This is a genomic window from Salinicola lusitanus (genome assembly GCF_003206045.1).
Classification (GTDB): domain Bacteria; phylum Pseudomonadota; class Gammaproteobacteria; order Pseudomonadales; family Halomonadaceae; genus Salinicola; species Salinicola lusitanus.
The window spans coordinates 515,934-570,579 of the sequence record NZ_PZJM01000009.1 but is presented as its reverse complement, the minus strand read 5'-3'; the positions used below and the strand labels follow the sequence as shown (position 1 = coordinate 570,579).

The 54,646-nt window shown below is 65.4% G+C and carries 59 protein-coding genes (2 of these 59 only partly in view); 23 read left to right on the top strand and 36 right to left on the bottom strand.

Going from position 1 to position 54,646, the window contains the following annotated elements; genetic code table 11:
- The 5 genes from DOM45_RS15945 to hemE form a co-directional block, all read right to left on the bottom strand.
- Positions 1–14, bottom strand: partial view of an amino acid ABC transporter permease gene (locus DOM45_RS15945; protein WP_110602067.1) — the 5' portion only. It extends 1,177 nt beyond the left edge of the window; only the first 14 of its 1,191 coding nucleotides appear in the window; the start codon lies at positions 12–14; its stop codon lies off the left edge, out of view.
- An 85-nt stretch (positions 15–99) separates the two neighbouring features.
- Entirely contained in the window at positions 100–1,128 is a 1,029-nt protein-coding gene (locus tag DOM45_RS15940) for an amino acid ABC transporter substrate-binding protein (RefSeq protein WP_110602065.1), read from the bottom strand.
- 290 nt (positions 1,129–1,418) lie between these two features.
- Positions 1,419–1,820, bottom strand: a complete 402-nt coding sequence (locus DOM45_RS15935; RefSeq protein ID WP_110602063.1) for a VanZ family protein — start codon at positions 1,818–1,820, stop codon at positions 1,419–1,421.
- A complete protein-coding gene (locus DOM45_RS15930; protein WP_157958454.1) occupies positions 1,817–2,311 on the bottom strand; it encodes a thiol-disulfide oxidoreductase DCC family protein in 495 nt (164 codons plus the stop codon). The genes DOM45_RS15935 and DOM45_RS15930 overlap by 4 nt, the downstream gene beginning before the upstream one ends.
- A complete protein-coding gene (gene hemE / locus DOM45_RS15925) occupies positions 2,283–3,398 on the bottom strand; it encodes a uroporphyrinogen decarboxylase (protein WP_110602062.1) in 1,116 nt (371 codons plus the stop codon). Before hemE ends, DOM45_RS15930 begins: the two co-directional genes overlap by 29 nt.
- A 136-nt stretch (positions 3,399–3,534) precedes the next feature.
- Here hemE and ribA point away from each other — a divergent pair, with 136 nt between their 5' ends.
- Together ribA and trhA are read left to right on the top strand one after the other, a co-directional pair.
- The gene (gene ribA, locus DOM45_RS15920; protein WP_110602060.1) at positions 3,535–4,170 is read left to right on the top strand and encodes a GTP cyclohydrolase II; all 636 of its coding nucleotides are present in this window, start codon (positions 3,535–3,537) and stop codon (positions 4,168–4,170) included.
- 161 nt (positions 4,171–4,331) lie between these two features.
- Positions 4,332–5,018, top strand: a complete 687-nt coding sequence (gene trhA, locus DOM45_RS15915; protein WP_110602059.1) for a PAQR family membrane homeostasis protein TrhA — start codon at positions 4,332–4,334, stop codon at positions 5,016–5,018.
- A gap of 32 nt (positions 5,019–5,050) precedes the next feature.
- On the opposite strand, the gene soxR is transcribed toward trhA, so the two are convergent.
- Positions 5,051–5,506 (bottom strand): redox-sensitive transcriptional activator SoxR, encoded by a 456-nt coding sequence (gene soxR, locus DOM45_RS15910; RefSeq protein ID WP_110602057.1) that lies wholly within the window; start codon positions 5,504–5,506, stop codon positions 5,051–5,053.
- A 306-nt stretch (positions 5,507–5,812) separates the two neighbouring features.
- Here soxR and DOM45_RS15905 point away from each other — a divergent pair, with 306 nt between their 5' ends.
- Complete coding sequence (locus DOM45_RS15905) at positions 5,813–7,672, top strand: ABC transporter ATP-binding protein (protein WP_110602055.1); 1,860 nt, start codon at positions 5,813–5,815, stop codon at positions 7,670–7,672.
- Between the two features lie 29 nt (positions 7,673–7,701).
- Here the strand turns inward: DOM45_RS15905 and DOM45_RS15900 are convergent, their stop codons facing one another.
- From DOM45_RS15900 to DOM45_RS15890, 3 genes are all read right to left on the bottom strand, one after another.
- On the bottom strand, positions 7,702–8,208 hold the full coding sequence (locus DOM45_RS15900) for a DUF421 domain-containing protein (protein WP_110602053.1): 507 nt from the start codon (positions 8,206–8,208) through the stop codon (positions 7,702–7,704).
- A 110-nt stretch (positions 8,209–8,318) separates the two neighbouring features.
- Positions 8,319–8,648 (bottom strand): DMT family transporter, encoded by a 330-nt coding sequence (locus DOM45_RS15895; protein WP_205909481.1) that lies wholly within the window; start codon positions 8,646–8,648, stop codon positions 8,319–8,321.
- Positions 8,648–8,965: a DMT family transporter gene (locus DOM45_RS15890; protein WP_110602051.1), complete on the bottom strand. Its 318-nt coding sequence runs from the start codon at positions 8,963–8,965 to the stop codon at positions 8,648–8,650. The genes DOM45_RS15895 and DOM45_RS15890 overlap by 1 nt, the downstream gene beginning before the upstream one ends.
- 103 nt (positions 8,966–9,068) lie before the next feature.
- Here DOM45_RS15890 and DOM45_RS15885 point away from each other — a divergent pair, with 103 nt between their 5' ends.
- Positions 9,069–9,653 (top strand): TetR/AcrR family transcriptional regulator, encoded by a 585-nt coding sequence (locus DOM45_RS15885; RefSeq protein WP_157958453.1) that lies wholly within the window; start codon positions 9,069–9,071, stop codon positions 9,651–9,653.
- Here the strand turns inward: DOM45_RS15885 and DOM45_RS15880 are convergent, their stop codons facing one another.
- The 5 genes from DOM45_RS15880 to xseB all read right to left on the bottom strand — a co-directional run bounded on the left by DOM45_RS15880 (position 9,654) and on the right by xseB (position 14,284).
- Positions 9,654–10,250 (bottom strand): methyltransferase domain-containing protein, encoded by a 597-nt coding sequence (locus DOM45_RS15880; protein WP_110602048.1) that lies wholly within the window; start codon positions 10,248–10,250, stop codon positions 9,654–9,656.
- Between the two features lie 100 nt (positions 10,251–10,350).
- Positions 10,351–11,127 carry a co-chaperone DjlA gene (gene djlA, locus DOM45_RS15875; protein ID WP_110602046.1) on the bottom strand — a complete coding sequence of 259 codons (777 nt, stop codon included), beginning with the start codon at positions 11,125–11,127 and terminating at the stop codon, positions 10,351–10,353.
- Positions 11,128–11,134: 7 nt separating this feature from the next.
- Entirely contained in the window at positions 11,135–13,108 is a 1,974-nt protein-coding gene (gene dxs, locus DOM45_RS15870) for a 1-deoxy-D-xylulose-5-phosphate synthase (RefSeq protein WP_110602044.1), read from the bottom strand.
- A gap of 17 nt (positions 13,109–13,125) precedes the next feature.
- A complete protein-coding gene (locus DOM45_RS15865; protein WP_110602041.1) occupies positions 13,126–14,016 on the bottom strand; it encodes a farnesyl diphosphate synthase in 891 nt (296 codons plus the stop codon).
- A complete protein-coding gene (xseB, locus tag DOM45_RS15860) occupies positions 14,006–14,284 on the bottom strand; it encodes an exodeoxyribonuclease VII small subunit (RefSeq protein WP_240612428.1) in 279 nt (92 codons plus the stop codon). The genes DOM45_RS15865 and xseB overlap by 11 nt, the downstream gene beginning before the upstream one ends.
- Positions 14,285–14,674: 390 nt before the next feature.
- On the opposite strand from xseB, the gene serA reads away from it, so the two are divergent.
- Positions 14,675–15,925: a phosphoglycerate dehydrogenase gene (gene serA / locus DOM45_RS15855; protein WP_110602039.1), complete on the top strand. Its 1,251-nt coding sequence runs from the start codon at positions 14,675–14,677 to the stop codon at positions 15,923–15,925.
- Positions 15,926–16,003: 78 nt separating this feature from the next.
- Here serA and DOM45_RS15850 read toward each other — a convergent pair whose 3' ends face one another.
- A complete protein-coding gene (locus DOM45_RS15850; RefSeq protein ID WP_110602038.1) occupies positions 16,004–16,183 on the bottom strand; it encodes a hypothetical protein in 180 nt (59 codons plus the stop codon).
- A gap of 86 nt (positions 16,184–16,269) precedes the next feature.
- Positions 16,270–18,327 carry a TonB-dependent receptor family protein gene (locus DOM45_RS15845; RefSeq protein WP_110602036.1) on the bottom strand — a complete coding sequence of 686 codons (2,058 nt, stop codon included), beginning with the start codon at positions 18,325–18,327 and terminating at the stop codon, positions 16,270–16,272.
- A 209-nt stretch (positions 18,328–18,536) separates the two neighbouring features.
- On the opposite strand from DOM45_RS15845, the gene DOM45_RS15840 reads away from it, so the two are divergent.
- Positions 18,537–19,334, top strand: coding sequence for an SDR family NAD(P)-dependent oxidoreductase (locus tag DOM45_RS15840; RefSeq protein WP_110602034.1), 798 nt, complete (start codon positions 18,537–18,539; stop codon positions 19,332–19,334).
- Positions 19,335–19,416: 82 nt separating this feature from the next.
- On the opposite strand, the gene DOM45_RS15835 is transcribed toward DOM45_RS15840, so the two are convergent.
- The 3 genes from DOM45_RS15835 to DOM45_RS15825 all read right to left on the bottom strand — a co-directional run bounded on the left by DOM45_RS15835 (position 19,417) and on the right by DOM45_RS15825 (position 22,689).
- Complete coding sequence (locus tag DOM45_RS15835) at positions 19,417–20,157, bottom strand: DUF481 domain-containing protein (protein ID WP_110602032.1); 741 nt, start codon at positions 20,155–20,157, stop codon at positions 19,417–19,419.
- A 517-nt stretch (positions 20,158–20,674) separates the two neighbouring features.
- Positions 20,675–21,895 carry an amino acid deaminase gene (locus tag DOM45_RS15830; protein ID WP_110602030.1) on the bottom strand — a complete coding sequence of 407 codons (1,221 nt, stop codon included), beginning with the start codon at positions 21,893–21,895 and terminating at the stop codon, positions 20,675–20,677.
- A gap of 23 nt (positions 21,896–21,918) precedes the next feature.
- Entirely contained in the window at positions 21,919–22,689 is a 771-nt protein-coding gene (locus DOM45_RS15825; protein WP_110602028.1) for an IclR family transcriptional regulator, read from the bottom strand.
- Between the two features lie 166 nt (positions 22,690–22,855).
- On the opposite strand from DOM45_RS15825, the gene DOM45_RS15820 reads away from it, so the two are divergent.
- The 8 genes from DOM45_RS15820 (at position 22,856) to DOM45_RS15785 (ending at position 30,643) form a co-directional block, all read left to right on the top strand.
- Positions 22,856–23,695, top strand: coding sequence for a transporter substrate-binding domain-containing protein (locus DOM45_RS15820; protein WP_110602027.1), 840 nt, complete (start codon positions 22,856–22,858; stop codon positions 23,693–23,695).
- A gap of 81 nt (positions 23,696–23,776) precedes the next feature.
- Entirely contained in the window at positions 23,777–24,442 is a 666-nt protein-coding gene (locus tag DOM45_RS15815; RefSeq protein ID WP_110602025.1) for an amino acid ABC transporter permease, read from the top strand.
- 1 nt (position 24,443) lies between these two features.
- Positions 24,444–25,118 (top strand): amino acid ABC transporter permease, encoded by a 675-nt coding sequence (locus DOM45_RS15810; RefSeq protein ID WP_110602023.1) that lies wholly within the window; start codon positions 24,444–24,446, stop codon positions 25,116–25,118.
- A complete protein-coding gene (locus tag DOM45_RS15805; protein ID WP_110602022.1) occupies positions 25,115–25,879 on the top strand; it encodes an amino acid ABC transporter ATP-binding protein in 765 nt (254 codons plus the stop codon). The genes DOM45_RS15810 and DOM45_RS15805 overlap by 4 nt, the downstream gene beginning before the upstream one ends.
- Before the next feature lie 164 nt (positions 25,880–26,043).
- A complete protein-coding gene (locus DOM45_RS15800; RefSeq protein ID WP_110602020.1) occupies positions 26,044–26,907 on the top strand; it encodes a MurR/RpiR family transcriptional regulator in 864 nt (287 codons plus the stop codon).
- Positions 26,908–26,923: 16 nt separating this feature from the next.
- The gene (locus tag DOM45_RS15795) at positions 26,924–28,393 is read left to right on the top strand and encodes an N-acyl-D-amino-acid deacylase family protein (RefSeq protein ID WP_110602018.1); all 1,470 of its coding nucleotides are present in this window, start codon (positions 26,924–26,926) and stop codon (positions 28,391–28,393) included.
- A gap of 52 nt (positions 28,394–28,445) precedes the next feature.
- Positions 28,446–28,838, top strand: a complete 393-nt coding sequence (locus DOM45_RS15790; RefSeq protein ID WP_110602014.1) for a RidA family protein — start codon at positions 28,446–28,448, stop codon at positions 28,836–28,838.
- 314 nt (positions 28,839–29,152) lie between these two features.
- Complete coding sequence (locus DOM45_RS15785) at positions 29,153–30,643, top strand: sodium:solute symporter family protein (RefSeq protein WP_110602016.1); 1,491 nt, start codon at positions 29,153–29,155, stop codon at positions 30,641–30,643.
- Positions 30,644–30,708: 65 nt separating this feature from the next.
- Here the strand turns inward: DOM45_RS15785 and DOM45_RS15780 are convergent, their stop codons facing one another.
- The 5 genes from DOM45_RS15780 to DOM45_RS15760 all read right to left on the bottom strand — a co-directional run bounded on the left by DOM45_RS15780 (position 30,709) and on the right by DOM45_RS15760 (position 35,139).
- Positions 30,709–31,101 carry a RidA family protein gene (locus tag DOM45_RS15780; RefSeq protein ID WP_110602014.1) on the bottom strand — a complete coding sequence of 131 codons (393 nt, stop codon included), beginning with the start codon at positions 31,099–31,101 and terminating at the stop codon, positions 30,709–30,711.
- Between the two features lie 70 nt (positions 31,102–31,171).
- Positions 31,172–32,284 carry an alanine racemase gene (locus DOM45_RS15775; RefSeq protein WP_110602013.1) on the bottom strand — a complete coding sequence of 371 codons (1,113 nt, stop codon included), beginning with the start codon at positions 32,282–32,284 and terminating at the stop codon, positions 31,172–31,174.
- On the bottom strand, positions 32,277–33,467 hold the full coding sequence (locus tag DOM45_RS15770; RefSeq protein WP_110602011.1) for a M20 family metallopeptidase: 1,191 nt from the start codon (positions 33,465–33,467) through the stop codon (positions 32,277–32,279). Before DOM45_RS15770 ends, DOM45_RS15775 begins: the two co-directional genes overlap by 8 nt.
- Positions 33,464–34,924 (bottom strand): sodium:solute symporter family protein, encoded by a 1,461-nt coding sequence (locus tag DOM45_RS15765; protein ID WP_110602010.1) that lies wholly within the window; start codon positions 34,922–34,924, stop codon positions 33,464–33,466. Before DOM45_RS15765 ends, DOM45_RS15770 begins: the two co-directional genes overlap by 4 nt.
- Positions 34,921–35,139: a hypothetical protein gene (locus DOM45_RS15760; protein WP_157958452.1), complete on the bottom strand. Its 219-nt coding sequence runs from the start codon at positions 35,137–35,139 to the stop codon at positions 34,921–34,923. Before DOM45_RS15760 ends, DOM45_RS15765 begins: the two co-directional genes overlap by 4 nt.
- Positions 35,140–35,347: 208 nt before the next feature.
- Here DOM45_RS15760 and DOM45_RS15755 point away from each other — a divergent pair, with 208 nt between their 5' ends.
- Positions 35,348–36,094, top strand: a complete 747-nt coding sequence (locus tag DOM45_RS15755; protein WP_162302634.1) for an FCD domain-containing protein — start codon at positions 35,348–35,350, stop codon at positions 36,092–36,094.
- Here DOM45_RS15755 and DOM45_RS15750 read toward each other — a convergent pair.
- Positions 36,091–36,576: an ureidoglycolate lyase gene (locus DOM45_RS15750; protein WP_110602005.1), complete on the bottom strand. Its 486-nt coding sequence runs from the start codon at positions 36,574–36,576 to the stop codon at positions 36,091–36,093. The genes DOM45_RS15755 and DOM45_RS15750 overlap by 4 nt on opposite strands.
- 372 nt (positions 36,577–36,948) lie before the next feature.
- Here DOM45_RS15750 and DOM45_RS15745 point away from each other — a divergent pair, with 372 nt between their 5' ends.
- From DOM45_RS15745 to DOM45_RS15725, 5 genes are all read left to right on the top strand, one after another.
- Positions 36,949–38,388 (top strand): NCS1 family nucleobase:cation symporter-1, encoded by a 1,440-nt coding sequence (locus DOM45_RS15745; protein ID WP_110602003.1) that lies wholly within the window; start codon positions 36,949–36,951, stop codon positions 38,386–38,388.
- 318 nt (positions 38,389–38,706) lie between these two features.
- Positions 38,707–39,651, top strand: coding sequence for a 4-hydroxyproline epimerase (locus DOM45_RS15740; protein ID WP_110602002.1), 945 nt, complete (start codon positions 38,707–38,709; stop codon positions 39,649–39,651).
- Between the two features lie 76 nt (positions 39,652–39,727).
- Entirely contained in the window at positions 39,728–40,678 is a 951-nt protein-coding gene (locus DOM45_RS15735; protein WP_110602000.1) for a dihydrodipicolinate synthase family protein, read from the top strand.
- 149 nt (positions 40,679–40,827) lie between these two features.
- Positions 40,828–41,490: a GntR family transcriptional regulator gene (locus DOM45_RS15730; RefSeq protein ID WP_110601999.1), complete on the top strand. Its 663-nt coding sequence runs from the start codon at positions 40,828–40,830 to the stop codon at positions 41,488–41,490.
- Between the two features lie 53 nt (positions 41,491–41,543).
- Complete coding sequence (locus tag DOM45_RS15725; protein ID WP_110601997.1) at positions 41,544–42,836, top strand: NAD(P)/FAD-dependent oxidoreductase; 1,293 nt, start codon at positions 41,544–41,546, stop codon at positions 42,834–42,836.
- A 15-nt stretch (positions 42,837–42,851) separates the two neighbouring features.
- On the opposite strand, the gene DOM45_RS15720 is transcribed toward DOM45_RS15725, so the two are convergent.
- The 7 genes from DOM45_RS15720 to puuE all read right to left on the bottom strand — a co-directional run bounded on the left by DOM45_RS15720 (position 42,852) and on the right by puuE (position 48,728).
- Positions 42,852–43,679, bottom strand: a complete 828-nt coding sequence (locus tag DOM45_RS15720) for a bifunctional allantoicase/(S)-ureidoglycine aminohydrolase (RefSeq protein WP_110601995.1) — start codon at positions 43,677–43,679, stop codon at positions 42,852–42,854.
- Positions 43,680–43,734: 55 nt separating this feature from the next.
- Positions 43,735–44,592, bottom strand: coding sequence for a MurR/RpiR family transcriptional regulator (locus DOM45_RS15715; protein WP_110601994.1), 858 nt, complete (start codon positions 44,590–44,592; stop codon positions 43,735–43,737).
- A gap of 18 nt (positions 44,593–44,610) precedes the next feature.
- Entirely contained in the window at positions 44,611–45,339 is a 729-nt protein-coding gene (locus DOM45_RS15710; RefSeq protein ID WP_110601992.1) for an amino acid ABC transporter ATP-binding protein, read from the bottom strand.
- A complete protein-coding gene (locus DOM45_RS15705; RefSeq protein ID WP_110601991.1) occupies positions 45,320–45,976 on the bottom strand; it encodes an amino acid ABC transporter permease in 657 nt (218 codons plus the stop codon). The genes DOM45_RS15710 and DOM45_RS15705 overlap by 20 nt, the downstream gene beginning before the upstream one ends.
- Entirely contained in the window at positions 45,973–46,656 is a 684-nt protein-coding gene (locus tag DOM45_RS15700) for an amino acid ABC transporter permease (protein ID WP_110601989.1), read from the bottom strand. The genes DOM45_RS15705 and DOM45_RS15700 overlap by 4 nt, the downstream gene beginning before the upstream one ends.
- Before the next feature lie 14 nt (positions 46,657–46,670).
- Complete coding sequence (locus DOM45_RS15695) at positions 46,671–47,486, bottom strand: transporter substrate-binding domain-containing protein (RefSeq protein WP_110601987.1); 816 nt, start codon at positions 47,484–47,486, stop codon at positions 46,671–46,673.
- A 318-nt stretch (positions 47,487–47,804) separates the two neighbouring features.
- Positions 47,805–48,728 carry an allantoinase PuuE gene (gene puuE / locus DOM45_RS15690; protein WP_110601985.1) on the bottom strand — a complete coding sequence of 308 codons (924 nt, stop codon included), beginning with the start codon at positions 48,726–48,728 and terminating at the stop codon, positions 47,805–47,807.
- A gap of 128 nt (positions 48,729–48,856) precedes the next feature.
- On the opposite strand from puuE, the gene DOM45_RS15685 reads away from it, so the two are divergent.
- On the top strand, positions 48,857–49,603 hold the full coding sequence (locus DOM45_RS15685) for an aspartate/glutamate racemase family protein (protein ID WP_110601983.1): 747 nt from the start codon (positions 48,857–48,859) through the stop codon (positions 49,601–49,603).
- Positions 49,604–49,606: 3 nt separating this feature from the next.
- Here the strand turns inward: DOM45_RS15685 and DOM45_RS15680 are convergent, their stop codons facing one another.
- From DOM45_RS15680 to uraH, 3 genes are all read right to left on the bottom strand, one after another.
- Complete coding sequence (locus DOM45_RS15680; protein WP_110601981.1) at positions 49,607–50,356, bottom strand: GntR family transcriptional regulator; 750 nt, start codon at positions 50,354–50,356, stop codon at positions 49,607–49,609.
- 99 nt (positions 50,357–50,455) lie between these two features.
- Positions 50,456–51,823 carry an 8-oxoguanine deaminase gene (locus tag DOM45_RS15675; RefSeq protein WP_110601978.1) on the bottom strand — a complete coding sequence of 456 codons (1,368 nt, stop codon included), beginning with the start codon at positions 51,821–51,823 and terminating at the stop codon, positions 50,456–50,458.
- 147 nt (positions 51,824–51,970) lie between these two features.
- A complete protein-coding gene (gene uraH, locus DOM45_RS15670) occupies positions 51,971–52,333 on the bottom strand; it encodes a hydroxyisourate hydrolase (RefSeq protein WP_110601976.1) in 363 nt (120 codons plus the stop codon).
- Positions 52,334–52,441: 108 nt separating this feature from the next.
- Between uraH and uraD the strand changes: the two genes are divergently transcribed.
- Together uraD and DOM45_RS15660 are read left to right on the top strand one after the other, a co-directional pair.
- A complete protein-coding gene (gene uraD / locus DOM45_RS15665) occupies positions 52,442–52,981 on the top strand; it encodes a 2-oxo-4-hydroxy-4-carboxy-5-ureidoimidazoline decarboxylase (protein ID WP_110601974.1) in 540 nt (179 codons plus the stop codon).
- Positions 52,982–53,051: 70 nt separating this feature from the next.
- A complete protein-coding gene (locus tag DOM45_RS15660; protein ID WP_110601973.1) occupies positions 53,052–53,954 on the top strand; it encodes an IclR family transcriptional regulator in 903 nt (300 codons plus the stop codon).
- A 14-nt stretch (positions 53,955–53,968) separates the two neighbouring features.
- On the opposite strand, the gene DOM45_RS15655 is transcribed toward DOM45_RS15660, so the two are convergent.
- Positions 53,969–54,646 carry the 3' portion of an SDR family oxidoreductase gene (locus tag DOM45_RS15655; RefSeq protein ID WP_110601971.1) on the bottom strand. The gene runs 177 nt beyond the window's last position, so only the last 678 of its 855 coding nucleotides appear in the window; its start codon lies off the right edge, out of view — the gene reads right to left on this strand; it ends in the stop codon at positions 53,969–53,971.

Sequence of the window (54,646 nt, the reverse complement as noted above, 5' to 3'; positions counted from 1 at the left end):
GATGGACGCAGCATGAGTTGTCTCTACTCGAGCGTGGAGAGGCACCGCGCCCCGGCGCTCAGACCGAAGGGGCGCGGTGTCGAGAGCACGAGGTAACGCTTAGCGAACCGGCGGTGCGTACTGGATGCCGCCGTCGTTCCACAGTGCGTTGATGCCGCGTTCGAGTCCCATCGGCGAGTCGGCGCCCACGGTGCGGTCGAACACCTCACCGTAGTTGCCCACCATCTTGACGATGTTGTAGGCCCAGTCGTTGCTGATGCCCATCTGCTCGCCGAAGTTGCCGTCCTTGCCCAGCAGGCGGGCGACGTCCGGATTCGGCGGGGTTTCGCGCATTTCGTCGACGTTCTCGCTGGTGATGCCGAGCTCTTCGGCGTCGAGCATGGCGAACAACGTCCACTTGACGATGTTGAACCACTGATCGTCGCCCTGACGCACGACCGGGCCCAGCGGCTCCTTGGAGATCCGTTCCGGCAGAATCACGACACCGTCCGGATCCGCCAGCTGCAGACGCAGGGCGGCCAGCTGCGAGGAGTCGGAGGTCAGCACGTCGCAGCGGCCGCTGTCGAAGCCCTGGGCGGTCTGGTCGGAGGTATCGAAGGCGACCTGCTGGAACTGCATGTCGTTGGCCTTGAAGTAGTCGGCCATGTTGAGTTCGGTGGTGGTACCGGCCTGCACGCAGATGGAAGCGCCATCCAGCTCTTTGGCGCTCTTGACGCCGAGATCCTTGCGCACCAGGAAACCCTGGCCGTCATAGAAGTTGACCCCGGTGAAGTTCAGCCCCAGCGAGTTGTCGCGGGTGGCGGTCCAGGTCGTATTGCGGGACAGCACGTCGACTTCACCGGACTGCAGCGCGGTGAAACGCTCCTTGGCGGTCAGCGGGGAGAAAACAACGGCTTCCGGGTCGCCCAGAACGGCCGCGCCAACGGCACGGCAGACTTCAACGTCGATACCGGTCCATTTGCCATTTTCATCGGGAGACGAGAACCCGGTCAGCCCCGTGCTGACACCACAGGTGAACTCGCCGCTGCTTTTGACATCATCCAGAGTGGCAGCCTGAACTTGGGTGACGGCAGCCGCGGCAAGCATGGCGGCTGGCAGTACGATCAGGCTTTTGTTCTTGTGGCGCATATGGAATCAACTCCCTCGCATTATCATTTGAGTGCATGCCGGAACATGCCCAGATGAAATTAGCAAAGTTCGTTCCACTTTCGCGCCGAGGGCCGTAAAACCCTGTTTCAACGCTACCCTAGCCTCGACGATCCTGCCCACATCGAGTTCGGCGGACCGCCCGGGGCGCCGAAATGACAACAAATTGTTTCAAAACAGTGCCTAAATAACACACCTGCACCATGGTGGTGCCCGCGCTGAAGATCCTTCCCGGACCCATGCCCGCCGGGAGACCCTGGTGCTTGATTCGACTAACGTTGAATTCCGCGACCGCGTCGGTACCGCGATCCGATCGATGACACGCCCAGGGCGACGCTGGCGCCGAGCGCATTGGCGAGAATATCGTCCCAGTCACCGCCTTGACGCCCCGGCACGCAGAGCTGCAGGTATTCGATGGCGATACTGAATGTCACCGCCGCCAGCCAGGCCGACAGCCAGCGGCACCCGGAGAGACGCAGCCCGAGCGCCAGGCCGGCGTAGGCGATGAAGTGGTTGAGCTTGTCCCAGGGCAGGTGCTGCGGCAACTCTTGAGCGGGACTCAAGCTTCCCCAGGCGATCCCCGCCGCCCAGACCAGCGTCGCCACCACCGCGGCCACTCTTGGCCAGCGCGATGGCCCAGCGTCGTCCCACTCTCGGCGGCGGCCGGCTTTCATGGCTCGTCCGCCAGTTCGCCAGGCAGCCCGCAGCGATGGCAGAGCCCGGCAGAAAGATGATTCACCCAGCGTGGATGATCCTCGAGACGCGCGGCACCAAGCGACGAGAGTCGATGCCGGTGGTTGCCGACGAGACGGTAGCCGCCATCGCGCAGAGGACGCGGAATCCAGCGCAACCACTCGAGTCGCTGCCAACCACCCCGCAGCCGGGCGGCCAGGCGCCAGACGGCATCGCTGTTACGGCGGGGTTCGCCGTCGGCGAAACACCAGATGCTGTCTGAATGCGCGAAGTCGATGCCGAAATGCTCGCCGAGCCGATGCGAGACCGAGCCCTCCAGCCCCGCGATGCGCAGCCGGCTGTCCGGCCTTTCGCGGGCCAGCAGCCAGCGAACCGAACGCCGACAGAACGGGCAGTCGGCATCGAACAGCAGCAGGCCATTGCCGCCCTCGCCGCCAGCGGACTCATCGATGATAGGCGGGGCTGAGCTCATGCAGGGCATCCATGAACGCCGTGACGTGATCCGGATCGGTGAACTGACTGATGCCGTGTCCCAGGTTGAAGACATGACCTTCGCCCGGGCCGAAACTTTCGAGGATGCGGGCAACCTCCTCGCGAATCCGCGACGGCGGCGCAAACAGCACGTTGGGGTCGAGATTGCCCTGCAGCGCCACCCGTTCGCCGACGCGCCGACGGGCGTCGCTCAGCTCGGTGGTCCAGTCCAGGCCCACCGCGTCGCAGCCGCTGTCGGCGATCGACTCGAGCCACTGCCCGCCGTTCTTGGTAAACAGGATGACCGGCACCCGGCGGCCGTCGTGCTCGCGAATCAGGCCATCGACGATGCGCTGCATGTAGGCCAGGGAGAACTCGCGATAGGCCGGCGTCGACAATGCCCCGCCCCAGGTGTCGAAGATCTGCACCACCTGGGCGCCGGCGCGAATCTGGGCATTCAGGTAGTCGGTGACCGCGGTGGCGAGTACGCCGAGCAACGCATGAAGGGTGTCGGGGTCCCCGTAGAGCATCGCCTTGAGGTGGCGGAAATCCTTGCTCGAGCCGCCTTCGACCATATAGGTCGCCAGCGTCCACGGGCTACCGGAAAAGCCGATAAGCGGCACCCGGCCACCGAGCTCGCGACGGATCGTGGAGACGGCGTTCATCACGTAGTCGAGATCGCGCTCGGCGTTCGGCGCGCTCAGCGCGGCCACCTCGGCGGCGGAGCGCACCGTCTTGCGGAACTTGGGGCCTTCCCCTGTCTCGAAATAGAGCCCGAGCCCCATGGCGTCCGGAATGGTCAGGATATCCGAGAACAGAATGGCGGCATCCAGCGGATAACGCTCGAGCGGCTGCAGCGTTACCTCGCAGGCCAGTTCGGCGTTGCGACACAGATCCATGAAACTGCCGGCGTGGGCCCGGGTCTGACGATACTCCGGCAGATAGCGGCCCGCCTGTCGCATCATCCAGACCGGCGTGCGGTCCACCGGCTGGCGGGCCAGCGCCCGCAGCAGGCGGTCGTTATGCAGCGCCGGCGGCTGGACAGCGTCGGAAAGCGCCTGCGACTGGGAATCACGGGACAGAGTCATGACGGCCTTTTGCGTTCGAGATTTGCCGGCATTGTAACGGATCGGCCGCCAGGCCTGTTATAATGCCGCCCTTTTTAATTGTCCGGCGCTCTCGGCCAGCATTCGACGCCGGAGCCCCTCCTACCGCGAGGTCATCGTGACGATCCGCTTCATCGCCGCATCGCAACTACCCACTCCCTGGGCGACGTTCATGCTGCACGGCTTCCAGGAAGAGGCCACCGGCAAGGAGCACGTCGTGCTCACCCTTGGCGACGTCACCACGTCGGAACCGGTGCTGGCGCGGGTGCACTCCGAATGCCTGACCGGCGATGCCCTGTTCTCGATGCGCTGCGACTGCGGCTATCAGCTTCAGGAAGCGCTCAAGCGGATCGCCGACGAGGGGCGCGGCGCCCTGCTCTACCTGCGTCAGGAAGGCCGCGGCATCGGCCTGCTCAACAAGATCCGTGCCTATGCGCTGCAGGACGATGGCGCCGACACCGTCGAAGCCAATGAGCGCCTGGGTTTCGGTGCCGACCAGCGCCGCTACGATATCTGTGTGCCGATGCTGGAACATCTGGGCATTCGGTCGCTGCGGCTGATGACCAACAACCCGCGCAAGGTCGAGGCGCTGAGCCAGGATGGCGTCGAGATCCACGAGCGCCTGCCGATCACCACCGGTCGCAACCCGTTCAACGAGCACTACCTGACCACCAAGGTCGGCAAGCTCGACCACATGATGGATCTCGACGATTTCACGCCCGCCAGCGACGTGGATATAGAACGCGACGCCTGAACGACCGCTTCCTCACCCGCGAACTTCTGCCGGCGTCATATTGGCGTCATCATGGCCACACAGACTGAACGCCGAGGTCTCGATTCAGTCACATAAGAGACAGCTTTCCGAATTCTGCCGCCGTAGTGGCAGCCGCCTCGAACAGTGAGGTCTCGAAAATCATGTCCGATCAGCCGCCAGCGTCCGCCAGCGCGCATGAACCCGACGAATTCTCCCGGTTAGAGGAGTGGTTGCACAGCATCAGCCACGGCATCGGCGCGGCGCTGAGTCTCGTCGGCATGATCGTATTGATCGTGCTCGCCAGCGTCGCCGCCCACGTCGACCCCTGGAAGATCGTCAGCGTCTCGCTCTACGGCAGTTGCCTGCTGCTGCTCTACACCGCCTCGACCCTCTACCACGGCTTTCGCGGCCAGCGCCTGAAGCGCGTCTTCCAGGCCTTCGATCACTGCGCCATCTACCTGCTGATCGCCGGCACCTACACCCCCTTCCTGCTGGTCAACCTGCGCGGGCCGATGGGCTGGGCGCTGTTTGCCGTCATCTGGAGCCTGGCACTCGGCGGTATCGCGCTGCGTCTGATCTGGCCCCATCGATTCGACATACTGCGCGTGTTCATCTACCTGATCATGGGCTGGCTGATCCTGATCGCCTCCGACAGCCTCACCGCCCAGCTATCCCCCAACGGCCTCGCCCTGCTGGTGGCTGGCGGCATCACCTACACCGTGGGCGTGATCTTCTACGCCATCCGGGCAATCCCGTTCCATCACGCGATCTGGCACCTGTTCGTGATCGGCGGCAGCGTCTGTCACTTCCTGGCCGTCTACACCGCAGTGCTGCCGTTCGAGACCTGAACTGGCCTCCGGCGATCTCGCTCCAGACGCTATCAATCGCCCCCGTTACCGCCCAGCACGTCGCCCGGATTGCGCAACGGACACTGCGACAGCGACAGGCAACCGCAGCCGATACAGCCATCGAGCTGGTCGCGCAGCAGGGTGAGCTGGGCGATGCGCTCGTCCAGGGCCGCGCGCCAGCGCTCCGACAGCCGCCGCCAGTCCGCCGCCGTGGGGGTGCGCGAGTCGGGTAGCGCTGCCAGTGCCTCGCGGATTTCCGTCAGCGGCACACCGGTACGCTGGGCGATCTTGATCACCGCCACACGGCGCAGCACGTCTCGGGTATAGCGCCGCTGATTGCCGGCGTTGCGCCAGCTGTGGATCAACCCCCTGGTCTCGTAGAAGTGCAGCGTCGATACCGCAACGCCGCTTCGCCGGGCCACATCACCGACGCTCAAAGCCTGTTTGGTGGCGGAGATCGCCCCCCTCCGCGGTGCTCTCGTCGTCATGTTCCACGCTTGACCTCAAGCTTGCTTGAGGAATTAGAGTGCAGCGATTCCAACCTTCTCGCAAGCGAGCGACACCATGCCATCCGATACGCCTCAACCGCCGAGCCGGGGCAGTTCTCGACACGCTCGACCGCCGCCAGCTGCCGTGGTTACCCTCGTCTCCGGCAGTAAAGCTAGGTCACGCAGGGGCCAATCGATGACTCCAGGGTAGCCGAACCGGCGTACAATCAAGGCTGCCCCCGGGCGACCGAACGACCGCGCTCGCGAGTCGTCGCCCCGATCATGAAACCAGACTCCAGGATTGCCATGTTTCGCTGGTTCGAAAACCGCCTCGATCCCTTTCCGCCCCAGGAACCTCAGCGTCCCCCCGATACCCTGGTCGCCTTCTGCCTCCACTACACTCGGGGTGCCTGGCCTTACTTGCTGACGGCGACGGCGCTGATGGCACTGATCGCCGGCATCGAGGTGTGGATGTTCGGCTTTCTGGGCAACATCGTCGACTGGCTTGCCGCCCAGGATCGGGAGACGTTCCTGGCCAGCCAGGGCTGGAAACTGGCCGGCATGGCCTTCGTGGTGCTGATCCTGCTGCCCGGCATGGTGTGGCTGCACTCGCTGTTCCAGCAGCAGACGATGATGGGCAATTTCCCCATGCGTATCCGCTGGCAGGCGCACCGTTATCTGCTGCGCCAGTCGATGCACTTCTACCAGGACGAGTTCGCCGGACGCATCGCCACCAAGGTGATGCAGACCTCGCTGGCCGTGCGCGAATGCGTGATCAAGCTGTTCGACGTGCTCAACTACGTCAGCGTCTATTTCCTGGGCACGCTGCTGCTGGTGGGCAATGCCGACTGGCGCCTGGCGATGCCGCTGGTGGCCTGGCTGGCCGGCTACCTGGTGCTGCTGCGGGTATTCGTGCCGATCATGGGCCGGGTGTCGAAATCCCAGGCCGATGCCCGCTCGCGCATGACCGGGCGCATCGTCGACAGCTACAGCAACATCCAGACCGTCAAGCTGTTCTCCCACGCCCAGCGGGAGGCGTCGTTCGCCAAGGAGGGCATGCACGGTTTCCTGGTCACCGTGTACCGTCAGATGCGCTTGGTGACAGGGCTCTACGGAATGCTCTACCTGCTCAATGCGCTACTGCTGTTCAGTGTCGGCTGGCTCTCCATCGCGCTGTGGCTGGGGGAGTCGATCAGCGTGGGTGCCGTCGCCGTGGCGCTGGGCCTGGTGATGCGGCTGTGGGGCATGTCGCAGTGGATCATGTGGGAGGTTTCGGGCCTGTTCGAGAACATCGGCACGGTCCAGGACGGCATGGCGACGCTGTCGCTGCCGCGCCAGATCGAGGACGCACCCGAGGCTCGGCCGCTCGCCATCGATCGCGGCGAGATCGCGTTCGACCATATCCGCTTCCACTACGGCAAGGGCGGCGGCGTGATCGACGACCTGTCGCTGACCATCCGGCCCGGCGAGAAGATCGGCCTGATCGGCCCGAGCGGCGCCGGCAAGTCGACCCTGGTCAACCTGCTGCTGCGCTTCTACGAGCTGGAGGGCGGCGCCATCCGCATCGATGGCCAGGATATCGCCGAGGTCACCCAGGAGAGCCTGCGCGCCAAGATCGGCATGGTCACCCAGGACACCTCGCTGCTGCACCGCTCGGTGCGCGACAACCTGCTCTACGGTCGCCCCGACGCCAGCGACGAGATGGCCTGGCAGGCGGCGAAGCAGGCCCATGTCTCGGACTTCATCGAGTCACTGCGCGACGTTCACGGTCGAGAGGGGTTCGAGGCGCATGTCGGCGAGCGCGGGGTCAAGCTCTCGGGCGGCCAGCGCCAGCGGCTCGCCATCGCCCGGGTGATGCTCAAGGATGCGCCGATCCTGATCCTCGACGAGGCCACCTCGGCGCTGGACTCCGATGTCGAGGCGGCGATCCAGGAAAATCTCGACCAGTTGATGCGGGGCAAGACGGTGATCGCCATCGCTCACCGGCTCTCCACCATCGCGGCCATGGACCGGCTGGTGGTGATGGAGCAAGGACGCATCGTCGAACAGGGCAGCCATGCCGAACTGATCCGCCACAACGGTCTCTACGCGCGGCTGTGGCGGCGCCAGTCCGGCGGCTTCCTGGAAGCGGAAGCCGCGCCGCCATCGACACAGGAGGTTCGCTGAGCCAGGCCGCGCGGTGGGAGCCGGCGCGGTCAGCTCCGGTAGGAGGGCAGTCCCGATACCCCCTGCAGCGCCGAGTCGCTGCGGCCGGCGTCCGGAATCACGCTGAAGGTGCCGTCGGTCTCCAGCACCACGGCATGGACGCCTTCGACGTCGGCGATGCCGTTCTCGCGGATGGCCGCGCGAACCTCGGCTTCGGCGACGCGCTCCCGGGTCATGGTCGCCTGCTGAAAACACCCCTGGAAGAGCAGCAGCGTCGGCTGCGACTTGACCAGGTTCTTGATCGCGCGGGAACGGACGGACGTGAACGTGATCGCGAACTGCAACAGCACGATCAACAGGAAGGCGGTGATGCTTTGCGCCAGCGATACTTGCGTGGATACCAGCGCCGTCGACAGCGTCGACCCCAAGGCGATGGTGACCACGAAATCGAAGGCATTCCATTTCGATAGCGTACGCTTGCCGGACAGTCGGATGATGGCGATCAGGACCAGATAGCTGATGATGCCGACGACGATGGTGTGCAGGACAGGCGGCATGAACGAACCCCGTGAACGAGTGAGCAGCGATCTGTCAGCCTAGGCGGCTTGTGCCGATGCCGCCAGCCGTGACGCCCCGATCCCAGCACAGGCTCTCGATCAAGAACGACTCAGCTCACCAGTTTCAGCCCCACCACCGCCGAGACGATCATCGCCACGAAGGCGAGGCGCAGCGGTCTGCGCGACTCACCCCACAGCAGCATGCCCATCAGCGTGCTGCCGAGGGTGCCGATCCCGGTGAAGATGGCATAGGCCACGCCCATGTCGATCGAGCGCATGGCGATCGACAGCAGGCCCAGCGAACTGCCGAAACCGACGACGAGCAGCAGCAGGCCGTGCAGACGCTGGCCGCGATTGAGGCGATCGAAGCCGGCGACGCCGACGATCTCGAAAGCGCCCGACACCAGCAGGGCGATCCAGTGCAGTGTGGTCGGTTCCATCAGTCGCTCACCCGTTGCAATCCGATCACGCCGGTCAGCAGCAGCGCGATGAAGGCCAAGACCGGCCAGTGAAACGCCACGCCGAACAGCAGCCAGTCGGCGACGGCCGTGCCCGCCGCGCCCAGGCCGACGAAGACCGTATAGACGGTGCTGGTGGGCATGTAGCGCACCGCCCGCGAGGCCAGCCACAGGCTGGTGACCGCCAGCACGACGGTGAGCACCCAGTCCGGCACGGTTTCGGCATGCTTCAGGCCGGCTGCCCAGCCGACCTCGGCCAGGCCCGCCAGCGGCAGGATGATCCACTGCGGTCGCATCATGACTTGCACCCATCGGCAAAGAATGACTAACTAACGGTCGTTAGTTTATTTCACCCCATCAAACTTGGCAAGCTACGCCCTCTACCCCACTGGAAGACGACCCTTGAAGACCCGCGACCGCCTCAAGCAGATCGGCCTCTCGCTGTTCGCCCGCCACGGCTACGAAGCCACGACGCTGGCCCAGATCGCCTCCGCAGCGGGCATCAAGAAGCCCTCGATCTACAATCACTTCGACAGCAAGGCCGCGCTGTTCCTGGAGCTGTCCCGCGACGCCGACGACGACATGATCGCGCTGATCGACGCCAGCCTGGCCGAGATGGCGGACGCCCCGTTCGAACGACGGCTGCGACACCTGCTGCAGCAGTGCGCCACCTTTGCCTATCGTGAGCATCAAGGCGTTTTCTACAAGCGCTTCCTGCTGTTTCCTCCCCACGACCTCGTCGCCGAGACCGAGGCGATCACCGAGCAGGGCGAATCACGAATCGATCGGCGCCTGCTCGCCTTCGTCCAGGCAGGGCACCGAACCGGCGCCTTGCGCGAGACCTTGGCTGACGATCACTTCGTCGCCGCCTTCTACTGCGTCGTCGACGGGCTGCTATCGGAGACCTTCATGTATGAAAGACCTGAACTGGAGCGCCGGTTCGAAGGCGTCTGGTCGGTATTCTGGGCGGGCGTGAAGGCGGACTGATCAGCCTTCGGGCTTGCGATACGCCTGATAGCAGTGCTGGTTGCGCTCGAGGGCAACCAGCGAGTGGGTGTCGAGGCCGGGGATGTCGGCGATCTCCAATCCATCCAGCGCGGCGATGGAGTCGGGCGGGCAGTCGTTACGCGGCGGTATGTCGTTCCACCCCAGCAGGAACAGGCCGCCGGGCCTGAGGCAGACCGCCGCGCCAGCAAAAGCCGTCTCCACCGCGTCGGGCTCGTCCAGCCCCCATCCCAGTACACCGTTGCAGATGACCGCATCGAGGCTTGCCGGAGCGATGTGCTCGGTGATGTCGGTCATGTTCGCGACGATGTGCGGGTCACCACCGAAAGCCGCCTTGGCAGGATCGATCTCCATGGTCATCACCCGCTTGCGCGGCAGCAGCGCCGGATAGTGGCGGGTATACCAGGCACACCCGACGAGCAGCAGCGACTCCACCGCCGGGTCGCGGTCGAGCGCGGGCAACACCACGTCCTCGAGCAGTCTCCGGTCGCCGTAGCGGTAACGCAGTATCCATCCACTCTTGTCGATCGTGCCCAGCATGCGGGCGGCAGTGCGGTAGAGATCGGCCTTCGCTGGCATCCAGTCACGTCCCTGTGGTGGGAGTCTCGGCGTTCGTACCTCTATCTAAGCGTGTTACCTGCCACGAGACAATAGCGTCCGATCTCGGCGCGGGACGGCTTCAGCCCGCGCGCTGCTCCCGTGTCTTCTTGATCAGATCGTAGGCGTTGCTGATCTCGCTGGTCCGCTCCTTGGCCATCTCGCGCATGCTCTCGGGCAAGCCCTTGCCGGCCAGCTTGTCGGGATGGTTCTCGCTCATCAGCTTGCGATAGGCGCGCTTGAGCTCGGCATCGGAGGCATCCTCGGAGACGCCCAGCACGCGATAGGCGTCCTCCAGCGACTGACCGCTGCTCGCCCCGCCGGCCCCCTGCTGGGCGCCACCGCGCAACATCGCTTCGATCTGCTGGATCTCCGCTTCGGAGAAGCCGAGGCCCCGGGCCACGCGAAGCAGCATGTCGTGCTCAGCGGGGTGCATCTGGCCGTCGGCGGCGATGGCCGCCAGCTGCACCTGCAGGAACACCTGCAGCAGCGCGCGCTGGCCGCCGGTAACGCGGCGCACCGTTTCCACCTCGGCGTCGAGGTCGAACTCCGGCGACTTGCCGCGATTGAAGGCCGCCTTGGCCCGCTCGCGCATCTGTCCGCTCAGATTGAGGCGATCGAACAGCATCTCGGCGGTGCGGATCTCGTCCTGGGTGATATGGCCGTCGACCTTGCACACGCACCCCATCACCGCGAAGGTCGACTCCAGGAACTGGTGCTGGATATTGACGACCCGCCCCACCAGCGAGCTGCGCAGCTTGCGGCTGATCCACCAGCCGATGGCGGCACCGATCAGAAGGCCCGGCAGCTTGCCGAAGAGATAGCCGATGACGGCGCCGATCAGAATGGCAATTGACATGAAAGTCCTATCGGTCGTTGTTGGTGTTCAAGCGTTGGTGGATGGCGGCCTCGATTCCCGTGGCGTCCAGGCCGCAATCGCGCAGTAGCTCGGCGGGCTTGCCATGTTCGACGAAAGCATCGGGAATGCCCAGGTTGAGCACCTGGGCCTCGACGCCTTCCGCCGCCAGCAGTTCGTTGACGGCGCTGCCCGCGCCGCCGGCCACCACGTTCTCCTCCAGCGTCACCAGCAGGTCGTGATCCCGTGCGGCCGCCAGGATCGCCTCCCGGTCCAGTGGCTTGACCGAGCGCATGTTGAGGTGCGTCGCATCGAGCCGCTCGGCGACTTCGGCCGCCGGCGTGTTGAGACTGCCGAAGGCCAACAGCGCAACGCGCTTCTCCGACGCGGCCGATTCACGCCGCCGTTCGGCCCTGCCGATCGGCACCCGAGCGGCCAGATCCGTCGGCAGCTCGCTGCCGGGCCCGGTACCGCGCGGATAGCGCACCGCGGCGGGGCCGGGATGGTGGTAGGCGGTCGACAGCATCGCGCGGCACTCGGCCTCGTCCGCCGGCGCCAGAATGATCATCTCCGGCACGCAGCGCAGATAGGAGAGATCCAGGGCACCGTGGTGGGTGGGGCCATCCTCGCCGACGAGACCGGCGCGGTCGATGGCAAAGGTCACATCGAGGTGCTGGACGGCGACATCGTGAATCAGCTGGTCGTAGCCGCGCTGCAGGAAGGTCGAATAGATCGCGACGACCGGCTTCATCGCCTCGCAGGCCATGCCCGCCGCCAGCGTCACCGCATGCTGCTCGGCGATCGCCACGTCGTAGTAACGCTCGGGATAGGTCTGCGAGAAACGAATCAGATCCGAGCCCTCGCGCATCGCGGGCGTGATCCCGATCAGTCTCGGATCCTCCGCCGCCATGTCGCACAGCCAGTCGCCGAAGACGTTGCAATACTTCCTCGGCTTCGGACGCGGGGTGGATTGCGCCGGCGCCCCGGCAGCGCTCATGGCAGCCGCCGGCGGTGTGATGGCATCCACTTGCGGCGGCGGCGGTGGCGTCTTTTCCAGCTTGGTGATCGCATGGAAGCCGATCGGGTCGGCTTCCGCCGGACGAAAGCCACGCCCCTTGCGGGTGCGGACGTGGAGAAACTGCGGGCCGTCGAGATCACGCACGGTCTCCAGCGCCTGGTTCAACGCCGCCAGATCGTGGCCGTCGATCGGCCCGAGATAGTTGAAGCCCATCTCCTCGAACAGCGTCGCCGGGCTGATCATGCCCTTGACGTGCTCTTCGGTACGCCGGGCGAGCTCCAGCGCGCCGGGGAGATGGGACAGGACCCGCTTGCCGTTCTCGCGCATGGCGGTGTAGGGCTTGCTGGTCAGGATCCGGGTCAGGTAGCTCGCCATGCCACCGACGTTTTCCGAGATCGACATCTCGTTGTCGTTGAGCACGACCAGCAGGTTGGCGTTGACGTGGCCGGCGTGGGCCAGCGCCTCGAACGCCATGCCGGCGGTCAGCGCGCCGTCGCCGATCACCGCGCAGACACGACGTTTCTCGCCCTTGGTCCGGGCGCTCAGCGCCATGCCCAGCGCTGCCGAGATCGAGGTGCTCGAGTGGCCGACGCCGAAGGTGTCGAACGGCGACTCTTCACGCCGCGGGAACGCCGCCAGGCCGCCATACTGGCGGATGCTCGCCAGCGCCTCGCGGCGGCCGGTCAGGATCTTGTGCGGATAGGCCTGATGGCCGACATCCCACAGCAAGCGATCGTGAGGCGTTTCCAGCGCACGGTGCAGCGCCACGGTCAACTCGACGACGCCGAGGCCGGCACCGAAATGGCCGCCACTGCAGCCTACGCTGTAGAGCAGGTAGGCGCGCAGCTCGTCGGCGACCTGTCGCTGCTGGGTCAGCGACAGCGTGCGCAAGCCCGCAGGCGACTCGAGCGTGTCGAGCAGCGGGGTGAATGGGCGCCGAGTGGGAATTTCATCGAACAGCTTCATAAAATGTCGTTACCGGGTCAGTGATCGCGATCGATCATGAAACGGGCCAGAGCCGCCAGTGGCAGGCCTGCCTCGCCCAGCGGCTGCAGGGCCTCGAGCGCCTCGTCGAGCAGGTGGAGCGCGCGCTCACGGGCCTGTGCGACACCGAGAAGAGCAGGATAGGTCGGTTTGTCGCGGCGCGCGTCGGCGCCGGAGGTCTTGCCCAGCGTCCGGGTGTCGCCGGTGACGTCGAGCACGTCGTCGTGAATCTGGAACGCCAGCCCCATCGCCGCGGCGTAATTGTCCAGCGCCGCCACCCTGGGATCGGACTCCTCGACCGCGACCAGCGCGCCCAGGCGCACGGCGGCACGGATCAACGCCCCCGTCTTGTGCTGGTGCATCATTTGCAGTGCGGCGAGATCCATCGGGGCGCCCACGGCACCGAGATCGATCGCCTGCCCCGCCGCCATGCCATCCCGACCGGCGGCCTGGGCGAGCGTGGTGATCAGGGCCGCCAGCCGCGGGTGCGGCCTGGAGGCAAGCGCCTCGAACGCCAGCGTCTGCAGCGCATCGCCGGCCAGAATGGCCAGCGGCTCGTCGAAGGCGCGATGGACCGTCGGTCGGCCGCGGCGGAGGTCGTCGTCATCCATCGCCGGCAGATCGTCGTGAACCAGCGAATAGGCATGGATCATCTCGATCGCCGCCGCCGGCGCATCCAGCGCGTCGTCCTCGGCCCCGAGCGCACGGCCGGCGAGATAAACCAGCACCGGACGCAGCCGCTTGCCGGAGCCCAGCACGCTGTACCGGAGTGCATCGTCGAGAGTGGCGCAGCTGCCGTTCTGGCGATTGAGCCAGCCGGTCAGCACGTGTTCGCTGCGTGACCGCGCCGCGTCGATCACCGCCGCGACGCCGGGTTGATCAGCGCTCATGGTCCGGCTCCCGGGTCTCGAACGGCACGGACTGCAGGCTGCCATCACCCTGCTCGAGCAGGGCCTGAACCTGAAGTTCGGCACTGTCGAGGCGGTGCTGGGCATCTCGCGTCAGCCGGACGCCACGCTCGAAGGCGCTCAACGAGGCTTCCAGCGTCAGTTCGCCGGATTCGAGCTGCGCCACCAGCGTCTCGAGTCGATCCAGCGTCGCGGCGAAATCCTTGGGGTCGTCCTGGGAAACGTCCTTGTCAGCCATCTTGTCGGGCATGGGGCTCTCGTGTCATCGCTCGCGGCCATCCAGATGGCGCCGGGAGCTCTCATCGAGGCGCGAACGTCCGGATAACGCCACGCCAGTTCGGAAACGGCTTCCCAGTATACACCGCCGCCCCGGGGGGGCGTCTGCCCCCGGCGGCAAATCCGGCACGGCGGCCTCGCGACCGCCCATGCCGGGCTCGGCAGCGCACTTGACAATGCATCCGCTTCACGTCGAAGCCGCGTCATTTTCATCGTGCCCGGCGGTGCCTGTGTTAAGCTATGCGCCCGCTGGCGCCACCGAGTCGGGGGCTCCCCGCCCCGGGTCGCCAGATCTTCCCATGAATGCGACGCCGCTCGTCATGCCACCGTCGCCACAAGCCGATGAAGAAGGGTTGATCCACCAATGGCCAAGACGTCTCTGGACAAGAGCAAGATCAAGATCCTCCTGCTCGAGGGCATTCATCAGTCCGCCGTGGACACGCTGCTGAACGCGGGTTACACCAGTATCGAGACGCTCTCCACGTCGCTGACCGAAGAGGATCTGATCGACAAGATCCGCGACGTGCACTTCATCGGCATTCGCTCCCGGACGCAGCTTACCGAGCGGGTCTTCGCCGCGGCGGAAAGGCTCACCGCCGTCGGCTGTTTCTGCATCGGCACCAATCAGGTCGATCTCGATGCGGCGCTCAAGCGCGCCATCCCGGTGTTCAATGCGCCCTACTCCAACACCCGCTCGGTGGCGGAGCTGGTCCTGGCCGAGACGATCATGCTGCTGCGCGGCATTCCCGAGAAGAATGCCCGCGCGCACCAGGGCGGCTGGCTCAAGTCGGCCAAGAACTCCCACGAGGCGCGCGGCAAGACACTGGGGATCATCGGCTACGGCAGCATCGGGGCCCAGCTCTCCGTGCTCGCCGAAGGGCTCGGCTTCGACGTGCTCTACTACGATGTGGTGACCAAGCTGGCCATGGGCAACGCGCGCCAGGTGGGCAGCCTGGAAGAGCTGCTCGCCCGCGCCGACGTGGTCACGCTGCACGTGCCGGACCTGCCCTCCACCCGCTGGATGATCGGTACCGAACAGGTCGCGCTGATGAAGCAGGGCGGCATCCTGATCAACGCCTCGCGCGGTTCGGTCGTGGATATCGACGCGCTGGCCGAGTCGCTCAAAAGCGGCAAGCTGCTGGGCGCGGCAATCGACGTTTTCCCGGTCGAACCCAAGGGTGCCGACGAAGAGTTCACCTCGCCGCTGCGCGGGCTCGACAACGTGATCCTGACGCCGCACATCGGTGGCTCGACCCTGGAAGCCCAGCAGAACATCGGCATCGAGGTCGCCGAGAAGCTGGTCACCTACTCCGACAACGGCACCACCATCACCTCGGTCAACTTCCCCGAAGTGGCACTGCCGTCGCATCCGGACAAGCACCGCCTGCTGCATATCCACGAGAACGTGCCCGGCGTGCTCTTCGAGATCAACCGCGTACTCTCCGAGAACGGCATCAACATCGCCGGCCAGTTCCTGCAGACCAACGACAAGGTCGGCTACGTCGTCATCGACGTCGACAAGGCCTACGGCAAGCAGGCGCTGGAAGCGCTCAAGCAGGTGAACCACACCCTGCGCCTGCGGGTACTCTACTCCGAGAGCGACTATCAGGCCTGATCGTCGCCTCGGTGTACCGTCGACCGACAAGCCGCCCGCGGGCGGCTTGTTGCGTCAGGTCCCGGAAATCACCGCCGCCTAGGGCAGTTCGCCGGTACCATTCTGGCCGCGGGAGGCGTCTGCCGGGTTGCTGGTCGGCCCTTCCTGGGGCACGCCGGGCTTCACCTCGCGCTGGCCATCGTTGTAGCGGTTGAACGTGCAGCCGCTGACGAGGGAGAGCAGGACCAGGGCTCCGACAAACGGGACGAGAGTGCGCATAACGGTTCCTTGAATCATCGATGATGGCGGCGATACGCCGTCGCCGCTCTGGTATTTTCCACCTCGTGGCATCGGCCGGCGATGCCTCAGAAGTCGATTCCGATACCAGCATAGACCGTTCGCCCCGGTGCCGGCTCGAAATAGCGGTCGTTACTGGCATTGATACGCACGTTGGCGTAATGCTCGACGTCGAACAGGTTGCGAACGCCGCCGTAGAGGTTGAGCACGGTATCGCCGCCCAGACGCCAGCCATCCCCCCCGCGCAGGTTGACCAGCCAGTAGTCGCCGACGTGAACGTCGCCGGCGTTGTCGGCCACCATATCGCCGACGTACTGCGTCTCGAGCGCCGCGAAGCGCCGATCCAGCCCCTGCCAGGTCAATCGATTGACCCAGGTCTGCTCCGGCAGGCCGGGGATGCGATTGCCACCGTAGTCGCCCGCCTCGCTGGCGTAGCTGTCGAACTCGTAGCGGGCCAGCGTCAAGGCGCTGTCGATTCGCCAGCTCGGATCGAACTGCCAGCCCAGCGCGACCTCGAGTCCGTCACGATCGCTGTCGCCGGCGTTCTCGTAGAAGGTGCGTCCATCATCGCCCTCGTAGGGCACCAGCTCGTCGCGCACGCGCACCGAGAACAGCGCCACGTCGTAGTCGAGACCGTTGTCGAAATTGCCGCGCAGGCCGAGCTCGCGACTCCAGGATTTCTGCGGCTCGATATCCGGATTGAACCCCCCGATGCCGGCGGGATTGGCGAACTCGGAGAAGGTCGGCGTCTCGTAGGCGGTACCGGTATTGACGTAGACCTGATGGTTGCGGCGATAGCGATAGCTCAACCCGGCCGAGCCGCTCCATTGATGGAAGGTCCGGTCGCCGCCGTTGTCGCCGTCACTGAGATAGTCGTCATCGATATCGAGATCGACCCGGTCGTAGCGCCCCCCCAGTGACAGGGTCCAGCGCTCGGTGAGATCGAGATCGCCCTGCAGGAAGGTACCGACCGAAGTGGCCGTCTGAGTCTCGTCGGCGACCTTGCCGGTGACATCGCCATTGAAGGCGACGTTCTTGCGCCCGCGGTCGTCTTGCTGACGCGCCAGGTCGAGCCCCGCCACATAGCGCAGCGGCATGTCGCCCACGCTCAATGTCTGGTGGTACTCGGCGCTGGCGCCGTAATAGTCGCGCTGATAGTCGATCAGGCTATCGCCGGGGTAAGGCAACTGCTGTTCGAAATCCCGCTTGAGATAGAACCCCTTGAGGTAGAACTCCCCGGGACCGGCCGACAGATCCTCGTACTGCAGCCCCAGCACCTGCTGATCGACCGACTGGCCGGTATCGTAGGCCTCGGTAAAGCGCCCCGCCTGATCGCGATCCTCGTGGACCTGCTCGCGGGTCAAGCCGCCCGGATCTTCCGAGCGCGGATTGTCGAGCAGGTTGACGATCGCCGTCAGCGCACGATCGCTGCCCAGCTCGCGGCGCAGCTTGGCGTTGAGCAGGTACTTCTCGGTCGAACTGTGATCGCGGTAGCCATCGACATTGAGCGCCGACACGCTGACGTGGTGGGACCACGGCCCGTTCACCCCGCCGTTGCTGACCGCGTACTTCCGATAACCGTCACTGCCGCCTTCCATACGGACATGGCTACCCGGGTCATCGCTGCCATCGGCGGTCGTCACGCTGATCACACCGCCGGCGGCGTTACCGTACTGGACGGCCGCCGGGCCCCGAATCACCTCGATGCGCTCGGCGCTGTCGAGATCGATGGCATCGAGCTGGGCCTGGCCATCCGGCAGGGTATAGGGAATGCCGTCGACGACAACGGTGATCCCGCGCACACCGAAGGGCGCACGAGCGCCGAAGCCGCGGATGGAGATCCGCTGCCCCTGGGCGAAATTGTCGCGATTCTGCAGAAAGAGACCGGGAACGGTGACCAACGATTCGTCCAGACGGACGCGCTGCTGGCCCTGCTGGATCTCGTCGCGATCGACCACCGAGACCGCGGCAGGCGTCGCGTAAAGCTCACGGGCAAGCCGTGGCGCGGTGATCTCGATCACCGGCTGCGCGCCGGACGAAGCAGTTGCCGGCGCGGGCTGTGCCAGCACGACGCCGGGCATGGCGGCACCGAGAGTCAGCGCCGTCGAGAGATAACGGAATGTCATGGCGTTCCCTGCAATCAGAATGTCGCCGCTTTTCCCGCGGCTTGAATCACGAGCTGGCGTGAGAAGCCCCATTCTTGCGTCTCCAGCCCGCCCCCGCAAGGCGATCCGTCCAGAACGGGATTGGCGGGAACCGACAAGCTCGACCATGCTGGAGGCGCGAACTCGGTATCCCTTCGCACCCATCCCGCATTAGGCAAGGAGGCTTGATCATGGATCTGGCGATTCGCGGTAAAACGGCGCTGATCACGGGCGCTCAGGGCGGTATCGGTCTGGCCACGGCCAAATCGCTCGCCGCCGAAGGCGTCAACCTGGTTCTCAGCGATCTCGATTCGGAGGCGCTCTCCCGCGCTGCCGCCGAGCTCGATGGCGACCCGCTCTGCATCGTGGCGGACGTCACCGATCAGGCCGACATCGATGCGCTGGTTCGCCAAGGCGTCGAACGCTTCGGCGCGATCGATATCGTCGTCCATACCGCAGGCGTCACCGGAGCCAAGGGCGACCCGCTGGAACTCAGCGACGAGGATTACGAACACGCCTGGCAGATCGACTTCTTCTCGGCGGTCCGATTGGCGCGAGCGACCATTCCGCCGATGCGCGACCGCGACTGGGGGCGCTTCATCTGCCTGACCTCGGAAAACACCATCCAGCCCTACTGGGAGGAGGCGGTCTACAATACCGCCAAGGCGGCGCTCAGCACATTCGTCAAGAATCTCTCCTACAAGGAAGCCGCCAATGGGGTGCTGTGCAACACGGTTGCGCCAGCTTTCGTCGCCTCGCCGATGACCGACGGCATGATGAAGCAGCGCGCCGAAGCGCTCGGCTGCACCTTCGAGGAAGCGATCGAGAGCTTTCTGGAGGAGGAGCGCCCCGGGATCGTCGCCAAGCGCCGCGGCGAAGCCGACGAGGTGGCCTTCGTCATCACCATGCTGGTGTCGCAGCACGCCTCGTTCGTCAACGGCAGCAACGTGAGGGTCGACGGCGGCTCGGTCATCTCGGTCCAGAATTGAGTCGAATCGCGCCCCACCCAAGCGCTGCCATGAAAAACGGGGCCGCAGCCCCGTTCTGGTTCGGCATCTCTGCGCCGGCCGATCACATGTTGTAGACCAGCGACACCCCCGTGGCGGTATCGGTCTGGCTGGACGCACCCGGCGGTGGGCTGTCGTTGAATTCGACCTCGTAGGAAACCTTGAGCGCCAGCGTGTCGTTCATCGCCACCGTCAAGGCGGTTTCCGAGCGCCCGATGATGTTCTCGTCGGAAGCCTCTGTCGCCAGCGACTGCGAGAACTTCGACGTCTCCGAGAACTGCCAGTCGTAGTCGAGCCCGGCATAGAGCAGGCCGACGTTGTCGTGGCCGCCCTCTTCGTACTCGTCGTGACGCACGCCCGGGCCGATCTCCACGGCCAGCGAGTGCGGCGGACCGCTCAGCAGTTGGCGCCCGTAGCCGCCGGCCAGGGTCGACTGGGAGTCGTAGCCGGAGAAGCGATCCTTGTCCCAGCGGGCCAGACCGAACAGGTAGTTGGAGGCAGAGAGGTTGTAGCGCGTCCGCCCGGCGACCAGATACTCCTCCGCCGAGGTTTCGTCGTTGTCGCTGGCGCTCTTGGCAGCCGCCTTGAAACTGTAGGACCACGCCTGCCGGAACCAGGTCATGTCGACACCGGCACGCAGGCTCTCGCTGTTGCTGTTGCCGCTGATCTTGTTGTAGCCCAGTTCGGCGGTTCCCTCGAAAGGCTTCTCCGCCTGCGCCGGATTGTCCATGACCTCGAAATCCTCGAGCTGGGCCTGCGCCATGCCGGCACCGGTCAGACCCGCGATGCCCAGACTGGCGGCCATGAGCGTTCTCAGGCGCCGCGAATGTCCCTGAGCGGGCTGTCGTCCTTGATGATTCACACTGTCGGCCTCTTGTGGCAGTCGAAACGCGCCATCCGTCGAATTGACGTCAGCGCTTTTCATTAGACGTAACCCAGGACGAGGAAACAACCGAACAGTGTTTTACTCCTTATTTCCCTGCGAATTCATGCGTCCCCGCGAATTCGTGGCGCCCGCCCCGGCGCGAGCAGGACATCGACGGGCGAGATATAAAAAAGGCGAGCCATTGGCTCGCCACAAACTTCCGTCAATGATTCGTTAGGTCTCATCCCGACGGAAGAGCGCTCGGGAGATGCATCGCGAGAGAGCCGAACCGGCTCGTCGGCCGGACACGCGATGCACCCTGTCAAGAGAGTGCCGTCGACAACGAGACCCACCCGTCATCGCCGCTCATGGCTGCCAAGTTAAGCGAGCGACGACCGGGCGTCAATATTTATGGAAACCATTTCCACTTTTTTAATGGCGAATGCGGCAGCGTCAATCAGAAGCAGGTCTCGATCACCGCCTTCACCGCCAGTCGATCGTCGACCAGCAGCATCCGCCGCCACTTGTCGAAGGTCAGGCAGGGATGCGAAGTGCCGAAGGCAATGACATCGCCAACCGCAACCTCGGCACTGTCGGGAATCTCGAGAAAGACGTGCTGATCCATGATCTTCGTCGTTCGCCACGAGCGGATGTCGACGGGCGCCGAAATGTCATCGTCGTGCCGGCGATAGAGACGGAGCGGCAACGGCAGGTCCGGCTCGTGACCGATGTCGCGCTTGCCCAGGGCGATGATCGCCAGGCCCGGCTCGGGTAGCGACTGAACATGGGCGAACACTTCCAGTGCCGGCTCCAACTCGCCCTCGAGCGCCGGATCACGGGCCTTGATCGCCTCCATCGCACCGGCATAGAGCTTGTGATCGTGAACCACGTAACAGCCCGGTCTCAGCACCGGCGTGTAGTGCTCGCGCAGCTCCGCCTTGTCGAACGCTTCGGCGATCAGATCGAACCACTTGGAGCCGGAGGCCGTGACGATCGGCGCCTCGCGCTGGAGTGCGCCGCTGGCGCGGAGCGTCTTGACGGTATCGACCAGCCGCTCGCCGTAGGCGCGTACCGCGGCGATCTCGTCGTCGCCGCCGATCATGCCCTCGTAACCCTCGATGCCGACCAGCGCCAGCGCCGGCTCGGCGGCGATCGCCGCCACTAGCGCGTCGACCTGCTCGGCATCACGGCAACCACAGCGGCCGCCGTCGATACCCAGCTCGACCAGTACGTTCAGTGTCAGGTTCCTGGCGGCGAAGAATGCCCCCAGGTCGCGAACGTTGTCCGCGCCGTCGACCACACAGTAGTACTCCAGGCCCGCCTCGATGGCATCCGCCACCAGCGCCATGTTCGGCCGACCGACCAGTTGATTGACCATCAACACCCGCGCTATGCCATGGGCATGCGCCGCCACCGTCTGCACCGCCGTGGCCAGGGTAATGCCCCAGGCCCCCGCCTCGAGCTGACGCTGAAACAGCGCTGGCGCCATGGTGGTCTTGCCGTGAGGAGCGAGCTTGGCACCGTGGTCATCGGCGAAGCGCTGCATCCATGCCAGGTTGTGGGCCAGCGGCGTCTCGAGTATCGCCGCCGCCGGCAGTGGCACGTCGGTCAGCAGCTGGGCAGGCGTCGACCTTGGGGTCCCTTTCTGCCGCGTTGCCGGGGGAGTCGTCTTGTTCATGATCTGTTCTCCGGATGGGGATGTCAGCGGGGGGCGGTCTCGCGGGAGAGCGAGCAGGATGCCTCGCGCAAGGCCGTAAGCAGGGTTTCACGGCGCGCTTCGTCGGCGTCACGGCCGACGGTGAAGCAGAGCGTGGCCAGGGCTGGACCGGAACCCTCGTGGATGGGAACGGCCATGCAGCAGGCGAAACTGTCGACCAGCCCTTCGGTCAGGGCGTAACCCCGGCGACGCGTCGACTCGATATCGGCGATGAACCCATCGACATCGATGCGCTCGCCGCTGGGAAGCGTGAAATCCTCCTCTGGTATCAGCTCCAGCATCGCTTCCCGACTCATGCCGCCGAGCAGCACCCGGCCGGATGCGGTCCAGGGAATCGGCACCTTCACCCCGACTTCGGAGCTGATACGAAAAGGCCGGGCGCCGTTCTCGTTGAGCATGACCGTGTACTTGTCACCATCGAGCATGCACAGCTGGGTGGTCTCGTCGAAACGCGCCGATAACTGGCGCATCACGGGCCGGGCACGGCGCAGCAGATCGTTGTGGTCGGCATAGTCGAGACCGAAGTAGTGCATTGCCCGGCCGAAGAAGATCCGGCCGTCGCTCTCCGTCTCCAGCCAGCCCGCTTCACTGAGCAGGTTGACCAGCTCGTAGACGCTCGATCGCGGCGCGCCGGTGGCCGCCATCAACTCCTTCGGCGTCATCGGTTGACGGTGCAAGTGCAGCTGCTCGCACAGCGAGATGACGCGATCGACGCCACGAGCTCGCGGCGTCGATGTAGTACTGGAACGGCTCATATCACCTCGTCGATGGCTGTCTGGGCCTCAGTCTAGCGGCCCTCGCCTGCGGCCGGAAAACCCACTTGCGCAGGGGCGATGGATGGGTGCAGTATAATTTCATCCGATAAATCGGACAACGGTCCGATATATCGGACAAATAACAGCAACAAGACGAGTCCACTCCATGAAAACGATCCTCAAAGCGCTGGGCGCCGTTGCGGCGTTCACCCTCATCCCCTCTCTTGCCGCCGCGACCGCCCAGGCCGATACCTTGCAGACGGTACTCGACCGCGGCGAACTGATCGTCGGCACCGGCAGCTCGAATCCGCCCTGGCATTTCACCGACAACGGCCAGACCGTCGGTTTCGATGCCGATATCGGCCACATTCTGGCCCAGGGCCTGTTCAACGATCCGAGCAAGGTCCGTTTCGTCAACCAGTCCTCGGATGCCCGCATCCCCAACCTGCTGACCAACAAGGTCGACATCTCCTGCCAGGGGATGACGGTCACGGCGGCCCGCGCCCAGCAGGTGGCGTTCACCGTGCCCTACTACCGGGAAGGCGTCGGCCTGCTGATGCTCAAGGGTAGCGACTATGCCGACTACGACGCGCTCAAGGCGGCCGGCAGCGACATCACGATCGCCGTGCTGCAGAACGTCTATGCCGAGGAGATGGTTCACCAGGCGCTGCCACAGGCGAAGGTCGACCAGTACGAGAGCCAGAACCTGATCTACCAGGCGCTCAACTCACGTCGCGCCAATGCCGTGGCCACCGATCTGTCGACGTTGAAGTGGTACATGAAGAACAACGCCGGACGCTATGTCGATGCCGGCTACAGCTGGAACCCGCAATCCTATGCCTGCGCGGTCTCGCCGGACGACCAGCGCTGGTTGAACTTCGTCAATACCACCCTCGAGGAAGCCATGTACGGCGTCGAGTTCCAGCGCTATGCCGATGCGTTCGAACAGTGGTTCGGCGAGCGTCCTCCCGCACCGCAGACCGGCTTCCCCGCCGAAATGCGCTGACCCCCGGCCCGCCGGCGTTGCCGGGCGGCCTCTGGCCCGGCAATGCCCTCCCGAACCGCTTCCCCGAGCGGATGGACTGACATGAACTATCACTTCAACTTCGCCCCCATCCTGGATCAGTGGCCGGTACTGCTCAGCGGCCTCGGCCTCGGCCTGCTGCTGGCGCTGGTGTCGATCGCCATCGGCTCCGTGCTGGGGCTGGTCGTGGCCTTTGCCAGCCGCGCCCCCAGCCCCTGGCTACGCAGCCTGGCCTTTACCTGGATATCGATCCTTCGCAATCTGCCGATTCTGGTGATCGTGCTGTTCCTGTTCTTCGGCATGCCGCAACTCGGGCTGTCGCTGGACAAGATCACCAGCTTCATCGTGGCCCTGTCGCTCTACGCCAGTGCCTACATGGCGGAGGTCTTCCGTGGCGGGCTGCTCAGCGTTCCCAAAGGGTTGACCGAAGCCGGACAGGCGATCGGGCTGACGTCATTCCGAATCAAGCGCTACATCGTGCTGCCGATCATGTTTCGCAACGCCCTGCCGGCGTTCGGCAACAACTTCATCTCGCTGTTCAAGGACACCTCGCTGGCCGCCACCATCGCGGTCCCCGAACTGACGTTCTATGCCCGCAAGATCAACTCCGAGACCTTCCGGGTGATCGAGGTCTGGCTCGTCGCCTCGCTGCTCTACATCGTCTGCTGCTACGCCATCACGCTGGTGCTCAGGGCAATGGAGAAGCGACTGGTGCTGGAGAAAAACTGACATGGAATGGGATTACTTCCTGAATGAAGTGGTCGCCAATCGCGACGCGCTGCTGCATGGCGCGGCGATCACCTTCGCCGTATCACTGATCGCGATTCTGGCCGGCACCGTGCTCGGCATCGTGATCGGCATTGCCGTCACCTACGGTGGCAAGCCGCTCAGATGGCCAGCTCGCCTCTACATCGACATCATCCGCGGGACGCCCGTACTGGTTCTGGTACTGGCGACGTTCTACGTCTCTTCCGCCGTGGGTCTGAACCTCAACGCTTTCCAGGCCGGCGCGCTGGCACTCACGCTGTTCTGCGCCTCCCATGTCAGCGAGATACTGCGAGGCGCCCTGCAGTCGTTGTCGCGCGGCCAGATCGAAGCCGGCCGCGCCATCGGCCTCACCTTCGGCGGCATCTTCCGCTACATCCTGTTCCCCCAGGCGTTGCGCTACGCCCTGCCGACCTGGATCACCGCCGCGGTGGAGATGGTGAAGGCCTCGACGCTGCTGTCGGTGATCGGTGTCGCCGAGCTGCTGCTCACGACCCAGCAGATCATCAGCAACAACTTTCTCAACATGCAGTTCTACCTGCTGGCCGGGGTGATCTATTTCCTGATCGACTTCGCCATCGAGCAGGTCGGGCGTTTCATCGGTCGGCGTCTCGACCAACCGACGAGGAGAGCGGTATGACCCCTATCGTGGAAGTGCGCGATCTACACAAGCGTTTCGGCGAGCTCGAGGTGCTGAAGGGCATCGATTTCACCGTCGCCGAGGGCGAGGTCGTATCGATCATCGGCGCCAGCGGTTCCGGCAAGACCACCCTGCTGCGCTGCCTCAACCTGCTCGAGGAGTTTCACCAGGGCGACGTTCTGATCGGTGGCGAGGCGATTGGCTATCACCTCCGCCGTGGCCAGCGGGTCCGCATCGGCGAGCGGGAAGTCGCGCGTCAGCGAGCGATGACCGGCATGGTGTTCCAGGCCTTCAACCTGTTTCCCCACATGAGTGCGCTGGATAACGTCACGCTCGGCCTGACCAAGGTCCGGGGCATGCCGAGGCCTCAGGCGATCGAATTGGCCGATCACTGGCTCGACCGGGTGGGCATGCTCGAGCGGCGCGATCATCGGCCGTCCCAGCTCTCCGGCGGCCAGCAGCAGCGCGTGGCCATCGCCAGGGCGATCGCCATGAGCCCCAAGGTGATGCTGTTCGACGAAGCCACGTCCGCGCTCGACCCGGAGCGGGTCGGCGAGGTGCTGGAGACGATTCGATCCCTCGCCCAGGAAGGCATGACCATGGTGCTGGTCACCCACGAAATGCGATTCGCGCGGGACGTCTCCGACAAGGTCGTATTCATGGAGGACGGTCGAATCGCCGAACAGGGGCCGCCCCAGCGACTGTTCCTGAACCCCGACTCGCCACGTCTGCAAGCGTTTCTCAAGACGTCGTCGTTCTAGCGCTTTCTCGTGCCTGACTCCTGGAGTCGCTCGGGGGCAGCCGTGTCTACGACTTTGGGCGGGATTCTTCGCCGCAGGCACGGTAATAACTTTCAAATAAAATATTTCTAGGTTAGAAAGTATCAGAACAGAGTCGCCTCCGAAGTGATGCCGAAGGAGAGCCCGTGAGTCAGCAGATCGACATCCTGTCGCATATCACCGCTTGCCTGCCGAGCCTGCGCGAGGCGGAGAAAAAGGTCGCGAACCTGATCTTCGACGATATCGACTTCGTTGCGGAGGCGAGCATCGGTGAGATCGCCAGGCGCGCCGCGGTGAGCGATGCCACGGTGACCCGTTTCGCCCGGGCGGTGGATTGCCGCAACGTGCGTGATCTCAAGACCCGCCTGACCCGCGCGCTGGCGGCCGGCCGCCGTTTCATCCAGGAGGCCAGCGAGGACGATGGGCTGGGGGTGATCTACGACACCGCCGCCCAGACCCTGGCGCTCAATCGCACGCTGATGGAGCAGGCCGATGTCGAGGGCGCGGTGGCGATGCTCGACGATGCCCGCCAGATCCTGGTGTTCGGCGCCGGCGGCGGTTCGACGGTAATGGCCCAGGAGATGCAGTTCCGCCTGGTGCGGCTCGGTTATGCCATCAGCGCCTATCCCCAGGCGCTGCTGCCGCGCATGGTCGCCTCGACCCTGGAGCCTACCGACGTGGTCGTCGCGCTCTCGGTCACCGGTTACACCCCGGAGATCAACGATGCCGCGGAGCTGGCGCGTGAATACGGCGCGCGGGTCCTGGCGATTACCGCCACCGGCTCGCCGTTGGCCAAGGTCGCCGATATCACGCTGCCGCTGGCAGCCCGCGAGACCGACTACATCTATTTTCCGTCGTCGTCGCGCTACGCCATGATGGCCGCCATCGACATGTTGGCCCTCGGCCTGGCCCTGCGTCACCGCTCGCGCACCCGCGACAAGCTGCGACGACTCAAGATCACCCTCGATGCCCACCGCGGCGGCGACAACCGCCAGCCGCTGGGGGATTGAGAATCCGGGAGCTCCCATGTCTCACGATTTGCTGATTCGCCGCGCCAGCCTCATCGATGGCAGCGGACGCGAGCCCTTCCTCGCCGACGTGGCGATCGACGGAGACCGGATCGTCGCCATCGGCGATCTGGGTCACCTCGACGCCCGCGAGACGGTCGAGGCGCAAGGACTGGTGCTGACGCCGGGGTTCATCGACGTGCATACCCACGATGACACCAATGTCATCCGCACCCCCCAGATGCTGCCCAAGCTCTCCCAGGGCGTGACCACGGTGGTGGTCGGCAATTGCGGTATCAGCGCGAGCCCGGTGCGACTCTCCGGCGAAGTGCCGGACCCGATGAACCTGCTCGGCCGTGCGGAGGATTTCCGCTACCCGACCTTCGCCGCCTACGCCGAGGCGATCGAGCAGGCGCAGCCCAGCGTCAACGTGGCGGCGCTGATCGGCCATACCAGCCTGCGCAGCCAGGTGATGGATCGCTTCGACCGAGCCGCCAGCGATCCCGAGATCGCCGCCATGCGCGAACAGCTGGAAACGGCGCTGGCCGAGGGCGCCGTGGGGATGAGTTCCGGACTCGCCTATCGCAACGCCTATCACGCCCCCACCGCCGAGATGAACACGCTGGTCGAGACGGTGGGCCGAGCCGGCGGCGTCTATACCACGCATCTGCGCGACGAGTTCGCCGGCCTACCCGAAGCGATGGACGAGGCCTTCGCCACCGCCAGGCACGGGCGAGCACCGCTGGTGATCTCGCACCTCAAGTGCGCCGGGGCCGGCAACTGGGGCAATGCCCCCAAGGCGCTGGCCAAGCTCGACGATGCCGCGCGCTCCCACGGCGTGCACTGCGACTGCTACCCCTACACCGCCGGCTCCTCGACGCTGGATCTGGGCCAGGTCACCGACGAGATCGATATCTTCATCACCTGGTCCGACCCGCATCCGGAAATGGCGCGCCAACCGCTGAAGACGATCGCCGAGCAGTGGGGGCTGTCGCTGATGGACGCGGCCCAGCGCCTGCAACCGGCCGGCGCGGTCTACCACAACATGAGCGAGGCGGACATGCGTCAGGTGCTGGCGCATCCGCTGTCGATGGTGGGCTCCGACGGCCTGCCCAACGACCCGCATCCGCACCCGCGGCTGTGGGGCGCCTTCCCGCGGGTGCTGGCCCACTACAGTCGCGACCTGAAACTGCTGCCGCTGACCGCGGCGGTGCGCAAGATGACCGGGCTTTCCGCCGCCAACTTCGGCCTCACCGATCGCGGCGAGATTCGCGTCGGCGCCTTCGCCGACCTGGTGCTGTTCGACCTCGACGCCCTCGAGGATACCGCGACCTACACCGCGCCGATCGCCAGGGCCGGCGGCATCGAGCTGGTCGTCGTCAACGGCGTGGTCAGCTACCGCCACGGCGAAGCCAGCGAACAGCGGGCCGGGCGACTGCTGCGACGCCAGGTTCGGCTGTCGGCCCGGCCTTCCCGTACGGGCTCATGAGCTTCCACCCGTTTTACTCACCCGACCTTCAGACAACCCAGGAGCAAACCCTATGAGCATCAAACGTTATGGCGTCGAGGGCGGCGTCGGCACCGGCGGCCAGAAACTGCCCTTCGCCCGCGCCACCGAAGCGGCCGGCTGGCTGTTCGTCTCCGGCCAGACCCCGATGACCGACGGCGAAGTCGTCGAGGGCAGCATCATCGAGCAGTCGCGGCTGGCCTTCGCCAACTGCCTGCAGATCGCCGAGGAGGCCGGCTATGGCGTCGAGGACGTGGTCCACGTCACCGCCGTACTCACCGACGCGCGCTACTTCAGCTCGTTCAACAAGGTGTTCAAGGAAGTGTTCGGCGACCACCCGCCGGCGCGGATCTGCAGCGTTCAGGACCTGGTGGTGGACTGCAAGGTGGAAGTGGACATCAAGTGCTATCGCGCCGATCGCGCCTGATGACTGCCTGCGCGGACGCATCGCTTTGTTGCACGTGACTCGGGGAACTCGCCTAACCCCCTGTTATGTCTCGCTCCCTGCGTAACGTGCGCCTCGCGCTGCATTCCGCTCGGCTATTTATCCGATTTGTTCTGGAGCTGGCCAAAGCTTCGATGATCAAGCATCGAAGTCTTGGACGATAAGTTGGCATAACAGCCAGCAAGGTGGTCGCGCCCCGGCAAGGGCGCGACCGCAGTGAAAAACCTCATGGGCCATGACATTCCACACTGCTCCGGTCGCGGCAACGACCGGAACGACAATTATAAGAGGTCGTTATGAACAGTCACGTTTTCCTCGGGGCCTTCGTCGCCTACGTGCTCGTCATGATCGCGTTCGGGTGGTGGGTCTCTCGCAACAGTCGCAGCAACGGCGACGATTTCCTGCTCGGCGGGCGTAGCGTTCCGATCTTCCTCACCATCGGCACCACGGTGGCCACCATGGTCGGCACCGGCTCGAGCATGGGCGCCGTCGGGTTCGGCTATGCCAACGGCTGGGCCGGCGCGCTCTACGGCATCGGCGGCGCCATCGGCGTGCTGCTGCTGGCGTTCTGGTTCGCCCCGGTACGCCGCTTCCGCTTCATGACCATGAGCGAGGAGCTCTCCTACTACGTCGGCGCCAACCGCTGGGTGCGCAACATCGTCGCGGTGCTGATCTACATCGCCTGCATCGGCTGGCTGGGCGCCCATATCCTCGGCGGCGGCCTCTATCTGTCATGGATGGCGGGGATCGACCTGACCACCGCACGCATACTGGTGGCCCTGGGCTTCGGTATCTACTGCGTGATCGGCGGCTACATGGCGGTGATCTGGACCGATACCGTGCAGGCGGTGGTGCTGTTCGTCGGCTTCATCGTGATGGCGATCATCGCGCTGTTCGAGGTCGGCGGCTTCTCCGGACTCGGTGCCAACATGGACGTCGCGGCCACCAGTTTCCTCGGCATCGACAAGATCGGCCTGGTACCGGCCATCTCGCTCGCCGCCGTCATCGCCGTCGGCGTGCTGGCCACGCCCTCCTACCGCCAGCGGATCTACTCCGGCAACTCGGTGGGCTCGGTACGCAAGTCGTTCGTGATCACCGGCATCCTCTATCTATTCTTCTCGATCATCCCGGCGATCATCGGCATGGCGACCCACGCGTTGAATCCCGGCCTGGACAACAGCAACTTCGCCTTCCCGTTCCTCGCCACCGAGATTCTGCCGCTGTGGCTGGGCCTGCTGCTGCTGGTCGCGGGGCTGTCGGCGACCATGTCCAGCGCCAGCTCCGATGCCATCGCCGGCGTCTCGATCCTGCTGCGCGATGTCTATGTGCTGTTTACCGGCCACACGCCGTCGGCGCGCAAGGTCGTGGGGCTGTCCCGGTTGGCGCTGGTTGCCACCATCGGCCTGGCGCTGCTGTTCGCACTCACCTCCAACAACGTCATCAGCTATATCACCAGCATGATCGCCACGGTGATGGCGGGGATGTTCGTCTGTGGCGTGCTGGGGCGCTTCTGGCCACGCTACAACTGGCAGGGCGCCATCGCCACCCTGATCGCCGCATCGGCGACCTCGCTGGCGGTGATCAATGTCGACAGCTGGACCGCTTTCTGGGGCAACCCCAGCATCCCCGCCGTCCTGGTCGCACTGGTCGTGGGCGTCGTCGTCAGCCTGGTCACCCCGGCCTCGAAGGTGACACCGGAACAGGCGCTCAAGATCATCGACGATGAACGCGAGCGCATGGAACTGGAGGAGGACCCCGCCAGCGCGCTCAGCGGCAAGTCAATCTGATACGGAACCGTCGGCACCAACGAAAACGCCACCCNNGGGTGGCGTTTTCGTAGCGATCGCCGCATTCACGCCCGGTCCGCGCGATAGCACTTGATGTCCACCTCGACCTTGCAGTCCACCACCAGGTCCTGGACGCTGCAGATCCGCGCCGGCGGGTGGTCGCCGAACACTTCCTTGAACACCTTGTTGAACGAGCTGAAGTAGCGCGCGTCGGTCAGCACCGCAGTGACATGGACCACGTCCTCGACGCCGTAGCCGGCCTCCTCGGCGATCTGCAGGCAGTTGGCGAAGGCCAGCCGCGACTGCTCGATGATGCTGCCCTCGACGACTTCACCGTCGGTCATCGGAGTCTGGCCGGAAACGAACAGCCAGCCGGCCGCTTCGGTGGCGCGGGCGAACGGCAGTTTCTGGCCGCCGGTGCCGACGCCGCCCTCGACGCCATAACGTTTGATGCTCATGGATTGTTCTCCTGATGGGTTCGCGGGACGAGATCACGCGATGGGTCAGGCCTGACCGGCGAGGTCAGGCTCAGTAGCAGATGCCGCGAGCGTGGACGGTTATCTCGCCGACGATATCGTCGCCCTCGCACAGCACCAGGCGATCCTTGAGATTGGGCACGACGCAGCAGTGGTTGGGGATGATCTCGAGCCGATCGCCGATCGCGAGTCGATGAAGGGAGGGATCGTAGCGCAGGAAACCATGCTCCTCGTTGAGATGGGTGATCGTCGCATCCGGCATCGAGACGACATGGCCATGGCCCTTGCCGTGCTTGGTACCGTCGCTGGTCAGCGTCTTGGAGCCAGCATCGAGAATGGCGTAGCCCGGCTCCTGCTGCGCAATGACCGTCGTCAGCACACGCTGGGCGCACTGCGCCGGGGTGACCTCGCCGACATCCAGGATGCCGCGATCGCCCAGCACGTAGTTGCCGGCCCGGACCTCGGTGGCGCCGGGCAGAGCCTCGATCATCAACGCCTCCATGGAGGAGCCGATGGACAAGGTGTCGACGACGATTCCCGCCTCCGCCAGCAACGTCCTTACCGACGTCAGCGTCTCCAGCGCCTCCCGGGCAACGGCGATGCGCGCCTCGCGACTCGCGGGCGCGTAGCACTGTCCGGCGTAGCCCTGCAGCCCGGATATCCGAACCGATGCCAGGTCAACGGCGCGCCGGGCGACCGCCAGCACGCGCTCGTCCGGTGGCAGCTCGCCGCGGTGAATGCCCACGTCGATCTCGAGATAGAGTTCGATGACCCGGCCGGCCTCGGCGGCTGCCGCGGCAACGTTCTCCAACGCCTCCAGCGAGTTGATCGACACGATCAGTCGGTCCAGTCGTGGGGCCAGGGCAACCAGGCGCCGACGATTGCGCTCACCGATGATCGGGTAGGCGATCAGGATATCCTTGAGGCCGTGGTCCGCCATGACTTCGGCTTCGCCGATGCTGGAAGTGGTGATGCCTCGGGCACCGGCCTGCTGTTGGCGCAGTGCGATATCCGCGCTTTTGTGCGTCTTGATATGAGGACGATGCGCAACGCCGGCATCGGCGAGCCGGCGCTCCATTCGGTCGATGGTCGCGTTCAGGATATCGCGACGCACGATGACTTCCGGGGTCAGCAGTTCGTCGAGAGTCGTAGGGTGATCAGGCATGCGAAAGAATGACCTCGTCGAGGGAGTCGATGATCTGGGCGTAGCTGAGTGCCGCCATTTCGAGCTGATCCAGAGCGACGAATTCGTCGGCCTGATGAGCCTGGGCGATCGAGCCCGGGCCGATGATCAGTGTCTTGATGCCGGCCTCCATGAGAAAGGCGGCCTCGCAGGTCGCTTCGAAGGCGTAGCGTCGAGGCGTCACACCGCGAACCCGCTCCACGGCGCTCGCGCAGTGCCGGCTGATGGCCGCATCGGCCGGTGTCAGGCCGGAGGGGCAGAAAGTCGTCTGTTTCAGTTGCCAGCCCCCGATGCTGCCGGCGCCTTGCAGACGCGAGAGTTCGGCTTCCAGAGCGTCGCGTACCTGGGCTTCGGTTTCGCCGCAGGCCAGGCGGCCATCGATCTGCAGGCTCGCCCGGGCCGGGATGACGTTGACCTTGACGCCACTCTGGCACCCGGTGACCTGCAGCCGACTCTGGCCGAGCACGTCGTTGGATCGCTGCTGCTGCCATCGCCTGTCCAGGTCGCGAATGGCCTGAACCGCTTCGACGGCATGGTAGAGCGCATTGGCGCCATGCTGCGACTGCGCCGCATGACAGGCAACGCCGTCCATGACCAGTTCGAACGCGATGACGCCGCGATGCCCTATCGCGATATCCATACCGGTCGGTTCGCCAACCACGCACCAGTCGGCGTGGAACCCGCTGTCCAGCAACGCCTTGATGCCCTTGTTGCTCTTCTCTTCGTCGATTACCGCCGTGAAGACGATATCCACCGCCGGTGGCTCGTCCTGGTCGACCAGGCACTCGAGCACGTGCAGGAACGCCGCGACCGAGCCCTTCATGTCGCAGGCACCGCGCCCGTACAGACGGCCATCGCGGATGTCGGGCGTAAACGCTGGCGTGGTCCAGAGTTCGGCAGGGCCAGCCGGCACCACGTCGAGGTGGCCGTTGTAGGCGAAGCTGTGGTTGCGGTTGCGCCCCGGCAACCGGGCGATCACGTTGAACCGGTCACCCGCCACCGGCTGGCGTGTCACTTCCAGACCCAGCCGCTCGCAGAAACTGGCGACGACATCGCCTACGCCCGCCTCGTTACCGGGAGGGTTTTCGCTTTCCCTCTCGATCAAGCGGCGCGTCAGTTCGACCACCCGCTGACCATCGACTCGTTTTCTCAGGTTCGAACTCATGTCGCCTCCCGGCTTACGGTGGTCGCCCCGGCTCCGTCACGGGCGGGCTGAGTGATCAGGCTGACGACGATCAGCGTCAGCACATTGGCTACGAAGCCCCAGGCGGGAGCGACGATGCCCCACGGCGTACCGATGACATAGGAGAACAGCAGCGCGGTGACCAGTCCGACGATCAGCGCGGCGATCGCTCCCTGCTTGGTCGCCTTCGACCAGAACAAGGCGGCGATCATCAGCGGGAAGAACTGGATCACACCGCTGTAGGTATTCGCCAGAATCGTCCAGAGGAAGGTCGGCTTGGTCAGCGCCGCCGCATAGGCGATCACGCAGGTGATCAGCACGAACGCGCGGGAGACGGCGATGATCCGGGATTCCGATGGACGCGTCTTGACCAATCGCAGATAGAGATCCTGCGCCACTGTCACCCCCTGGGAGTGGGCGAGACTGTTGATCGTCGAGAGCGATGCGGCGATACCGCCGGCGCCCAGGATGGCGATGGTCCAGAGGGGGGCGTAGTCGCCGATCAGCGAGATCAGTGCCGTATCGGGGCTCGCCAGGGAGGGAATCAGGATGGCGGCGGCGAGCGCCCCCAGCACGACGGGTAACTGGCTGGGCACCGAGGCCAGGGTGATCAGCGAACCGACGCGACGGGCATCCCGCGCGGAGCGCGCGGCGACCATGCGCATGTAGAGATGTGGCCACATGTATCCGCCGAGCCCGATGACCCAGGTCTGGGAAAGGAAGTATCCCCACTCGAGATTCTTCGGTCCGGGCAGGGTCAACAATTCGGGAACGCGCGAACGCGCCGCCTCGAAGAAGCTGCCGAACCCGCCGAAGGCATCGAAGAGGATCATGCCGACGACGAACCAGATGCTGGTCACGAAGACGATGCCGAGCAGAACGTCGGTCCAGGCGACGGAAGTCATGCCACCGAAGTAAATGAACAGTGCGCAGATCGCCACGGCGATCAGCGCACCCAGCCAGAACGGTACCAGGCCGTCAGTGAAGATATCGAAGATCAACCCGACGCCAACCACCTGAATGGTGATGTAGGGGATCATGCAGACCGTGCCCACGAGCCCGACGAGAAGCCCCAGCAACCGGCTGTCGAACCGGTGCGCGAAGAAGTCGGCTTGGGTCACGAACCGGTGGCGCTGCCCCAGCGCCTGCATGCGGGGCGCGATGAAATAGAAGACGAGACCCGAGATCGCGGTCGACGTGAACGCGAAGATCCAGCCGATCCCCTTGGCATAGACCTCCGCCACCGCACCGAGAAACAGCGACGAGCTGTACCAGGTCGCCATCGATGTGAAGAAAAGCACCACCGGCCCCATGCCCCGCGAGCCGAGAAAGTACTCGTTGACGCTGAGCGCCTGTTTCGCCTTGCGGCTGAACGCGGGCGCGAGGCCGACCCCCAGCGTCAGGATGAGAACGATGGAAATGCCAATCAACGCCGTCATGATTCGCCCTCCCCTTCCAGGGAGGACACGCGGCTATGCAACACCATCAGGATCCATAGCAGCAGCGGTACCGACCCGCACCACAGCAGGAAGAACGGAATCCCCAGCGGCGATGGGGTGACGCGATTGGCAAGAATGACGATCGGTGTGGCGGTCATGGCGATGACGATCGCCATCAGCAACCACAGGACACGTTGCGTTCGAGAGCGGGACATGAACAGGGCCTTTGTTGATGTTGTCTTCTAACCACTCAACATATAATACATGTTGCTGCGACTTATAATACATCAGCGTAAGCAACGCAACGTCGTGGAGGGTCTATCCGGCAATCCAGCCGCCTGGGCCGATAGCCGCCCAAACCTGTATGACATCTCTGAAAGACGCTACACTGCGGGTAATGCACGAATGGAGATAAGAGGGGTTATGGAAGGGATCGATTTCTTCGCTGGTGGCGGATCGCGCCTTTACCGACAAGTGGGCGAACACCTGCTCGCTCGCTTGAATGCTGGCGAGTTTGCCAACAGCGGCCGGTTGCCTTCGGAAAAGAACCTGTGCGAGGCCTACGATGTCAGCCGTACCGTGATCCGCGAGGCGCTCATCATGCTCGAGGTCAAGGGCAAGGTGGAGATCCGCAAGGGCTCAGGCGTTCATGTGGTAGAGGGTGGCGATTCCAACGAGGATCTCGGCCACGACATAGGACCTTTCGAGCTGCTACAGGCGCGCCAGGTTCTCGAGGGCAGCATCGCCCGGCTCGCCGCCCGCACGGCGGGTCCACGCGATATCGCTCGCCTGGAGGCCGCCCTGGCGCTGGAAACCCAGGAGTTCGAGCAAGGGATCTACCAGGGCCAGGGGGATTTCGAGTTTCATCTAGGGGTCGCCGAGGCCACGCAGAACAGCCTGCTGATCGCCACGGTCCATCAGCTCTGGAAATATCGGGAAAAATCACCGATGTGGCAGAAGTTGCAGTCTCATATCGAGAACAAGCAACAACTCAACTACTGGGTGCCGGACCACCGACGGATCCTCGACGCACTCTCCCGGCGCGATCCGACACTGGCCGAAAGCAGCATGAGCGAGCATCTCGAGCACGTGCGGGAGATGCTTTTCGAACTCTCCGACATCGACCGACCCGACATGGATCGCCAGTTCTTCGCGCCACCGACTCGCTAAGGCACCACGACCCGAATCCCTATCTCCCGCTCGTCGAGGTTGTCGGCGCCACCGCGATCGACGACCAGAAACTCCCCCTCTTTCTCCAGTACCGAATGGATCGCGTGCCAGGTGCCGGCCCGGTAGTTGACCCCCTGGTGGCCGTCGGTGACGAAGGCGCGAATCGTGTTCGGATCGATATCGTCGCCCGGCGGCGCCACGACCACGATGAAGCGTTCTTCATGCAGCGGCATGAATGCCTGGCTGCCCAGCGGGTGGCGCTCGAGCAGCTCGATCTCCAGCGGCAGCGTCACCGGCTGGCTGACGAAGATGCTGATCAGCGGTGGCGATGGCGTATCGACGATCTCGATCTTGGCCAGCGCGTGGTGACGCCGGGTGCGCCCACCGTTGATCGGGAACGACTCGCTGCCGCGTGAGTCGATCACATCGCCGAACGGCGCGAAGGCCGCCGGGGTCAGCTTCCGAGCTTTCAATTCCAGCATCGCTTATGTCTCCTCTGTTCTCGTGTCGTCCACCAAGCGCAACCCATCGTATACAAAAAGTGTCGCACGAACTGCACTCGGGTGGTGCAGGACGGTCGCAGACCGTGCATTGAGTGTGCGTTTTCGACCGCTTCGGTCGCGATGCGGCTCCATCGTGGGTGCGGGCCAGCCCAGCGCTGCTCTCGAGTCGCCGAGCACCGATCTATCCGGACGGGCCTAAAGACTTGAGCATGGGGCAGTTTCCTCGAGGTCTTCCATGATCGCCTGGCGATGAGGCTCTCCGACTATTCTTCAATGGCGAACATGGCACGCATCTTGTATACAAAAAATGCGGATCACAATCACAACACGGCCCCGCGGAGGGCGTTCGCCATGCCTCAGCAACCGCATCACTCATCACACCAGTACAGTAACCGGCTGCATAATGCCGATCTTGCGCCGACGCAACAGAACTGGAACTGGTACAACATTCTCGCCTTCTGGCTTTCCGACGTGCACAGCGTCGGCGGCTACGTGGTCGCTGCCAGCCTGTTCGCGCTGGGGCTGGCCGGCTGGCAGGTACTGATCTCGCTGCTGGTGGGTATCTGCATCGTGCAGATCTTCGCCAACCTGATGGCGAGACCGAGCCAGAAGGCCGCGGTCCCCTTTCCGGTGATCTGCCGGCTCTCGTTCGGCGTATTCGGCGCCAATATCCCGGCGATGATTCGCGGCCTGATCGCCGTGGTGTGGTACGGCATCCAGACCTTTCTCGCCTCCAACGCGCTGACGATCGTGCTACTACGGCTCTTTCCCGGCATGGAGTCGCTGGCCGGCCCCAGTTTCCTGGGGCTCTCCTATCTTGGCTGGATCAGCTTCATGCTGCTGTGGTGCCTGCAAGCGATCGTCTTCTGGCACGGCATGGATTCGATCCGGCGCTTCATCGACTGGAGCGGCCCGGCGGTCTACGTGGTGATGTTCGTGCTGGCGGCGTGGCTGGTGTGGCAGGCGGGCTGGTCCAACATCAGCTTCACCCTCAGCGACATCCAGCTCTCCCCCGGCGAGCAGTTGTGGCAGATGGTGATCGCCGCGGCCATCGTGGCCGGCTACTTCGCCGGCCCGACGCTCAACTTTGGCGACTTCACCCGTTACGCCCGCAGCTTCGAGGACGTCAAGCGCGGCAACTTCTGGGGCCTGCCGGTCAACTTCCTGGTCTTCTCCGCCACCACGGTGATGATGGTCTCGGCGACCCTGCCGGTGTTCGGTGAGATGATCGACGACCCGATCCAGACCGTGGCGCGACTCGACAACACCTTCATCGCCCTGCTCGGTGCCGCGACCTTCGTCACCACCACCATCGGGATCAACATCGTCGCCAACTTCGTCGCTCCGGCGTTCGACTTCTCCAACATGGCGCCCAGCAAGATCAGCTTCCGGACCGGCGGCTTCATCGCTGCGGTGGGCTCGATCTTCCTCACCCCGTGGAACCTGTTCAGCAATCCGGAGATCATCCACTACACCGTGGACCTGCTGGCGGCGGCCATCGGCCCGCTCTACGGCATCCTGATCATGGACTACTACCGCATTCGCCGCGGGCGGATCGACGTCGATGCACTTTTCAGCGTCGACCCCAACGGCCCCTACTGGTACCGCAACGGCTTCAATCCGGCGGCGGTGAAGGCCGTCGTCGCCGCGTCGCTGATCGGCATCATGATCAACTTCCTGCCGCTGGGCGATCTCGGCCACTTCTCGGTGTTCATCGGCGGCGCGCTCGGCGCCACCTTCTACGCCATGGCCATGCGCCGCGCCACCGCAGCGGCAGCGGTCGCCTCCTGACCCCAGTGCCCCGGCGGCTGGCCGCCGGGGCACTGCCGGCTATCTCTCTTGACCCTCTCTGTCTCGGTCGTCGGTAGCTGACGCCCCGCTGCCTCATGCCTAGGCCTTGCGCCCTTCTTCCTTATCACGGTCGTGAACGCACGACTCCCCTCCGCCGCCTTGTGACAGGATCATCCGCCCCCGACTTCCCGCCCGCTTTCCTTATCCCCTCAAAGATTGTATAAAATCTACAATAACGAAATCAGCCGCGCGCCTCGATGCCCGTCGGCCGCCACTCCAGCCCGCCCAGACCACGCCCAGATCAGAGGGGAAACCCCCATGCAGCGTATCCATGTCATCGATTCCCACACCGGCGGCGAGCCGACCCGGCTGGTGATGTCGGGCTTCCCGGCGCTGACCGGCGACATGGCCGCCCAGCGCGATCTGCTGCGCGAGCACCACGATCGATGGCGCCGGGCCTGTCTGCTCGAGCCGAGGGGCAACGACGTGCTGGTGGGGGCGCTCTACTGCGAGCCGGTCTCGCCGGAGGCCAGCTGCGGGGTGATCTTCTTCAACAACACGGGCTACCTGGGCATGTGCGGCCACGGCACCATCGGGCTGGTGGCGTCGCTGCACCATCTCGGCAAGCTGAGCCCGGGCACCCATCGCATCGACACCCCGGTGGGGCAGGTCAGCGCCATCCTCCACGACGACGGTGCGGTCACCGTGGGCAACGTGCCCGCCTACCGCTATCGCCAGCGCGTGCCGGTCGAGGTGCCGGGTTATGGCGTGGTACATGGCGACATCGCCTGGGGCGGCAACTGGTTCTTCCTGGTGGGTGAGCACGACCAGGCGCTGACGCTGGCCAACGAGGAGGCGCTGACGGCCTTTACCTGGGCGATCCGCCAGGCGCTGGACGCGCAGGCCATCACCGGCGAGAACGGTGGCCACATCGACCATATCGAGCTGTTCGCCGCGGACACCCACGGCAACCCGCCGGCCGACAGCCGCAACTTCGTGCTCTGCCCCGGCAAGGCCTACGACCGCTCCCCCTGCGGCACCGGGACCAGCGCCAAGCTGGCCTGCCTGGCGGCGGACGGCAAGCTGGCCCCCGGCGAGACCTGGGTCCAGGCCAGCATCACCGGCAGCCGCTTCGAGGGGCGCTACGCATGGCAGGGCGATCGCATCCTGCCCTTCATCACCGGCAGCGCCTACGTCACCGCCGATGCCACCCTGCTGATCGATGACAATGATCCGTTCGCCTGGGGCATCACCGCGTCCTAGCCGCTCACGCATCACTCCCGACCACGCATCACTTCCGAAAACGCATGACTTCCGAAAACAGTGCCAGAGGACAACCATGAACGACTCCATCTTCACCGGCTGCATTCCCGCGCTGATGACCCCGTGCACCGCAGAGCGCACGCCCGACTACGACGCCCTGGTCGCCAAGGGGCGTGAGCTGGTCGATCTCGGCATGCGCGCGGTGGTCTACTGCGGCTCCATGGGCGACTGGCCGCTGCTCAGCGAGGCCGAGCGTCAGGAGGGCGTGGCCCGGCTGGTCGCCGCCGGCGTGCCGGTCATCGTTGGCACCGGCGCGGTCAATTCGAAGGAGGCGGTCTCCCACGCCGCCCATGCGGCCAAGGTCGGCGCGCAAGGGTTGATGGTGATCCCCCGGGTGCTCTCCCGCGGTACCGCCCCCGCGGCCCAGAAGGCGCACTTCTCGGCGATCCTGGCCGCCGCCCCCGAACTGCCGGCGGTGATCTACAACAGCCCCTATTACGGCTTCGCCACCCGCGCCGAGCTGTTCTTCGCGCTGCGTCGCGAACACCCCAACCTGATCGGTTTCAAGGAGTTCGGCGGTGCGGACGATCTGCGCTACGCCGCCGAGCACATCACCTCCCAGGACGACGACGTCAGCCTGATGGTCGGCGTCGACACCCAGGTGTTCCATGGTTTCGTCAACTGCCATGCCACCGGCGCCATCACCGGGGTCGGCAACGCCCTGCCGAAAGAGGTGCTGCAACTGGTGGCGCTCTGCGAGAGGGCCGCCACCGGCGATCTCGAGGCTCGGCGCCAGGCCCAGGAGCTGGAATCGGCGCTGGCGGTGCTCTCCTCCTTCGACGAGGGCGTGGACCTGGTGCTCTACTACAAGCATCTGATGGTGCTCAATGGCGACAGCGAGTACCGCCTGCACTTCAATGAGAGCGACGCCTTGAGCGAGGCCCAACGCCGTTACGTCGAGACCCAGTACGCGCTGTTCCGTGAGTGGTACGCACAGTGGTCGGCCCAGCTCGGCAAGGCCAGGTAGCGCTCCCGGCCGAGTCGACGGCGAGGCGGACCGGCTTGCCGCCTCGCCTGCCGGAAGCCGGCGGACAGCCACCCGCGCTATCGACACGCGTGGTGGGTGACTTGCGGTTTGCATACAATATCCAAAATACCGCGAGAACGATGACCCCCATGGCAAATTTCAAGACCCGAGCCCAGCATGTCGCCGATGACCTGCGTGAGCGTATTCTCGGCGGTGAATTCAAGGGCGGCTCCCAGCTGCGTCAGGATGCCCTGGCCAAGGACTACGACGTCAGCCGCATTCCCGTCCGGGAGGCCCTGTTGACGCTCGAGTCCGAGGGCCTGGTGGAGTTCCACGCCCATCGCGGCGCCTTCACCACCGAGCTCTCCGTGGCCGCGATTCGCGAGCTGTTCGAGCTGCGCGTGCTGCTCGAGACCCATGTGCTGCGCTATGCGATCCCGAACCTGAAGGCGGCGGATCTCGAGCACGCCGCGAGCATCCTGCGCCAGTACGACGCCGCGCTCGACGCCGGCAGCCAGATCGACAACTGGAGCGACTACAACTTCGCGTTCCATCACGCGCTGTACGCCCCTTCCGGGCTACCCGAGACGCTGGCCATGATCGGTCAGCTGAACACCAAGTCGGGGCGCTATATCCGCATGCAACTGGTCTACACCCGCGAAATCGAGAAAGCCGAACGCGAACATCGCGAGCTGCTCGAGCTGGCGCGCCGCGGCGATGTCGACCCGGCCTGCCGCCTGCTGGAACGCCATATCAAGGACGCCGCGGAGGGCATCGCGGCGGTACTGGAGAAGAGCCTGCGCAGCGCCTGAGCCGTCGCGCACGCTCCGCTCCCCAACCCTGTCGCCTGGTCATGAGGTAGCCCATGCCGAACCCATCCCCTTCGGCTCTGACCGATGCCGATACCATCGTCGTCGGTGCCGGCCTCGTCGGCGTGACGAGCGCCCTGGCACTGGCGCGCCGGGGTCACCGCGTGCGGGTACTCGATCGCCAGGCGCCGGGGCGGGGCGCCTCCTACGGCAACGCGGGCCATCTGGCCACCGAGCAGGTCTTTCCGATCGCCGATGCGTCGATCCTGCGCGCCCTGCCCGGCATGCTCAGGGATCCCATGGGCCCCCTGCGGCTGGACTGGAAATATCTGCCCCGCGCGCTGCCGTGGCTGACCCGGCTGGTCCTGAACCTGCGCCCGGCGCCGTTCCGCGCAAGCGTGGCCGGCCTTCGTGCCCTCAACGAGCGCAGCCTGGCGGCGTGGCAACGCCTGCTGGCATCGGTCGACGGTGCCCACCTGCTCAGGGCGGATGGCTCGCTGCTGGTCTACGAGAAGCCGGAGTCGCACTCGAAGCTCGCAGCACTCGAGTCGCGCATGCGCGCCCAGCAGGTGCCGGTGGAGCGGTGGGAACGAGAGGCGATTCGGCGTGCGGCACCGCAGCTCTCGGACGCGCTGTTGGGCGGGCTGTTCTTTCCCGCCACGGGTCATGTGCTGGATCCATGGCGCGTCGTCAATACGCTGGTCGATGCGGCCAAACAAGAAGGGGTGCAGTTCGAGCAGGCCAGCGTGCAGTCGGCGCGATTGACCGACAGCGGCGTCGCCGTGACCACCGACGCCGGCGAACGCGAGGCCAGCCAGGTGCTGATCGCCTGTGGCGCCCACTCGGCCGCGTTGACGGCCCAGCTCACCGGCAAGCGCGTACCGCTGGACACCGAGCGCGGCTATCACCTGATGCTACCCCGCGAGCATGACCGCCTGCCCTTCGCGGTGACCTCGCTGGAGCGACGCTTCATCATGACGCCGATGGAAACCGGGCTGAGACTGGCCGGCACCGTGGAGTTCGCGGGGCTGGTCGCACCGCCCAACATGGAACGGGCCTGGCAGCTCCACCGACTGAGCCGGGGCCTGTTCAAGACCGACCTCGACACCGGGGACGCCACGCCCTGGATGGGCTTCCGCCCGTCGCTGCCGGACTCGCTGCCGATCATCGACCGTCTCGAGCATGGCCGCGTGCTGCTCGCCTTCGGGCATCATCACCTGGGGCTGACCCAGGCGGCGATCACCGCCGAACTGATCGCCGACCTGGCCGGCCCGGCCGAGGGCCACCCATCGACCGAGCCACCTGACCTGCCGCCGCGGGCGCCCTATCGGCTCTCCCGCTTCGACTGAAGCTGGCCGCTCCCCTCAGGAGAGGCCGAGCTTCATGTGCCGGTTGACGTCCTTGTAGAGCAGATAGCGGAACGGCGTCGAACCGGCGGCGTAGCAGGACTGCGGGCAGAAGGCGCGCAGCCACATGTAGTCGCCGGCCTCGACCTCGACCCACTCCTGGTTGAGGTGGTAGACCGCGCGCCCCTCCAGCACGTAGAGGCCGTGCTCCATCACATGGGTCTCGTCGAACGGAATCACCCCACCCGGCTGGAAGGTGACGATGGTGACGTGCATGTCGTGGCGCAGGTCGGCGGGATCGACGAAGCGCGTGGTCGCCCAGCGGCCGTCGGTATCCGGCATCGGCGTCGGCGCGATCGTCTGCTCGTTGGTGACGAAGGCCGGCGGCACCTCGATCCCCTCGACGAACGCATACGCCTTGCGGATCCAGTGGAAGCGCACCGGCGCATCGCTCGCATTGCGCAGCTGCCAGTCGCACCCCGGCGGCAGATAGGCGTAGCCCCCCGGCACCATCTCGTGGTGCTCGTCATCGACGGTCAGACGCATCTCGCCCTCGACCACGAACAGCACGCCCTCGGCACCCTGGTCCGGCTCCGGCCGCTCGCTGCCGCCACCGGGCGAGACCTCCATGATGTACTGGGAGAAGGTCTCGGCGAAGCCGGAGAGCGGCCGCGACAGCACCCACAGCCGGGTCTTCTCCCAGTGCGGCAGGAAGCTCACGACGATATCGCTCATCACTCCCTTGGGGATCACCGCGTAGGCCTCGGTGAACACCGCACGGCCATGGATCAACTGGCTCTGCGGCGGCAAACCGCCATGGGGGGCGTAGTAACTGCGTTGCGGCATGCTCTCTCCTTCTCATCGTCAAATCGGCTATGGGACGCTTGCGCCAAGCGCTGCCCTAAGGGGCGAGTTCGTCCAGGGCCTCGTACAGCTCGGTCACTTCGCCGATCCTGGCTCGCCCCTCGGCCAGCCGACGATGCAGCATGGCATTGGCGAGCAGGCTGACGAGGCTCATGGCGCTGGCGTAACTGTCGAACGCCGAGATCGTCTCCAACGCACACTCCAGCCGCCAGGTGACCCGATCGGCATATTTGGCGGTGGTCGGGTCGCCGATCAGCAGCACGCGATGTTCGCGCTCTTGGAGTGCGCCGATCAGCGTCTCGAACAGCCTGGGCCGGCGACGAAAGCCGATCAGCACGATCAGCGTACCGGGTTCGAGCTGGACCAGCTCCTCGGCCAGCGACTGGTTGGGCGCGGGCAGCAGACGCACGTTACCACGGGCCTGGAGCAGCTGCTGGCGCAGATGCAGCGCCACCGGATAACTGTTGCGATAGCCCACCACGGCCACCGCGGGCGCCGCGTCGAGGGCATGCACGACCGCGTCGAACAGCACGGGCGTCAGCCCTTCCAGGCACTGGCGCAGATTCTCCTGCTCGCGTTCGGCGTGACGACGGAAGCGCTCGACGCCGTCACCCAGCGCATCGGAACCCGAGGCCAGCGGCACGCCATAATGGCGCAGTTGGCGCGCATGCGCCTTGACCGCCTTGAAGTCCTGGTAACCCAGGCGCTTGAACAGGCGGGTCACGGTCGCCTTGGAGACGCCACTGTAGCGCGCCAGATCGGCCGCGCTGTAGACCGCCAGATCCTCCAGGTGCGCCAGGATGAAGCCCGCCACCCGGCGCTCCTGCGGGCCCAGCTCGGCAAAATGCTGCTGCAGCCGGCGGCCGATATGCGCCTGCGTATTCGCTCCCGACATGAAAGGCTCCCACATGGACTACAGCACGGAGGCGATGAACTGACTCAGCTCCGGTGTCCTGGGCTGGCTGAATAGCGTCTGCGGGTCGCCGGATTCATGGATCCGGCCCTGATGCATGAAGACCACGCGGTCACTGACGTCGCGCGCGAACTTCATCTCATGGGTGACCAGGATCAGCGTCATCCCTTCACTCGCCAAGTCTTCGAGCACGCGCAGCACTTCGCCCACCAGTTCGGGGTCGAGCGCCGAGGTCACCTCGTCGCACAGCAGCACCTTGGGATTCATCGCCAGTGCCCGGGCAATCGCCACGCGCTGCTGCTGGCCGCCGGAGAGCTGGGCTGGATAGGCGTCGACCTTCTCGGACATCCCCACCTTGGCGAGCACCGACTCGGCGATCCGGCGCGCCTCGTCCCGGGGCGTCTGCTTGACCACCACCGGTGCCAGCATCACGTTCTCGACCACCGTCTTGTGCGGGAACAGGTTGAAGCTCTGGAACACCATGCCGACGTTCCGGCTCAGCTCCCCCGGCGACATCGCGGTGCCGTCGAGACGCTGATCGGCCAGCACGATCGTCCCCCAGTCGTGACGTTCGAGCTGGTTGAGGCAGCGCAGCAGGGTACTCTTGCCCGAGCCGCTGCGGCCGATGATCGACACCACCTCGCCGGCCTCGATCTCCAGATCGATGCCCTTGAGCACCTCCAGCTCGCCGAAGGATTTATGCAGATCTTTAACGGATACCAGCGCCATAGAGCTTTTTCTCCAGGTGACGGGCGTAGCGGGACAGCGGATAGCAGAGGATGAAATATCCGAGCGCCACCAGCGCGAAGATGGTGAAGGGCGCAAAGGCCGCGTTGTTGAGCATGGTGCCGGCCTTGGTCAGCTCGACGAAGCCGATCACCGACGCCAGCGCGGTGCCCTTGATGACCTGTACCGAGAAGCCGACGGTGGGCGGTACCGCCAGGCGCAGCGCCTGCGGCAGGATGACGTGGCGCATCGACTGCAGATAGTTCAGCCCGAGTACCCGGGAGGCCTGCCACTGGCCGCTGGGTACCGCCTCGACGCAGCCGCGCCAGATGTCGCACAGGAAGGCGCTGGTGAACAGCGTCAGCGCCACGCTGGCCGCGGTCCAGGCGGAGACGTCGAACCCCAGCGCCGCGGCGCCGAAATAGGCCAGGAACAGCTGCATCAGCAGCGGCGTGCCCTGGAACAGATCGACGTAGAGCCGGATCAGCCAGCGAATCGGCTTCAGGCCGCCCATCCGCAGCAGGGTCAACACCAGCCCGACAAGCGCCCCGCCGGCGAAGGCGATCAGCGACAGTACCACCGTCCAGCGCCCTGCCAGCAGCAGGTTGCGGACGATGTCCCACAGCGTGAAATCGGTCATGCCGAACCTCCCTGGCGAAACGCGAACAGGCGGCGCCCGACGAACTCGAACGCCAGCCGCAGCCCCACCGCCAGCAGCAGGTAAATCAGCGTCACCACCAGATAGACTTCGAAGCCGCGGAAGTTGCGGGACTGGATGAAGTTGGCGGCGTAGGTGAGATCGAAGACCGAGATCTGTGACACCACCGCGGAGCCCAGCATCACGATGATGCACTGGCTGATCAGCGACGGATAAACCCGCGAGAACGCCGGCACCAGGACCACGTGTCGGAAGCTCTGCAGACGCGACAGCCCCAGCGCGCGGGCCGCTTCATGCTGGCCTCTCTGGGTCGAGTCGATCCCGGCGCGCAGGATCTCGGCGGTATAGGCGCCCAGGTTCAAGATCATCGCCAGCAGCGCCGCGACCGTCGCGCTGATCGGGATGCCCAGCGCCGGCAGGCCGAAGAACAGAAAGAACAGCTGCACGATGAACGGGGTGTTGCGGATGACCTCGACATAGCCGCCCAGCAGGCGGCTGACGAGGGTCGGTCGCCCTTTGGAAGCCCCGTCCCGCAGGTAGGCGACGACGATCGCCAGGGCGATGCCGGCCATCGTCGTCACGGCAGTCAGCCACAGCGTCGTCATCAAGCCGTGCAGGATCTGATCCGTGTAGGGCAGCAGCGTGGAGAAATCCAGCGTCATGACCGCTTACCCCCTCAGGAGGAGAGATCGTCGGGCAGCGCGGTGTGGAACCACTTCTGCGACATCGATTCCAGCGTGCCATCCTGCTTGGCCTGCTCGATCAGCGCATTGACGCGCGTTTTCAGCGCCTCGTTGTCCTTGGCCAGGCCGATATAGCAGGGCGAATTCTTGATCCGGAACACCATGGTCGGCGCCCGCTCGGCGTTGCGCTCGGCGATCTGTGCCGCGACCACGTTGCCGGTGGCGATGTAGTCGACCTGGCCGGAGAGAAACGCGGAGATCGTGGTGGCGTTGTCCTCGAAGCGCTGGACGGTGGTATCGCTCGGTGCCAGATCGGAGAGCTCCATATCCTCGACCGAGCCGCGGGTCACCCCGATGGTCTTGCCGGCGAGCCCTGCGGCATCGTCGACCGGTGCGGCATCGGGCGTGCCGAACACGCCGAGGAAGAACGGCGCATAGGCCTCGGTGAAGTCGATCACCGCGGCGCGCTCGGGGTTCTTGCCCAGGCTCGAGATCACCAGATCGACCTTGTCGGTCTGCAGGAACGGGATGCGATTGGCACTGGTGACGGTCACCAGCTTCAGATCGACATCCATCTGGTCGGCCAGATAGTGCGCCATATCGATGTCGTAGCCCTGCGGTTGCAGGTCGGTGCCCACCGAGCCGAACGGCGGAAAGTCCTGCGGTACCGCGACCCGCAGCGTGCCACGCTGCTCGATGGTCTCCAGGTCGCTGGCCTGGGCCGAGAGCGCGGCGAGGCCGGCGACGACGGTGCAGCAGAGTGCCAGTACCAGCTGGCGCGAGAATCGATTCTTGACGCAGGCGAACATGCCATACCTCCTGAGGAGCGCTTGAGCGTTGTTATGCGGATCGCGTGATGCCGGTGAAGAAACGATTGGCGACTTCTTCATCGGATAAGAAACGTTTGTTTCACAACACTCCATAGCAAGCTCGGCGCCAGAACCGGTACCACTGCCGTCGATTCAGGGAGTTAGCCACCACTCGAGGCCCAGATGCATCGCTTCGCCCCCCCGGGCAGCGTGGAAATTGACCGAATCAGGGGCACGAACTCACCCCCACGCACCAGGAAGATGCGTGGGGGAGACCGGGTTCGATCCGCGGGACTCGAACCTGGCGTGATCGATCCGCTACGCGGCCGGGTGGTGGCTGGCCCAGTGGCGGGCGATATCCACACGTCGGGTTATCCACACCCGGTCGTGGGCCTCGAGGTGATCGAGGAAGCGCTGCAGCGCACGGAAGCGCCCGGGACGCCCGATCAGCCGGCAGTGCAGGCCGATCGAGAGCATCTTGGGCGTCTCTGCCCCCTCCGCGTAGAGCACGTCGAAGGCATCGCGCAGATACTGGAAGAACGGCTCGCCGTGATCGAAGCCGGTCGGCGAGGCGAAGCGCATGTCGTTGCTGTCCAGGGTGTAGGGCACGATCAAGTGGCGCCGGCTGCGCCCCTGGCTGTCGTCGACATCGCACCAGAACGGCAGATCGTCGCCGTAGTAGTCACTGTCGTAGAGGAAGCCCCCCTCGTCGACCAGCAGCCGCCGGGTATTGGGGCTGTCGCGGCCGGTGTACCAGCCCAGTGGGCGCTCGCCGTAGAGCGAATCGAAGATCGACAGCGCGCGCTGCAGGTGCGCCCGCTCCACCGCCTCCGGCACGTTCTGGTAGTGGATCCAACGATAGCCGTGGCAGGCCACCTCGTGGCCCAGCTCGCGAAACGCCTGGGCGGCTTCCGGGTTGCGCTCCAGCGCCATCGCCACCCCGAACACCGTCAGCGGCAGGCCGCGCCGCTCGAACTCGCCCAGCACCCGCCACACCCCGGCGCGGGAGCCGTACTCGTAGATCGACTCCATGCTCAGGTGGCGCGCCGGATAGGCCTCGGCCCCGGCGATCTCGGAGAGGAACTGCTCGGAATGGGCGTCGCCGTGCAGCACGCAGTTCTCGCCGCCCTCCTCGTAGTTGAGCACGAACTGCACCGCCACGCGGGCCTGGCCGGGCCAGTTGGCCTGGGGTGGATTGCGGCCGTAGCCGATCAGATCGCGGGGGTAGTCCGGGGAGATCATGCGCAGCGCCCTTTTTGTCGAGATGCCGGTTTTGGACTGGTCTTCATCGATATTGTATTCAAAGTCGGTTATTTTTGTGGACAAAATAACCGTATCGCGATTCGCTCGAATCGCCAAGGTGCCATGCCATGCAGATCCACGTCATCAACCCCAACACGACCGCCAGCATGACCGACAAGATCGGTGCCTGCGCCAACCGTGTGGCCGCGGAGAGCACGCGGATCCACGTCAGTCAGCCGGAGAGCGGCCCGGTCTCGATCGAGAGCCACTTCGACGAGGCGATCAGCGCCGTCGGCGTGCTGGAGGAGATTCGCCGCGGCGAAACCCTGGCAATGGATGCCTACGTCATCGCCTGTTTCGGTGATCCGGGGCTGCTCGCGGCGCGCGAACTGACCCGGGCGCCGGTGATCGGTATCGCCGAGGCCGGTTTCCATCTGGCCACGCTGATCAGCACCCGTTTCTCGGTAGTGACCACGCTTTCGCGCACCGCGATCATCGCCGAACACCTGCTCGACCAGTATGGATTCCGCCATCACTGCCGCCGGGTACGCGCCACCGACCTGCCGGTGCTGGAGCTGGAGAACCCGGCGGGCAATGCCTATCAGGCGCTACTGGAAGAGTGCCAACGAGCCAGGGACGAGGATGGCATCGGCGCCATCGTGCTTGGCTGCGGTGGCATGGCGGATCTCACCGAGCGCCTCACCCATGACCTGCAGCTGCCGGTGATCGAAGGCGTCAGCGCGGCGATCAAGCTGGCGGAGTCGCTGGTCTCGCTGGGGCTGGGGACCAGCAAGCACGGCGATCTCGCCTTTCCCCGGCCCAAGCCATTCGCGGGGCGCTTCGCCGACTGGAGCCAGGAGCCGGATCGGCGCTGAGCCTCAGGCAAAGATCGCGTTCAGGTCCGGCGCTTCATCGGTGCTTTCCTCGATCGACAGCGACGCCTCGATCGCCTTGAGGTGGCGCTGCATGAAAGCGACCGCGCGCTCCTCCTTGCCGGTCTCCAGCAGCGTGACCAGCTCGTCGTGGTCGTGGGACTCGCAGCCCAGGTGCCCGGAGGCGCCGTAGACGGCGAGGATCAGCGACGATCGCGAGCAGAGCCGGGCGACGAACTCCGCCAGCGGCGTGTTGCCGGAGAGTTCGGCCAGGCGCTGGTGGAACTGGGCGGAGAGCTGGATCGCCCGGCTCTGCTGGCCGGCGCGCAGGGCCTGACGCTCGTCGATGGCCAGTTGCCGGAGCGCCTTGGCGTCTGCCGCTTTCAGCCGCCGTGCGACCCATGGCATCAGCTGGCACTCCACCAGTTGGCGCGCGGCAAAGACATCCCGCGCCTCCTCGATGGTCGGCCGGCTGACGCTGGCGCCACGCCTCGGCGTCAGTGTGACCAGATGCTCCAGCGCGAGACGCTGCAGGATCTTGCGGATGCCGGTACGGCTGACCCCGAACACTTCTGCCAGCGCGTCCTCGCGCAACCGCGCCCCCGGCTTGAGCCGGTGCTCGACGATCGCCTCGCGAATCTGCTGATAGATCGTTTCATGGCGCTCGGCGCCATCGCCCGCCTTGCCCGCCCCGCGACCCCGCTTCGCCTCGGCAGGCGTGCTCGTACTGCTCGCTGCGTTCGCGCTCTTCGCCATTGTCGTTCGCTCCACCCAGCGCCGGTCGCACCGATGATTGACTTCGTCAACGATTGTATACGGCCCGCCGCCAGATGACAGCCGCATGGGCACGGAGGCTCAGCCCGAGACCAGCCGGCTGGCACTGGCGTTGTGCCTGGCCACCATCGTCTCGAGATCGTGACCCAGCAGCACGCCGTTCTCGACGCGGCGCACCCCGTTGACGATGGAGAGATCGACCGTCGGCGGTTGGCAGAAGACCAGCGATGCCAGCGGGTCATGGAGCGCGCCACCGGCCAGCGCCAGCGAGTCCAGCCGGAAGCCGATGATATCGGCGGCCTTGCCCACCGCGAGCTGGCCGATATCGTCCCGACCCAACACCGCGGCGCCGCCGCGAGTGGCGAACCACAGCATCCGGCGCGCGCTGAATTCGTTCGGGTCGCCCTGTAGCCGGCCCAACAGCATCGCCTGGCGTGCCTCCGCCAGCAGGTGCGAGCCATCATTGGAGGCACTGCCATCGACGCCGAGGCCGACCCGCATGCCGGCCTGGTGCATCGCCATCACCGGGGCGATGCCGGAACCGAGACGCATGTTGGAGCTGGGACAGTGCGCCGCGCCGCAGCAGTGGCCGCCCAGGCGCGCGATCTCGTCGGCATGGGGATGCACCATGTGGGCGAACCAGACATCGCTGCCGACCCAGCCGACCTGCTCGGCGTACTCCACCGGCGTGCAGCCGAAGCGCTCGCGACAGTACGCTTCCTCGTCGCGGGTTTCGGCCAGGTGGGTGTGCAGATGCACGCCGTAGTGACGGGCCAGTTCGGCACTGTTGACCATCAGCTCGCGGGAGACCGAGAACGGCGAGCAGGGCGCCACCACGATACGGGTCATCGCCCGCTCGGCGGCGTCGTGATAGCGCTCGATGGCGCGCTGGGTATCGTCGAGGATCGCCTGTTCGGATTCGACCACGCTGTCCGGCGGCAGCCCACCCTGGGATTCGCCCACCGACATCGAGCCGCGCGAGGCATGAAAGCGCAGCCCGAGCTCGGAGACCGCCGCGATCTGATCGTCGATGCGGGCGCCATTGGGCCATAGATAAGTGTGATCCACCGCCGTGGTGCAGCCGGAGAGCAGCAGCTCCGCCGCGGCGACCTGGCTGCTGGCGAACAGCGATTCGGGGTCGAGTCGCGCCCAGATCGGGTAATGGGTCACCAGCCAGTCGAACAGCGCGGCGTTCTGCCCGGCGGGCAGGTTGCGCGTCAGGGTCTGGTAGAAGTGATGGTGCGTGTTCACCAGCCCCGGCAGCAGGACATGACCGCGCGCATCGATGACCTCGTCTGCCGGCGCCTCGAGCGCGGCCGCGACCTCCTGCGCCGAGCCGATCGCGACGATGCGATCGTCTCTGATGAGCAGGCTGGCATCGCGCAGCTCGCGCTCGGCATCGTCGAAGGTCGCGATCAGCTCGGCATTGCGGATCAGTGTCGTTGTCACGATGGATCTCCGGGAACATGAAAACTTCGCTAACCGAGAAAAGCGGCGAGCGATGGCCAGGCGAGACAACGATTGTCGAGTCGCCGAAGCGGTCGATGAGCATGGCGGAAGCGCTTTTGACGACGCCCGGCCGCGCCCAGCGCTTCCCTAGCTGCCCCGGTAGGTCGAATAGCTGAACGGAGAGAGCAGCAGCGGCACGTGATAGTGCTCGTTGGGCGCGTCGACCGTGAACTGCAGCGGGATACGATCGAGAAAATGCCCCGCGGGCGCCTCGTCGGCACGGAGATAATCCCCGGCATGGAAAAGGAGTTCGTAGACCCCGGCGATGAAATCCGCCCCTTCCAGCAACGGTGCGTCGCAGCGACCGTCGGCATTGGTCTTCACATCGGCCAGCCGCAATCGGGTGCCGCCCTCCAGCCGGTAGAGTTCGATGCGCAGATCGCTGGCAGGGCGACCGCGCGCCGTGTCCAGCACGTGGGTGGTCAGATAACCTTGGGGGGCGTCGCTCATGGCTTCCTCGCGAAGTCGGTTGTCATGGTCGAAAAGGGTGGATCGACGGGCGGTGTCGCGCTAGCCTCATTCAAGTGTTTTTGTATACAAAGGTCAACCGGAGCCGCCATGTCTGCCGCCCTGCTCTCGCCTCGCCCCAGCCAGCTCGACCGTGACGCGTTCATCGCCCGCTATGGCGACATCTACGAACACTCGCCGTGGATCGCGGCGCAGGCCTGGGAGCTCGGGCTCGAGGCGGCCCAGGACACGCCCGCCGGACTGGCCGAGCGGCTGCGCGAGCAGGTCGACGCCGCCTCGGCCAATGCCCAGCTGGCGCTGATCCGGGCCCACCCCGATCTGGCCGGCAAGGCAGCGATTGGCGGCAAGCTGACCGACGACTCCCGCTCGGAACAGGCCGGCGCTGGCCTGGACCAGTGCACGCCGGCGGAGTTCGCCCGTTTCGAGCAGCTCAACCGGGCCTACCGCGATCGGTTCGACTTCCCGTTCGTCATCGCCGTGCGCGGACTCGATCGCCACGCGATCCTGGCCGCCTTCGAGACCCGCCTGAACCATACCCGGGAGCAGGAACGCCGTACCGCCATCGCCCAGATCCACCGGATCGCGCGATTGCGGCTGGAGCAGCGCGCGGCCGAAAGTCTTAACCGATAGCGCGCAGACACCGGGGGATCGAGCGGTTATCCTGAGCGCCTGATATGAGCGGACACGAGAGCGGCGACGGGTGACGGACGAAGAGCGGCATCGGGCGACTGAACAGCAGCGGCATCGGGCGACTGAACAGCAGCAAAATCGGGCGACGGAAACCAAACGCAGGGCCGTCGGCCGGCCCGCGGGCGGCAAGAGCAGCGGCGGTCACAGTCAGTCGCTGGTCCGCGGCCTGAACATCCTGGAAATGCTGGCGGCAACCCCGGATGGACTGGCCCTTTCCGATGTCGCCGAGGACGTCGGCCTGGCCCCCTCGACCACTCACCGTCTGCTGCAGGCCCTGTTCCAGCAAGGCTTCATCACCCAGGACGTCGAGAGCGGGCTGTGGAAGATCGACGTCAAGACCTTCCGTATCGGCAACAGCTTCCTCGAGGCGCGCGATTTCGTCGCCACCGCTCGCCCCTTTCTGCGCCAGCTCACCGCCACCAGCGGCGAAACCGCCAACCTCGGCATCCGCGATGACGGCATGGTGGTCTACCTGGCCCAGAGCGAATCGAAGCAGATGATGCGCATGATCACCCGCCTGGGCTCGCGGGCGCCGCTGCACGCCTCCGGGGTCGGCAAGGCACTCCTGGCGTGGATGCCACCCCAGGAGTTCGAGCAGATCGTCGCCGGCCGTACACTGGAGGGCGAAACGCCCAATACGCTGACCAACGTCGAGACGCTTCGCGACCAGCTGGTCGAGATTCGCCGACAGGGCTACGCCGTCGACCGCGAGGAGCACGCCATCGGTCTCAACTGCGTCGCCGCCACCCTGCATGACGAAAGCGGCCTGCCGCTGGCGGCGATCTCGGTCTCCGGGCCGGTGGCCCGGATCGACGACTCCCGCCTGCCCGAGCTCGCCGCACTGGTCGCGGAAACCGCCCGCGAGATCACCGTCAAGATCGGCGGCAAGACGCCCTCCGAACCGCCGGCCTGAAAGGCGGGGGAGTTTCAGGTATTGACGATCACGCCGCCATTCAGATGGATCGTCTGGCCACTCATGTAGGAAGACTCCTTGCTGGCCAGATAGACGTAGGCAGGGCCCATTTCGCTGGGCTGCCCGGCGCGCTTCATCGGCACCTGCCCGCCGAAGCCCTCGACCTTCTCTTCGTCGAAACTGGCCGGGATCAGCGGCGCCCATACCGGCCCCGGCGCTACCGCATTGACGCGGATCTCGCGATCCACCAGCGATTGCGCCAGCGAACGCACGAATCCCTGGATCGCTCCCTTGGTCGCCGAGTAGTCGATCAGGGTGGCGTTGCCCTTGAAGGCGTTGATGGAGGACGTGGCGATGATGGTGTCGCCGGCCCCCAGATGCGGAACCGCCTCGCGCACCAGGTAGAAGTGGCTGAAGATGTTGGTGGCAAAGGTCCGCTGCAGGGTTTCATCGGTGATGTCGGTCACGTCGTCCCAGTCGTGCTGCTCGGCGGCATTGTTGACCAGGATATTGAGCCCGCCCAGCTCTCGGCGCGTACGCTCGACCACGTCGCGACAGAAGCTGGAGTCGGCGACGTCGCCCTTGAGCAGCAGACAACGCCGCCCCTCGGCTTCGATCAGCGCCTGGGTATCTTCCGCATCGCGCTCCTCATCGAGGTAGACCACGGCGCAGTCGGCGCCCTCGCGGGCGTA

Excerpts from the sequence above, each read along its gene's own strand:
- DOM45_RS15795 (WP_110602018.1), top strand. The coding sequence starts at position 26,924 with ATGTCTCACGATTTGCTGATTCGCCGCGCCAGCCTCATCGATGGCAGC.
- DOM45_RS15935 (WP_110602063.1), bottom strand. The coding sequence starts at position 1,820 with ATGAAAGCCGGCCGCCGCCGAGAGTGGGACGACGCTGGGCCATCGCGC.
- DOM45_RS15745 (WP_110602003.1), top strand. The coding sequence starts at position 36,949 with ATGCCTCAGCAACCGCATCACTCATCACACCAGTACAGTAACCGGCTG.
- DOM45_RS15680 (WP_110601981.1), bottom strand. The coding sequence starts at position 50,356 with ATGGCGAAGAGCGCGAACGCAGCGAGCAGTACGAGCACGCCTGCCGAG.
- DOM45_RS15700 (WP_110601989.1), bottom strand. The coding sequence starts at position 46,656 with ATGACGCTGGATTTCTCCACGCTGCTGCCCTACACGGATCAGATCCTG.
- DOM45_RS15775 (WP_110602013.1), bottom strand. The coding sequence starts at position 32,284 with ATGCCTGATCACCCTACGACTCTCGACGAACTGCTGACCCCGGAAGTC.
- DOM45_RS15695 (WP_110601987.1), bottom strand. The coding sequence starts at position 47,486 with ATGTTCGCCTGCGTCAAGAATCGATTCTCGCGCCAGCTGGTACTGGCA.
- DOM45_RS15895 (WP_205909481.1), bottom strand. The coding sequence starts at position 8,648 with ATGGAACCGACCACACTGCACTGGATCGCCCTGCTGGTGTCGGGCGCT.
- DOM45_RS15785 (WP_110602016.1), top strand. The coding sequence starts at position 29,153 with ATGAACAGTCACGTTTTCCTCGGGGCCTTCGTCGCCTACGTGCTCGTC.
- DOM45_RS15840 (WP_110602034.1), top strand. The coding sequence starts at position 18,537 with ATGGATCTGGCGATTCGCGGTAAAACGGCGCTGATCACGGGCGCTCAG.
- DOM45_RS15725 (WP_110601997.1), top strand. The coding sequence starts at position 41,544 with ATGCCGAACCCATCCCCTTCGGCTCTGACCGATGCCGATACCATCGTC.
- DOM45_RS15930 (WP_157958454.1), bottom strand. The coding sequence starts at position 2,311 with ATGAGCTCAGCCCCGCCTATCATCGATGAGTCCGCTGGCGGCGAGGGC.
- DOM45_RS15890 (WP_110602051.1), bottom strand. The coding sequence starts at position 8,965 with ATGATGCGACCGCAGTGGATCATCCTGCCGCTGGCGGGCCTGGCCGAG.
- DOM45_RS15805 (WP_110602022.1), top strand. The coding sequence starts at position 25,115 with ATGACCCCTATCGTGGAAGTGCGCGATCTACACAAGCGTTTCGGCGAG.
- dxs (WP_110602044.1), bottom strand. The coding sequence starts at position 13,108 with ATGAAGCTGTTCGATGAAATTCCCACTCGGCGCCCATTCACCCCGCTG.
- DOM45_RS15815 (WP_110602025.1), top strand. The coding sequence starts at position 23,777 with ATGAACTATCACTTCAACTTCGCCCCCATCCTGGATCAGTGGCCGGTA.
- hemE (WP_110602062.1), bottom strand. The coding sequence starts at position 3,398 with ATGACTCTGTCCCGTGATTCCCAGTCGCAGGCGCTTTCCGACGCTGTC.
- DOM45_RS15790 (WP_110602014.1), top strand. The coding sequence starts at position 28,446 with ATGAGCATCAAACGTTATGGCGTCGAGGGCGGCGTCGGCACCGGCGGC.
- djlA (WP_110602046.1), bottom strand. The coding sequence starts at position 11,127 with ATGTCAATTGCCATTCTGATCGGCGCCGTCATCGGCTATCTCTTCGGC.
- DOM45_RS15780 (WP_110602014.1), bottom strand. The coding sequence starts at position 31,101 with ATGAGCATCAAACGTTATGGCGTCGAGGGCGGCGTCGGCACCGGCGGC.
- DOM45_RS15830 (WP_110602030.1), bottom strand. The coding sequence starts at position 21,895 with ATGAACAAGACGACTCCCCCGGCAACGCGGCAGAAAGGGACCCCAAGG.
- DOM45_RS15705 (WP_110601991.1), bottom strand. The coding sequence starts at position 45,976 with ATGACCGATTTCACGCTGTGGGACATCGTCCGCAACCTGCTGCTGGCA.
- DOM45_RS15825 (WP_110602028.1), bottom strand. The coding sequence starts at position 22,689 with ATGAGCCGTTCCAGTACTACATCGACGCCGCGAGCTCGTGGCGTCGAT.
- DOM45_RS15905 (WP_110602055.1), top strand. The coding sequence starts at position 5,813 with ATGTTTCGCTGGTTCGAAAACCGCCTCGATCCCTTTCCGCCCCAGGAA.
- DOM45_RS15760 (WP_157958452.1), bottom strand. The coding sequence starts at position 35,139 with ATGTCCCGCTCTCGAACGCAACGTGTCCTGTGGTTGCTGATGGCGATC.
- DOM45_RS15835 (WP_110602032.1), bottom strand. The coding sequence starts at position 20,157 with ATGGCCGCCAGTCTGGGCATCGCGGGTCTGACCGGTGCCGGCATGGCG.
- DOM45_RS15820 (WP_110602027.1), top strand. The coding sequence starts at position 22,856 with ATGAAAACGATCCTCAAAGCGCTGGGCGCCGTTGCGGCGTTCACCCTC.
- trhA (WP_110602059.1), top strand. The coding sequence starts at position 4,332 with ATGTCCGATCAGCCGCCAGCGTCCGCCAGCGCGCATGAACCCGACGAA.
- DOM45_RS15900 (WP_110602053.1), bottom strand. The coding sequence starts at position 8,208 with ATGCCGCCTGTCCTGCACACCATCGTCGTCGGCATCATCAGCTATCTG.
- DOM45_RS15685 (WP_110601983.1), top strand. The coding sequence starts at position 48,857 with ATGCAGATCCACGTCATCAACCCCAACACGACCGCCAGCATGACCGAC.
- DOM45_RS15715 (WP_110601994.1), bottom strand. The coding sequence starts at position 44,592 with ATGTCGGGAGCGAATACGCAGGCGCATATCGGCCGCCGGCTGCAGCAG.
- DOM45_RS15880 (WP_110602048.1), bottom strand. The coding sequence starts at position 10,250 with ATGCCAGCGAAGGCCGATCTCTACCGCACTGCCGCCCGCATGCTGGGC.
- DOM45_RS15730 (WP_110601999.1), top strand. The coding sequence starts at position 40,828 with ATGGCAAATTTCAAGACCCGAGCCCAGCATGTCGCCGATGACCTGCGT.
- uraH (WP_110601976.1), bottom strand. The coding sequence starts at position 52,333 with ATGAGCGACGCCCCCCAAGGTTATCTGACCACCCACGTGCTGGACACG.
- DOM45_RS15810 (WP_110602023.1), top strand. The coding sequence starts at position 24,444 with ATGGAATGGGATTACTTCCTGAATGAAGTGGTCGCCAATCGCGACGCG.
- DOM45_RS15865 (WP_110602041.1), bottom strand. The coding sequence starts at position 14,016 with ATGAGCGCTGATCAACCCGGCGTCGCGGCGGTGATCGACGCGGCGCGG.
- puuE (WP_110601985.1), bottom strand. The coding sequence starts at position 48,728 with ATGATCTCCCCGGACTACCCCCGCGATCTGATCGGCTACGGCCGCAAT.
- DOM45_RS15750 (WP_110602005.1), bottom strand. The coding sequence starts at position 36,576 with ATGCTGGAATTGAAAGCTCGGAAGCTGACCCCGGCGGCCTTCGCGCCG.
- serA (WP_110602039.1), top strand. The coding sequence starts at position 14,675 with ATGGCCAAGACGTCTCTGGACAAGAGCAAGATCAAGATCCTCCTGCTC.
- xseB (WP_240612428.1), bottom strand. The coding sequence starts at position 14,284 with ATGCCCGACAAGATGGCTGACAAGGACGTTTCCCAGGACGACCCCAAG.
- uraD (WP_110601974.1), top strand. The coding sequence starts at position 52,442 with ATGTCTGCCGCCCTGCTCTCGCCTCGCCCCAGCCAGCTCGACCGTGAC.
- DOM45_RS15770 (WP_110602011.1), bottom strand. The coding sequence starts at position 33,467 with ATGAGTTCGAACCTGAGAAAACGAGTCGATGGTCAGCGGGTGGTCGAA.
- DOM45_RS15710 (WP_110601992.1), bottom strand. The coding sequence starts at position 45,339 with ATGGCGCTGGTATCCGTTAAAGATCTGCATAAATCCTTCGGCGAGCTG.
- DOM45_RS15740 (WP_110602002.1), top strand. The coding sequence starts at position 38,707 with ATGCAGCGTATCCATGTCATCGATTCCCACACCGGCGGCGAGCCGACC.
- DOM45_RS15940 (WP_110602065.1), bottom strand. The coding sequence starts at position 1,128 with ATGCGCCACAAGAACAAAAGCCTGATCGTACTGCCAGCCGCCATGCTT.
- DOM45_RS15845 (WP_110602036.1), bottom strand. The coding sequence starts at position 18,327 with ATGACATTCCGTTATCTCTCGACGGCGCTGACTCTCGGTGCCGCCATG.
- soxR (WP_110602057.1), bottom strand. The coding sequence starts at position 5,506 with ATGACGACGAGAGCACCGCGGAGGGGGGCGATCTCCGCCACCAAACAG.
- DOM45_RS15765 (WP_110602010.1), bottom strand. The coding sequence starts at position 34,924 with ATGACGGCGTTGATTGGCATTTCCATCGTTCTCATCCTGACGCTGGGG.
- DOM45_RS15850 (WP_110602038.1), bottom strand. The coding sequence starts at position 16,183 with ATGCGCACTCTCGTCCCGTTTGTCGGAGCCCTGGTCCTGCTCTCCCTC.
- DOM45_RS15720 (WP_110601995.1), bottom strand. The coding sequence starts at position 43,679 with ATGCCGCAACGCAGTTACTACGCCCCCCATGGCGGTTTGCCGCCGCAG.
- DOM45_RS15735 (WP_110602000.1), top strand. The coding sequence starts at position 39,728 with ATGAACGACTCCATCTTCACCGGCTGCATTCCCGCGCTGATGACCCCG.
- DOM45_RS15755 (WP_162302634.1), top strand. The coding sequence starts at position 35,348 with ATGGAAGGGATCGATTTCTTCGCTGGTGGCGGATCGCGCCTTTACCGA.